Genomic DNA, 57,671 nt, shown 5'->3' with positions numbered 1-57,671 from the left:
ATGATCCAGGAGTTTTTCAAGCTAGCCTATGTAGGCGTGGCTATTTTTATTGGTTTGCTCTGGTGGGCCCATCCTTGGCTTTACCGTGCAGGATCCGCCATACACTGGTAGCATGATCCCAGGTTAAGACTAGGGCCAGAGTCGTGAAATCTGTTAGTAAAATAAATTTTAATCAAGAAGTTATTCAATCCCATTTGCCAGTTGTCGTCAGTTTTTGGGCTCCTTGGTGTGGGCTGTGTCGGTTAATTGAACCTATCCTCCAGCAAATCCAGGCCAATGGAACGATTCCCCTGAAAGTTGTGCGGATTAATGCGGATGAGAATTTTCACCTAGCCCGTCAATATCGCCTCCAAAGTCTGCCCACCTTACTCCTGTTTGAAGGGGGGGAACTTCGAGAGCGGTTTGATCCCCAGTCTGTTAAGGGGGATCTGCGGGCTGCTGTTCAACAACTGGTTGAGTCTCTGAGTCGTCAACCTTGTCTCCAGAAAGACTAGCTAATCTGGCCAATGGTTCAGGGGATGACTTAAATCAGTTCCAAAACTATCGAAAAACCAAATTTTCCAGGGGTTTTAGTGATCGAGAGCGGCTCCTTCAGTCATAGCCTTTGAATGAAAATGTGACCAAGTTGTGGGCCAGGGCACTCCCCCCACCTCCAGGCCAGCTTGCTTTGTGGTGGCCTGAAAGATTAAGGTGTCTCGGTCATACAGCCGGAGGATTAAAAACCCTTGTAGGGTATCCCAGCAGGCCGGGATCATTCCTTGCGCCGTTGGGACTAAAATCTTGGCGGGGGGATGAGGGCAATGGGCAGTAATTTCGGCTCGATAGGTTTTGCTGATCCCAGTCATTGACCAGGACCCCCACGGTGTAACCTCCCAAGCCAGTTGAGCTTCCGTCCAAGGGGCAAACTCATAAAACTGGTTTTGAAAATGAATCCCAATCAGTCCAGCCGGTTCTTCCCAGGCCAAGATTTGCCGGACTCCTCCTGCCGCTGTTAGGGATAAATCAGGATGGTTCCCAAAGGCATTGGCCTGGATCCAAAACCACTGGGTTGGAAAACTCTGCCCCCAATTTTTTTCTGCATAGGCCGGGGCCTGGTCAAATTCGTAGGTTTTTCCCTGCCATTGAATCCAGCCAGAAGCCAGCCCGTGAGCTAGAAGCACCTGCCATCCGGGATCATAAAGAGGTAAGTAGGATAACCAGCCGGCCGTAGCTTGCTGATGCCCCCAAGTTTGAATCGGCTTAATTTCATAGTGCCAGCGGGCTATAACTTCACCATTGGGGTGTTTGAGTTGTCCTTGGTTAAGCCTGTCTGTGGCCTGGTAACCTTGGTTAACCTGTCGAAAAAACTGGCTGGGATTAAGCAATGTTCGGAAGTTAACTGTATCAGTATGCCCCAGGCCCCAAGCGTCAGACCAGGCCCAAAAAGTAGTGACATGCGGAAAAGAGCGACAAAAGTAGGACTCCCCTGGCCCATAGACCTGAGTAGCCCCACCCCCCGGCTGTTGAATGGAGTACATAAAGGCAAAACTGGCCGGGTCAGGTAAGGTAATTCGATAGTACCAACCTTCAAAAAATGGCTGATGAAAACCATCCCAGTGATAGCCCCCGTGGGGAATAGAGTTCATGATCTCGGTAGGGTAAAAATTACAGAAGCCTTATTCGGCGAGCTTAATATTGCCAAGCCCAAAATGCTTAAACACTGACTCTGGAGTTACTGTTGTCCATCAGACAATCCTTGAATATGTCTCGGATATGGCTCAATCTGGGACTGTAAGGTTACGCTGGCGGTTCTGAACCATTAAGCCTTAGGCATTATTCCAGCAAGATGGCCTTAAAACTGGCCCTAAGTCAATTGAAATTCGGGAAGAATACCGGGTCTCTCTGGGCAGCAAATTCGTGTTAGCAAGGTTAGTAGGCATTTTGACGGGCAAAGACGGCAGCAACAGTTTTAATAATAATCTTGATATCGAGCCAGAGAGACCAGTTATCCAGGTATTCTAGATCATAGTCAATGCGCTTTTGCATTTTATCGAGGGTATCTGTTTCACCACGGGAGCCATTGACTTGGGCCCAGCCCGTAATCCCAGGTTTAATCTTATGGCGCAACATATAACCTTGGATTTTCTTCCGGTATAGTTCGTTATGGGCAACGGCATGGGGACGCGGGCCAACCACACTCATATCTCCCCGCAAGACATTGATAAATTGGGGTAGCTCATCTAGGGACGTTTTTCTCAAGAATTTGCCAATGGATGTGACACGGGGATCATTCCGCTTGGCCTGGATCACCACTTGATCATTTTCCATCACCCTCATAGTCCGAAATTTTAAGACTTTAATCTTCCTTCCATTCAGTCCATAACGATCCTGTTGAAAAAATACGGGGCCTGGGGATGTCAACTTAATTGCCAAAATAATAATCGCAAAAATGGGTAAACAGAACAACAGAGCGATTGAGGAAAACCCAATATCAAAAAGGCGTTTCAATGCATATTGAACTTGGGTAAATGGGACTTCCCAGAGTGCAATTAGAGGCATTCCATTTAACTCATACAAGCGCGAGTTAAGGAGGTTAAGAATTAAGGAATTAGGAATACAGTAAACGCAAGCAGTTGTATCCTGTAACTGCTCAATTAAGTTAGCAATTGTTTCCGAATCTTCAAGAGGATGAGTGATATAGACAATATCAGGGAATTTAGTCTTGACGTAATCTCTGACATCGCTAAAATCACCAAGCACACTGGGGTGATCACTTAACTCTGGAAAGCGAGAATGGACAAAGAAGCCTTTGACATTAATCCCAATATGGGGGGTTTGACCTAAGCGATCGACTAACTCCGCACTGGCTGAATTCATCCCAATCACAATTGCGGTGCGCCGATTAAAGCCCATGGCCCGCACACGACTGAGAAATAAGCCTACCAAGATGTGTAACCCAGAAATTACAAATGGCGTTAAAACAGCCCAAATAATGATAACCGTTCGGGAAAATAGGTCTGAGGACTTCGTAATAAAGCCAATGAATGAGAGTATCGTAAGTACCAAAAACCAAGAAAAGAATATCTTAATAATTCGATTAAAAATCGGAGTTGTCCGATAGCGATAGTAAACTCCACCAAAGTCAAAAGCAACAATAATAAGCAAAAAGCTAATAATCATTAAGAACCAATCATGTAGAGCAATAGACTTCGGCTCATCCACTAAAAAGTCAATGAATTTAATGAGCAGAATAGCGATAAATGGGTCTAGGACTTGCTGAAGAAGGCTAATCAGCGAAGCATTGTTCTGTAAAAAACCATGACGGTTATAAATCATAATATCCTCCTATAGCTTCATCCATGTAGGATTGAGCAGGCACCAGTTGGGAAATAGTTTATAGATTAATACCTCTAAAATTTTTACTGATTGACATCACCCTGTTTCACACAAGGTCTATGATTTGATGGAGGGCTTGGTGGGGCAGAGACCAATTCAGTACTATTTCCAAGATTATGATTCGGTAATGAAAACTTAATTAATTTAGTTTCTAAGTCTTTAAGAACCGTTTGTTGATGCCAGGCCTGGAGGGCAAATTGACGGGCTTTTTGACCCAGTTCTTGACAATATTCAGGATGATGAAATAGCTGCTCGAGGGTCTGGGCTAACAGGGTTGGATTTTCCGGTGCAATCACTAGTCCTCCATTGCTGACATAGGTTTCTAACTGAGTTCCCGGATGAGCAGTGGCAATGACGGGCCGCCCTGAGGCAAACATTCCTTTCAGTTTAGAGGGTAAGACGGTATCTGCCACATCGGCCCGCTGGGGGAGCAAATGAACATTAGCAATATTCAGCAGGTCATTCAGTGCTTCCAGGGGTTGTAGATCTTGGAATAAAATATTGTCTAAGCCCTCTTCCCCCGCTAGCTGCATCAGCCGTTGCTTTGGAAAGCCTTCACCACAGATGATAAATTGAATTTTTGATTGCTCAATTAGAAGTTTAGCTGCTTCTAAGATGATTTCCAGGCCTTGCTTTTCTCCAAGACTCCCCGAATAAAGAGCTACAAAAGTATCTTCAGGAATCCCCCAGGCCTGGCGGAGTGGACTTGGAGCATCTAAAGGATAAATCAGAGTGGTATCGACCCAATTTGGAAAAATCCAGGTGTTGGGGCCAGCTACTTTTTTATGGACTAGGCGTTGATACATTTGTCCAGAAATAGTAGTGATTAAATCGGCTCCTTGCAAGAGCTTCCGTTCCATCCAGGCCGTGAGTTTTGTCAAGACTCCCCCCGATGCCAACAATCCCAACCCTTGAGCCGCGTCTAGTTCAAAATCTTGAATATGAAGCCAGAGCTTACCACGCGTCAAACGAGTCGCGACCCAGGCCCCAGGTAAACAAAAAATAGTCGGTGCCAGCAAGCAAACAATATGGGGGCGAAACCTAAATGCCTGCCAGGCCATGAGCGGAAAACTACTCACGGCAAAAGACATCAGGTGGATTAAGCGTTTCAGGGCTGATGGTTGGGCCGGAACCCAGAGCGGACTTCGGTAAATACGGATACCAGCAATAATTTCTTGAGTCCAACGATTTTTATAAGGGGGAAAGATGCGCCATTTTGGGTAGTAGGGGGGAGCCGTAACGACCTTTACGTGATGGCCGGCCTGGGCAAACCACTCTGCCATTTCACTGGTATATTTCCCAACACCGGTGATTTCAGGCGCGTAATTCAGCCCATAGATCAGGATTTTCACGTCTACTCCTCAGTTAAGATGGAATTCCGTTAAGTGTACTTTGTCTTAACGTTGCTATCCTAGCTGGGAAATGCTCTCTACCGTAAATGATTTCTGGAGGGCCTGCAATATTTCTAGGTATTAGTGAGAACGGGGCATGATCTCATCCGATCCGGGTACAGCCGCGATCTCAGGTTTTGACTGGCCAAGCCCGTGCAAAATTACATAGAAGCAGGGAATGATAAACAGGGTTAATAGCGTTGCTACAGCCAGACCCGCAAAAACCACAATCCCCAACGGCTGCAAAAATTCTGACCCTTCTCCCATCCCCAAAGCCAAGGGAAACATCCCAATCACCGTAGTTATGGTGGTCATTAAAATTGGGCGTAGCCGTTCTGGGGCAGCTTTGAGGATGGCCAAACGGCGCGAGCAGTTTTCCTCAGCATAAATTTGATTGGCGCGCTCCACGAGAATAATCGCGTTGTTAACGACAATCCCCACCAATAGCACCCCACCAACAATGACCGTGGCCCCAATCGCTGTCCCCGTGATCGCCAGGCCCCAGATGCTCCCAGATAGGGCTAAGGGAATGGTGAGCATAATTACAAGCGGATCCAGCAGAGAGTTATACTGCACCGCCATGACCACGAAAACGAGAAAGGCAGCCAAGCTCCCTAAGATCACCAATGCCGATTGAAGTTGTTGATTGGTCTGGTCTGCTGCACTGGGGAGAACACTGACTCCGGTAGGGAGCTCTAGTCCTTGAATAATTTCCCGCACCTCCTGAATGGCTGCACTCAAACTCGCCTTTTCTGCCAAGGTACCAGCAATCATGAAAACCTGCTGTTGATTGATGCGGCGAATTTCGGCCGGGGCTAGACCAGTTTTGATTTCGGCAATGTCTCCAAGGCGAATCGGGCGATTATTGGGGACAAAGAGGGGAATTTGGGCCAACTGATCCGGTTGATTTATGTCATCTTGATCCAATTGCACCCGAATATCCACGAGGCGATCTCCCCGCTGCATTTCTGTTGGCACAAAGCCTTCCACCGCAGTTTGAATCGTGGCCCCAATGGCCTGGGCCGATAAACCCAGTTCTGTGGCCCGTTGCCAGTCGGGGAGGATTTGTACTTCGGGTTGACGGGGGTCGCCATCGGGACGAAATTGGGCCAGCTTGGCGTTCTCATCTAGGGCTGTTAAAACCTGCCGACCGGCCTGGGCTAAGGCTTTTTCGTTATTACTGCGTAAGACCACATCCAAATCGGAACGCAAGGGCGAATTGGTTAAGATAATCCCCCGCACTTGACCTGGGCTAAGGCGAACCCGGACTCCGGCTAAGTTGAGTTGGGCAATTGCCGCATTGGCCTGGGTAATGTAAGCAGGAAGATTAACACCGGGTTGCAGCACAATCGTGGCGGAACTGCGTTGGGAATTGGCGGTGGTATTACTGGCAAATAGGGACCCGCCGGATGTGGTAAAAACGGCTTGAGTTCCCGGTTGGGCCAACAGGACCCGATCTACCTCTGCCATGACTCGCCGATTAAAGGTCACGGGCGTTCCTGGAGGAAAGATAGCAATTAAGTTGACTTGTCCGGTACTAATCCGGGGTAAAAGTTCTTGGGGAATTTGCCCCGCCAAGACCCAACTGCTCCCCCCGAGTACCACTACAGCGACCACAACCACAACAAATCGCCAGGCCAGGACAAACTGCAAAAGCCGTTGATATTGCTGAGTGACACCTAAGAATTTCTGGTTAAAAGTCCGAAACAGCCAAGTTTGCCCCAGGCCACTGCGGTACGGAATTGCTAATAGGCGGGAGGCCAAAGCGGGAACTACGGTCAGAGCAATGATCAGGGAGGCCCCAACCGCAAAGGTAATCGTTAAAATCAACTCGTTAAACAGTAGGGCAATCAGGCCTCCCAACAATAAAAAGGGGAGGATCGCGACTAAATTCGTCAAGGTGGAGGCCACGAGGGCTGATTCAATGTCTTGGCTGCGGCGTTTGGCTTCTTCAATAAACTGCTCTTGGCTGAGGTTTTGACTGGCTGGGGTATGGGAGAGAGTTTCTAGCATGACGATGGCATTATCCACCACAATCCCCACCCCAAGGGCTAGGCCTCCCAAGCTAAAGACGTTCAGGGAAAAGTTAAACACCCCCATCAACAACATCGCCACTAGGGTCGAGAGGGGAATTGCCAGGACAATAATTAGGGTTTCCCGAATTGAGCCGAGAAAAAGTAAGACGGCAAAGGCGGCCAAAGCTGTTCCGGTTATCCCAGCGGTGATCACATTATTTAAGGAATTGCGAATAAAAATAGACTCATCCAGGACGGGGACAATCGTAATATCCGCCGAAATTAAGCCATTGGCCTGGAGTTCGGCAAACCGTTTTTTGACCCCTTCCACGACAGAAATCGTATTGGCTTCCGGTTGCTTGAGGACACTAAGCTTAACGGCGGGCTGCCCATTCAAACTGACAAAGACTCGCTGCTCAGCACTGCCATCAATGACGGTGGCCACATCATGGAGATAGACTTGGCGATTGTTGGTCAGGGAGAGGGGAAAATCTTCAACGGCTGTAGCACTCGTAAATTTTCCAACAGTGCGGGTCAAGGCTTCCGCTTGCGGGCCCCGAATTCGTCCCCCCGCGACATCTTGATTGCGTGAGGATAAATCTGCCAACAGTTGATTCAAGCCCAGGCCCACCGCTTGTAATCGATCCAAATCCACCAAGACGCGAACTTCTTCCGTCGCCCCACCCGCAACATCAACCCCGGCCACCCCTGGGACAATACTCAATTCCCGGTTCAAATCTTCATCGGCAAAAACCCGCAACTCTCGGCCCGATAGACTATCTGAGGTTAAAGCGACTTCATAAACAGGTAACTGGGAGGGATCAAACTTAAAAATCCGGGGTTCTTCAATACTATCCGGCAACTGATTGCGAGACCGATTGAAGGTGGCAGTGGCATCATTTAGGGCCTGGTCAATGCTCCCCCCCGGTTGGAAAAATAAATCTACACTGACTTGTCCTTCCCGAGTTTGGGAGTAAATTTGGACGATGCCATCGGTGCGGGCTAAGGCTTCCTCTAAGGGTTTGGTAATTTCTTCCACAGCCACGTTTGGGGTAATTCCAGGGGCATCCAACCGTAAGCCAATTCGGGGATAGGTAATGGAGGGTAACAGATCAACTTGAAGGCGCAAGAGAAAGAACACCCCCAAAACAATCACGGTTAAGGTCAGCATCAATGTGCCAATATGGCGGCGGATGGCCAGGCCACTGAAACTAAACCGAGGCGGTAGGGGCGGGAGTTGACTCATAAAATGTCCTAGACCGAGGAACAAGGGGACGATAGAGCTAAAGCAAGGCCTGACTGATTAAATCTTAAGTTGCATGGGCAAAAATGCCAGGCCTGGGGACTATCCCAATGACAGCGGCCACGGGTCTAGTGATGAAACTCAAGGGTGAAGATGCCTGAGTGAATTTCATACTTGAAAGCAGTAAAGATCACAACCGGCCTATTCCTTAGACTCGCCAATACTCTTTAGGGTTTAGAAATTGAGATGTTTATCAACAGCAAATTTGTTTGGCCTGAGCCGCACAATAACGTAGCTGGCTAATATCCTATTCTCCGCCCCCACACAAGAAAGAAAGGAAGTCTCTTCGGGCTGCTTTTTTTATTGGCCTTGGGGAGCTAACCAGTCCACCAGATTCCTAACATAGGCATAAATATCGGCTAGGGCATCAGGGTTAATAATCATCCCATTTCCAGGCAGTTCCGCCACAAAACTTGGACAGCCGTAATGAGGATCCCAGTTGTAATCGACAAAATGGTGAAAGGTAGATTGAGCCACTACCCGGCCATGATGTGCAGTCCCTTCAACGGCTACGACTAAATTAAAGGGGCGACCTGTAACTAAGCTGACTCCTGTGGCAATCACTTGGGCGTGAGATGTTTCGGAGGGGCAGCCAACAGCGCCTTCATGGGGATGGGCCGGAAAATAACGGATGATCCCGGTTTCTGAGTCTGGGTTTTTGAGTAATGGGTGGATCGGCAGGGTGGGGGTAATGTCTTGGTAGTCCCCATTGGCTCCTGAGTGGTAGTTGGGCCAGGCAATGGTCGGGGTGTGGCAGTCATCATTACAACAGCGTTCAGGGTCGGGGTCGGGTTGGGTGGTGTGGAAGTAGTGAAAGGGGGCGATATAGTCCAGGCCAGTTAACGACTTCCCCATGTCCTGATGGTCGCGCGTGGCCATGATTCCCCCCCCTTGTTGATGGAACCGATTGATTCCGGCGGCATCGGCAGGACTCAGACCATCCCCCACATCCAAGGCAAATAACCACAACTGATCAAAATCTTGCCGATCAAGCTGGCTCAAGACCGGATCATTCCCTTGTGCATCGGGTTGGCGGTCGCGAGCAGTCACAAGAGCGGGTTCCCTTAGGCCAGTACGGAGAAAATCTTGCAGCAAGGAAAAGGTCTCGATAGTCCAGTCATCGGCCGCGCCAGCTAAAAGAGTTGTTTGAAGGAGAATGCGTTGGGGGTGGCTCATGGTAAATCACTTTGGGTAGGATAATTAAAACGTTACTCCGCTGCTTCCTCAACAGCGAGGGCCTCCTTCAATAAGGGATATAGGCATTGCTGTCGCCATTGGGTATCTCGCTCCCGGAGGCAAGGAACCTCAAGCAGATGAATTCCAGTTTGGGGTAAAGGATTTAAGTGGGAGGCTAATTCTGACCAGGCCCCGATTAAGTGATGCTTAACAGCGTAGGCTTGGGCTAACCTTTGAAAATTAACCTGTTGGGGCGTGGCAAAGTAGGCATCAAAAACGTGCTCGGCCTGGCGGATGGGTAGATGACCAAAAATTCCCCCGCCATGATTGTTAATTAAGAGAATGGTGAGACTACCTTGAAACCACCGATTCTGCAACAAGCCATTAGTGTCGTGGAGCAGAGCTAGATCACCCGTAATTAGAACTGTGGGTTGATTGTTCCAGGCCACTCCCAACGCGGTTGATAAGGTGCCATCAATACCATTCACGCCCCGATTAAAAAAGAACTGAAATTTTTTGATATTGGTTGGAAAGACACTCTCCACATCGCGCACGGGCATACTACTGGCGACAAAAATCGGTGTTTCTGCCGGCAATGTTTGGGACAAGAACCAGGCCAGTTTTGGTTCACATAGCCAATCCACAGCCGCAAAAGTTTCTAATAGTTTCTCCTGTCCCCTAGTTTCTGCTTTGATCCAGGCCTGGTGATAGGCATAACTGACTTGGGGAGATTCAGACTGAGGAATCAAACTAACGAGGGTTTCTAGGGAACAGCGCAGAGTTTGACAAGCCCCGTGGAGGGGATCAAAATTATCGGGCTGGGGGCTAATAATCCAACGGGCAGGATTTGTCTTCCCTAGCCAGGTTCTGAGGGGTTTGCTAGTGGGCAGTTCGCCAAGTTGAATCACGTGATCTGGTCTCAGGGCCTGGGCTGTGGCTTGATCCCGTAACAGCAAATCATAGAGACTAATCACTCCAGCAGACTCTTTGGCAAAATGGCGCACAGGCGAAAGAGCATCCGCTAAGATCGGCCAACCTAAGCATTGACTCAAAGAAAACACGGCCTGGGCATAGGCGTTAGGAACAGCAGGTTGACAAGGCCCGGCAATAATCACCCCCCGTTCGGTTTGGCTCCAGGTTGGCCAGGGAATAGCTTGGGGGATGAGATAACTGAATTGGGGTGGCTGGAGGGCCTGGAAAAAACTTGACCAATCCACCGTCTCAGAAAATACTGCTGTCTCAGAGTCAGGAATTGGGGCTAACGGCTCTCGTAAGGGAATATTGATGTGAACTGGCCCAGGGGTTGGCATCAGGGCCATTGACCAGGCCTGGTTGATTGTTTGTCGTAAATAAGTCAACTGATCAATGTCTAAACTGGGTAAGCCTAATTCCGTTTGCCAGCGCGGAAAATGCCCATAGAGTTTAGTTTGATCCATGGCCTGGCCGGCATGACAATCGCGCAATTCGGGCGGACGGTCAGCGGTGAACACTAGCAAAGGCACATGGCTAAGACTGGCTTCAATAATGGCCGGATAAAAATTTGCCGCCGCAGTCCCAGAGGTGCAAACAACCAGCACAGGTTGATGGGATTGACGCGCTACCCCCAAGGCAAAAAAGCTGGCCGAGCGTTCATCAAGGATCGGAATTGCGGCAATTTTTGGATGTTCTGCCAACGCCACCGTTAACGGGCCAGATCGAGATCCAGGGGCAATCACCGCCGTTTTCAAGCCCAAGCGCACCAAGGTTTCTGTCAACACCCAGGCCCAGAGGCTATTGATATTAGAAGCGCGTGATTGCAAGCCAGCTTGACCTATGCTTTCGGAGGTTGCGAGGAACCCGGCCAACGCTTCTTAACCTGTCCTAAGATGCCGCTGAGAATTGCACCGCCCATGAACAGGCCCAGAGCAGGAGTGAAAAATGGCTCCCATAGCCTCAGCCACAGGTCAAACCCCAAGGGAATATCCAGACTGCGACCAAGGAGTCCCACCACAAACCAAGCAAAGCCGAAAAAGATCAGAAAACTGTTGGCAACCAAGACCCAGTTCACCCAGCGACCAATAACTTCTAGCATCGGATAACTCTATGGCTCCAATTAACCGACAATCCAGGCCTGGACTCTTAACAAAGCTTCCCAATCTGGTTTTCGGGTCAATCCCTCTTGAATGTTGTCAGTCACTTCTTGGCGCAGTTCAGGCACCACCATAATAATGTGCTGGATCAGTTCAATATGGTCACGAACTCCTTTTTGCCCCTTCTCCAGCATGGCTAAAACCAAGTTAATCCGGGCCTGGGGATCTTGGGGATTGAGTTTCACCGCTTTTTGGGCAGCTTTATAGGCAGATTGGGTCTTACCAACCAGAAGATATAACCAGGCCAAGCAAGTCCAGGCCGGCGCGCTTTTCGGAGCTTTTTGGCAAATAGTTTCAAAGGTGGGAATCAACTCCGCCGCATCCGCCCCCGCTTTATATTGGGCAATTCCCGCATCGAAAATTTCTTCCACCGTTGCCGTAGATGCTGTCACAGCCTTAACCCCTATCGATCTGAGAACTTATAGCGTTGGAATTGAATAACTCAAATTTCGGTACAACCATTTTGTAGTTTAACTTACCATTGGAATCATCACTTCAGACATCCCCAGTCCAGCTTGCTAACCTAAAATCAGGCCCGTTGCTATTGCCCCCAGCGGATATTCATTTTCGACAATTCCAGGCCAGCTTTACCATGACCTCCCTGATCACCCCGCCGATCATCTACTTGGAAATCTATTATCCTGATGGTCGTAAATTTCTGACAACCTTGGATAATGCCCAGGCCCAAGAAGCTCAACGACAAGCAGAAGCGGCCCAACAGCAAGCCGAAAGACTTGCCGCCCAACTGAGTGCCCTAGGTATTGAACCAATTTTAGAGTGAAGCATTTATGTCAGAGTTCCAAATCCAGGCCCCCTTTCAACCCACTGGCGATCAACCCCAGGCGATTGCTCAATTGGTTCAAAGTATCCAGGCCGGGCATCGCTTTCAAACTCTCTTAGGCGCGACTGGAACCGGAAAAACCTTTACCATTGCCCAAACCATTGCCCAAGTCGGCCGCCCTACCCTCGTCCTAGCCCATAACAAAACCCTGGCCGCGCAACTGTGTAATGAACTGCGGGAATTTTTTCCAGAGAATGCGGTGGAGTATTTTATCTCCTATTACGATTATTACCAACCGGAAGCCTATATTCCAGTCACAGATACCTACATCGAAAAAAGTGCCTCAATCAACGAAGAAATTGATATGTTGCGTCACAGTGCGACCCGATCCTTATTTGAACGGCGAGATGTGATTGTGGTGGCTTCGATTAGTTGCATCTATGGCTTAGGCATGCCGGCAGAATACTTAAAGGCTTCAATTCCCTTGCGTGTGGGCGAAGAAGTGGATCAACGAAAATTATTGCGAGATTTAACCAATATTCAATACAGCCGCAATGATGTAGATTTAGGCCGGGGTCGGTTTCGAGTCAAAGGGGATGTTTTAGAAATTGGCCCAGCCTATGAGGATCGCCTAATTCGAGTGGAGTTCTTTGGAGATGAAGTGGAAGCGATTCGCTATATAGATCCGATTACGGGCGCAACGATTCAAAGTTTACAAGGGTTAAATATCTACCCCGCCCGTCACTTTGTCACCCCCGCCGAACGACTGGCCCAGGCCTGTGAAGAGATTGCCGCTGAACTCAAGGAACAAGTCCTCAAGCTAGAGTCGGAAGGGAAACTCTTAGAAGCCCAACGGATTGATCAACGCACCCGCTATGACTTAGAAATGCTCCAAGAAGTGGGCTATTGCAACGGGGTAGAAAACTATTCCCGTCATTTAGCTGGTCGCCAAGCCGGAGACCCCCCGGAATGTTTAATTGATTATTTTCCCAATGATTGGCTGCTCGTGATTGATGAATCCCATGTCACCGTGCCGCAAATTCGGGGGATGTATAACGGTGACCAGGCCCGGAAAAAAGTTCTCATTGATCATGGATTTCGCTTGCCCAGTGCGGCGGATAATCGTCCCCTGAAAGCCCCAGAATTTTGGGATAAGGTGCAGCAATGTATTTTTGTTTCCGCCACCCCTGGAGATTGGGAAATTGAAGTTTCTGGGGAACAGGTTGTCGAGCAAATCATTCGGCCAACAGGTGTAATTGACCCGGAAATTTTTGTCCGGCCAACGACAGGACAGATTGATGATCTGATGGCCGAGGTGCAGCAACGGATTCAACTCAAGGAACGAGTTTTGATTACCACGTTGACTAAGCGCATGGCGGAGGATTTATCGGAATATTTTCAAGACCGCCATGTTCGAGTTCGCTATTTACATTCCGAAATTAATGCCATTGAACGGATTGAAATTCTTGATGATTTGCGTAAAGGTACCTTTGATGTCTTGATTGGCGTAAACCTGCTGCGGGAGGGGTTAGATTTACCGGAAGTGTCCCTCGTGGCAATTTTAGATGCTGATAAAGAAGGGTTTTTGCGGGCCGCACGCTCCTTAATTCAAACCATTGGCCGGGCCGCCCGTCATATTCGGGGACAAGCCATTTTGTATGCTGACCGAATTACTGACAGTATGGAAAAAGCCATCACTGAAACCAATCGCCGCCGCCAAATTCAACAGGCCCATAATGAAACATATGGCATTATTCCCCAACCGATTGTCAAAAAATCTAGTAATGCAATTTTGGCCTTTTTAGATGTGTCTCGCCGCCTCAATGCCCAAGAATTAGAAACGGCTGTTTTGCAGGTTGATGATTTATCCTTGGATCAAGTTCCAGAGTTAATTCAACAACTAGAGAGCCAAATGAAAGATGCAGCCAAAAAGTTAGAATTCGAGGCAGCAGCCAAATTCCGGGATCAAATTCAACAGCTACGGGATAAGCTTCTGGGGCACTAAATGAATCAACCGCTTGCACTGGAATAGCTTGGCTCAATTCAAATCTGATTCATAAACTTCTTGTTAATCTTGCTAAGGTGAGTCCGCTAATTTTCACTACTCCTGCCCGCAACCCAACTATAGCATTACTCATTTAGGGATCTTATTGGGACAGGTCAAGAAATGCTCTATGGGCAGTCCTGTTAAGATTTTTACTCTTTCAAAACAGTCTGCGTAACGCTATAGATGAGAAATACGATAGAGTTCCATGCCAATATAATCTCATCTTGCAATTAGGAAATTCCTAAAGTCCCCTCAGAAATCAATGTTGTTGATAGATAATCGGCCGCAGTTTCCACTAGGGTCATGGTACGCGCATAGGGCATTCGAGTTGGGCCTAAGACCCCAATCGTTCCCATCGGGCAATTACCCCGCCGATAGACACTGGAGACCAAAGCACAGGATTGCAAGGGGAGAAGAGGATGTTCGGTTCCAATGGTGACACGGACACGCGTTGCTAGGGGGCCAAACCGCTGGCCTGGGTTTATGTCGGTGTGCTCTTCATCCCAGGCCCCGATGAGTGACCAGAGTTGTTCGGTTTCAGCTTCTAATAATTGCAATAATAATTGCACCTGTTCTCGTTGGGAAAATTCCGGTTGTTGAATCACTTCTGCCAGGCCTGTGACAATAAACGTACCTGACTTCCGCAGTCGGCTTTGGGGGATCAGGCTTGTGAGTAATTGTTGGACTTCTTGGGCAATGGATTGAAACTCAGCATCCAGCTTTTGCCAATCTAAGACTGAGAGTTGGGCGAGGGTTTTGCCTTGGAGATGATGATTTAGGAAGTTCGTTAAAACCTGTAACACCTGTTCATTGGTTTCAGTGCTCTGGCCTGGGGGAAGTTGCAAAACCACTGACTGGGTTTCATAACTATCTAAAATGACAATGACCATCACCTGATCAGGGGCAATCGCTACCAACTTGACCACATGAATCGTATTTCCGAGGGTTGGCGGCATGGTAATTAAGGTGACACAGCCACTCAAGGTTGAAAGTAATTGGGCCGCACTGCGTAAAATTGCCTCCAGGCCGGGCTTTTCCCATTGGTCTGGCTTCTCAGGGTCTAAACGTTGAGCTAATAGTTTTTCAACCCGGCGGGCAAAATCTGGGATCGGTGAAATTAACTGATCCACATAAATCCGATAACCAAAATCAGAAGGAACTCGCCCCGCTGAAGTATGGGGTTGATAAAGTAATCCAGACTTTTCCAAAACCCCCATGATATTGCGAATTGTTGCTGAACTCACCTGCAGATTATATTCATCAACTAAAACCTTAGAACCTACGGGTTCGGCTGTGGCAATGTAGTGGTTAATAGTGGCGGAGAGAACCTGCTGTTGACGTTGACTCAGTTCGAGGGGCATAGGTAAATTCACAACGAGATGGCTAAAAATAAATTCAAATAAATTTTAGAGAATGTCTCTGGGCGATGGATACCAACCTCAGGGACTGAATTCCGACCAACCAGGAGAGAGTTATAGCGATAGTTTAAGAGAGTTTAAGGATTTTTGCTGAACGATAGCAGACCGGGCTTAATAATGGGGCCAGGTTGGCTGAATTTCATCAACATAGGCATCAATCCCACCCGTAATATTTTTGACGTGGGAATAGCCCTGCTGTTTCAACCAGTGACAAAACTGGGCCGAGCGGATTCCATGGTGGCACAATGCCCAAGTTTCTTTAGCTGGATCAAGAATTTCGGAAATTTGGGTCTGCCACTGCTCAAATTGGCTGAGGGGTAAATTGATAAAGCCGGGAATAGCGACAATCTCCAGTTCCGCGGGTTCCCGCACATCCACCAATTGCACCACTGGATTACCACTGGCAAGTTGCTGCTCTAAATCTTGAACTGTCACGGCTTCTAAACCTCTGCCATAGACCATCTTGATTAACCATTGTCAGAGTTGACTTTATTATGGGCAGGAATCAGGGGCAATTATTATCATTGAGGCAAATAATAATTTTCAGGATTTTCCCTCTAGCTCAGGGGGTTAACTTTTCTAGGGCATAGGCGTGCCAAAGATCTGCATAGGGAATATTTTGAGATGACCAAGGTTTATGATGTCCACCACTCCAATGCAAAATCCCAATTTCTGAGCGGGGTTTCCGTAAGGCCCAACTAATCCAGCGATAATTACCAAACCCACAGCAATTCCATTTCCGATCGAGGTGAATATAGTCTTTGAACATCAGGTTCAGCAGGGTTTCATCATTGAGTTGGAACAGCCGATAATTGTGCTGGGCTTCCCATGCCAAATAACGGTAGAGTTGTTGATAGTTTTGATCTCCCCAAAAGCTTAAATCTATAAATAAAACTCCGGCATTAAAGGTTTGCTTAAATTTCCGCAGTTCTGAGATCGCCACCCAAGGCCGGGAAAAATGAAAAATGGCCGGAAATAAATTGGGAGCCGCCGCAAAATAATACTCAGCAGTAAACGAAATCGAATCAAACAAGACCGCAATATCTTGGAGAACGATCAAATCCGTATCGAGAAAAATCACCTTGCCCAGATCGGGGAAAATATCCTTCAGAAATAGTCGGGAATAGAGCAGGAAGATGGCGTTCTCACTCTTGCGGGATTTGGGTTGATATTTGCGTTGAACATAGTCTTGAATGATTTGGTTGGGGTGATACTCACGGACACGGAACTGAAACGGTGGGTGGGGGAAATAGGCGTTAATTTCAGATTCAAAGAATTTGGACTCACTGGGTGGCGTAATAATGTGGAGAAATAGGCGACTGGGTGAGGCTGTATTTTGCAGAATTGAATTAATCGCTGTGACTAAGCCAAACAAGTAGCCTTTATCTAGGGCAAAAATCAGATGAATGGGCATAAGGAAGTCGCAACACTCCAGAAATGAACTTGGCTTGAGCAGACGGAGAGTGAGAGGAACAGCTTATGGCTCCAAGCCTTGAGTTGGCCCAAATTAGGCATTGAGTTTTTTCTGTAGCAATTGGTTCGTGAGTTTGGGATCGGCCCGCCCACCAGTTTTTTTCATCATCTGTCCGACAAAAAAGCCCTGGAGTTTCGTTTTTCCGGCTCGATATTGGGCCAGTTCTTCGGGGTGAGCGGCGAGGACTTGATCAATCAGTTTTTCCAGTTCCCCCGTATCGGACATCTGCACCAGCCCTTTTTTCTCCACCAAGGCCTGGGGAGAGCCACCGTTCACAAGTAATTCTGGGAGAATATCTTTGGCAATTTTGCTACTGATCGTCCCGTTTTCAATCAAGCCAATCAATTCAGCCAGGCCAGCCGGGGTTAAGGGAATATCCACTAAGGTGCGTTTTTCGGTTTTGATGTAGGCGGTAATATCCCCCATGATCCAATTGGCGGCTTGCTTGGGGTTAGCTCCGGCGGCAACCACAGCTTCAAAATATTCGGCGGTGGTGCGCTCATCAGTTAAAACCCGGGTGTCATAGGCCGACAGTCCCAATTCGGATTCGTAACGATGCCGTTTTTGGGCCGGGAGTTCGGGGAGTTCGGCTAACCAGGCCTGGCGTTGAGACTGACTGACTTCAATTGGGCCTAAATCTGGCTCCGGGAAATAACGATAATCACTGGAGCCTTCCTTCACCCGCATGGTAAAGGTTTGTTGGCTGGCTTCGTCCCAGAGGCGGGTCTCTTGAATCAGTTTTTCCCCATCTCGCAGGGCCTGGACTTGGCGGGCAATTTCAAAGTCAATCGCTTTTTGGATCGCACTAAAGGAGTTCATGTTTTTAATCTCAACCTTGGTGCCAAATTTTTCTGTTCCCACCGGCCGGACGGAAATGTTCACATCACAGCGGAGGGAGCCTTCCTGCATATTCCCGTCACAGACCCCCAAATAGCGTAAAATTCGCCGCAGTTCTTGGGCATATTCCGCCGCCTCTTGGCCGGAGCGTAAATCCGGTTCTGAGACAATTTCCGCTAAGGGTACGCCGGCCCGATTGAAATCTACTAAGGAATAGCTCGATCCGGAGAGGCGATCACTGCCGGCATGGACTAACTTTCCAGCATCTTCTTCCATGTGCAGCCGCGTAATCCCAATCCGCTTGCGAATCGGCTGTTCCTGTTCGTCTAACAATTCAATTTCTAACCAGCCATGCTCGGCAATCGGCAAGTCATATTGGGAGATTTGGTAGTTTTTCGGCAAGTCAGGATAAAAATACTGTTTCCGGTCAAACTTACTGTAGGGGGCAATCTGACAATTGAGGGCCAACCCCGCTTTAACCGCATATTCCAAAACTTTCTGATTCAGAACGGGGAGAGTTCCGGGCAATCCTAAGCAAATTGGATCCACATTGGTATTGGGGGGCTGGCCGAATTGGGTGGAACTGTTGGAAAAAATTTTGGTATTCGTACTTAGTTGACAATGAACCTCCAGGCCAATAACGGCTTCATACTCAGTGGCAATGGTGGTGTTCGTCAAAGTAGCAGTCATATCGGTTAAACTCAGCCGCAGTCAAGGATTGGGAGTTAGTTGAGGGTTAGTATCGCTACCTTAACATAATGCTGGGGGCCGGGTGGATTAAGTTTTTGGCGCAATTTTATCCGTGATCAAGCCTCATCTGGCTTCGGAAATGGCTGGCCATACTTGACAGAAGCTTCTAGGCAAAGGGTCTGAACTAATTTTAATTCCTCTAAGGTTTCTCCTTGGGCTAAACATCCGCTCACGGCCGGGACTTCAGCTATAAATCCTCATTCTAGGAAGGGATAAATGACAATTGAGTAATGGTTTATCTTCTTCAATTAACTGGATAACTCGCTTGATGTAGGGTCATTTAACTCGCTGATTGTGAACAGGGATCACTAGGATAATTTCACTCTTCTTAGAACTATGATGACTACCGAAAATTCTCGCTAAAATAAAGCCTGCTAATTCCAAACGTTGACGAACCTCTTCAGCCTTGACTTAAGCTTAAATGTCACCTTCAACAAGGGCCTGGTATTCGGCGGCACTCATAGCATCGGCAATATCATCATCATCGTTAATTCGCACCTTCATGAGCCAGCCTTCACCGTAGGGGTCTGTCGCAATATCTTCGGGGGATTCTACAATGGCCTGGTTTGTTTCAATCACCGTACCGGAAACCGGAGCATAAAGTTCTTCCACGGCTTTCACGGATTCAATCGTGCCGAGTCGCTCTCCTTGCTCAATGCTATCTCCTTCTTGGGGGAGTTCAACAAAGACAATATCCCCTAATTGATCCACAGCAAAGGCACTGATTCCAATGGTGGCAATTTCCCCTTCAAGACGAACATATTCATGACTATCGAGGTACTTCAGATCTTCGGGATATTCCAAGCTCATAGGAGGCTCACAGCATTTAATTAATGGACTGGATAAATGGATGCCTTGGTTAGCTTACCTAATTTTTTCAGGCTTTTGGGCGGCGATAGAAGGGACGGGGGACAATTTTGGCTCCATGAACTTTGCCGCGGATTTCAATCCCAATTTCTTGCCCGACATTGGCCAGGCCAGCGGGGACATAGCCCAGGCCCAAGGGTTGAGCAATAGTTGGCGGTAAACTCCCACTGGTGACGCTGCCCACGGTTTGACCATCAACAACAATCAAATAATGGGGCCGCGGAATTTGTCGCTCCTCCATGAGAAAACCGACTAATTTCCGCGAGACTCCAGTTTCTTTTTGTTGTTCTAGGGCTGAGCGACCAATAAAATCCCCTTTTTCCCAATTAATCAACCAGCCCAGGCCCGCTTCTAAGGGGGTTGTCGTTTGGTCAATATCCTGTCCGTACAGGGCCATAGCGGCCTCCAAACGTAATGTATCCCTCGCTCCCAGGCCACAGGGGGTAACTCCAGACTTTGCGAAAGCTTGCCAGAGGTCTTGGCCAACATTCCTTGGCACCATGATCTCAAACCCATCTTCGCCCGTATAACCCGTGCGCGCAATCCAACCGGGAACTTGGGGAAAGGGGGAATCTGGGGGTAAATGGATCGTCGCGGGCTGGTGGTGATAGTTTTTCAAATTGTCTAGGGGAATATCAACAAGGGGTTGTAAGGCTTGGGCTGCTTTTGGGCCTTGGAGGGCAATGAGGACGAGGGTGTCCGTCTGATTTTCCAATGCCAGTTCCCTTGTATTTAATTGTGCTTGGAGCCAGGCCCAGTCTTTAGCGGTTGTGGCGGCATTGACAATTAAGGAAACTAAATAGCGACTGTGACAATAGACAATTAAATCATCAACAATTCCCCCCTGATGGTTCAAGAACACAGTGTATTTGGCCTGGCCAGGTCGCAGTTGGCTTAGATCAGTGGGGACAAGGGGTTGGAGGGCTGTTAGCGGATTTTCCCCTTTGAGATCAAATTTACCCATGTGGGAAATATCAAACATCCCCACCGCCTGACGCACGGCCTGGTGTTCGGCCACAATTCCTTGATACTGCACGGGCATTTCCCAGCCTGAAAATTCCACAATCCGGGCCTGGGACTGTTTGTGGAGGTCAAATAAGGGGGTGCGTAACAAGGCTGGGGAGGTTGAGTAGGTCATGGATTGACAAATACCGCCTAACTTTACAGATATTGTCTAACAAAGAAATAAGAGACTGGTTAGATTCAATACTTTGAAAGATAAATAGCTCTTACCATTATAAAAACACTTTCGATAAATCTTAATGTTTTTACATTAGTGTTTCGGGAATCAAATATTGTTATGTGTCTTCATTATTGCCATGATTATATGTAAAATTTTATTTCGTAATTTGACAGCCCTAAGTTAGTTATCTTAACTTATTCTTCAATATCAACTTTCTTGATCAGTGATTAATCCCGAATTTATTTTTAGATGATTTTTTATTTGATTTTTAATAAAATAGGTAATTATGAAAAGCAGTAGAGACTCAAAGGTTAATACATTTTTAAGTGTCTTTTCCGTAGCTGGATGTGTTGCTTCGGTTATGACTAATCAAATCATTTACTTAGCAGCACCATTAACATTAACACTTTCCTATGGGCTATTCCATCAAAGGCGACTAACGGCAAACTCAAGAGAGGATCAGGATAACTTACAAGTCTTAATTAGTGAATTTAGAGATTTTCAAAGACAAGAAACTCAAAGAGAAGTTGAACTAAAAGAACTAATAAATACTGAAATTCAAATCTCAAGCCAGCCTTTACCGGAATTTGAGAGACTTTACCAACAACTCAATAATCGCAATACGCAGCTTCTAAAACTTGTAGTTCATAATTTAAAAGAGGATTATAAGCATAAACTCTCTGAAACAGAAAATAAATTATCAAGAAACTCGGAAAGTATTTCAAAATCTCTAAAAGCAGAACTAGAAATCTTAAAATCTCAAATTAATAACTTTAGCTATGAATTAAATTTAAATCTTGAATTGTCTCGAAAGATATTAGAATTAGAAAATCACCATAACCTGAAATTAATTAGTGTAGAAGAAGAGCTAAATGGAAACTCAGGATATATTTTGCAATTATTGATAGATAATTTAGACAATCTTGAATCACAGTTTAACAACTTGAAAAATTTCAATACAGATTCTGAAGTGATTCTAAATTCTATAAAGAGCCAGATTGATTCTATTCATAGGCGTTTAGACAATTTAAATAGAAAAATCAATCAAAAAGCAAGCGATATTAAAGCATTAATTTGTACAGAATTTAGAAATGTTGATTTTGTTGGAAGATATAAAATAATCAAAGATAGAAATGAGAGTCGTCAAGCATTTTTACAAGCCCTTGATAAAACCCAAAAGCATTTAAGGATTGTTTGTCCTTGGCTCAAAAAGTCCGCAATTGAAGGAGAGGTTTTTGATAAAATGAAAGTTCTTTTAGATAGAGGTGTAAAGATCGAACTTTGCTGGGGCAACTTGGGGGATGCAAGAAACAGTATTGATAATCTTAACTTAGCTACTTTCTTGAAACGCCGCAATGCATGGAAATATGACGGTTTGCCATTATTAGATGAGTTACAAAAAGCATATCCAGAAAAATTTGTTTCAAAAATGATCGGAACCCATGAAAAGTACTGGATCAGTGATGAATGTTATTGTTGTATCGGCAGTCATAACTTTCTCTCGTCCGGTGTAACCAGTCCAGAATTAGAAATTGGCATTAAAACAAGTAATCCTAGAATTATTACAAGCCTATTTGAGCGATTTCATAAGTATCAAGGAAAAATATACGAGCCTAATCATGCATTAGAACTTAAGGATTTCATCCAACTGAGTTTTGAGTTTGTAGAACAAGTTAAGCAAGATATTGATAACCGTGACAAAGAACTGATTTCTGATGAAGATATGATAAAAATCATGGAATCTCAAATGCAAGAAGATTGATCTCTACAATAACTCTGCCTTTGAAAGAATCTGTTTTAACTTCGGCAGCATTCCAGCTAAGGCTACCCCCCGATGACTAATTTGGCGTTTTGTTTCGGCACTCATTTCGGCAAAGGTTTGGGCCTGGCTGGGAACATAAAAAATTGGGTCATAGCCAAAGCCGTTTTCACCTCTGGGGGCTGACAAAATTTCTCCTGCACAGCGGCCAATTTCGGTTAAGGCAATCTGTCCATCCGGTCGGGCGAGGGCTAAGGCACAAGTAAACCAGGCCTGGCGATTTAACTCTTCTCCTAGTTCGTCTAGCAACCGCTGAATCCGTTCTGGATCTGTTTGGCCATAGCGGGCTGAGTAAATTCCGGGCGCACCAGCCAAAGCCACCACCTCCAGGCCAGAATCATCTGCAATGGCCCAATCTCCCGTGGCCTGGGCAACCACAGTGGCTTTCAAACAGGCATTTCCTAAAAAGGTCGGTTCAGTTTCAGGAATATCTAAGTCCGCAGGCATCAAGCAAATATCCCAGGCCAAGTCTGCTAAGTAGGTCTGAAATTCTCGCAGTTTCCCTGGGTTTTGACTGGCAATAACCAAACGGGGCTGTGTGGGAGGGGAGCTAGGGATGGACAATGGATCAGGCTCTTGATGGATCACAATACAAAGCCTAAAAGATTGTTCGCCCAGCGTCAAAAAAATTAAGATCAACCCCTGTCCGTCATTTCTGGAACCTGACTTTACCTATGCCGACTTCGCCCCTGGTTTTAGTAACTGGCCCTGCTAGTTCCGGCAAAAGTGAATGGGCCGAATCCCTGGCGGATCAAAGTCGCCGCCGCGTCATTTATATTGCCACCGCCCAACGCATCACCACCGACCCGGAATGGGAAGCCAAAATTCAGGCCCATCAACAACGCCGTCCCCCCAATTGGCAACTGTGGGAAATTCCTCAGGATCTTGCCCCAGGCCTGGCTGATGCTCCGGCAGATAGTTGTGTCCTGATTGATTCTCTGGGAACTTGGGTTGCCAATCATTTAACAATCTCCGACCCGGCCTGGGAGAAATTGGTTCAAGAGTTACTGGCCACCTTAAAAGAGTTGCCCGCGATTAAAATCTTGGTGGCGGAAGAAACAGGTTGGGGGGTGATTCCGGCCTATCCCCTAGGCCGCTTATTTCGCCAACGCCTGGGTACATTGACGCGCCACATTGGGATTATTGCCGATGAGGTTTACCTCGTAACCGGTGGCTATGTTCTCCCTCTCCACCATTTGGGAATGCCCCTCGACTCGACCCAACTGTTGATCTAAGGGAATCGAACCCAGGGAATTTTAGTCTGATTCCGGCCCGGCCTGGCGTTTAATGAACCGACAAATCCCGCGTTGGGATTGGGCAATAAACTCAGCTAATTCTTGGACTAGGGGGTCGGCAAACTTGGCCTGGAGGACTGTCAGGGCCTGGGTAATATTTAGCTTTGGGTTGTAAAGCGCCTGGAGGGCTTCTTTGAGGATTTGCCGTTCGGCCAGGGTAAAGCCCGCCCGCTTGAGACCAACGGTATTCAGACCCATGACAGTATTCGTGCTGAGGCTGCGGGTCATACAGAAGGGGGGGACATCTTTTTGGGTGGCCGTTCCCCCGGAGAGCATCGCTAAACGGCCAATGCGGGTAAATTGATGGACTAAGCAGTTCCCACTGATGAAAGCCCGATCCCCTACCTGGACATAGCCCGCTAAGAGGGCATTATTGGCGAGGGTGACTTGATTGCCGATACAGACATTGTGGGCTAGGTGACTGTTGGCCATCAGTAAGCAATGATTTCCCACTAAGGTTTGGCTGTCTGCCCCTGTGCCCCGATGGATAGTCACCCCTTCCCGAATCTGACACTGATCGCCAATCTGGACGTAGCTGCGGGCCCCTTGGTAGGCAAAATCTTGAGGCAAATCACCAATCACGGCCCCACTGTGGATTTGACAGTTTTGGCCAATGGTTGTATGTCCCAGGAGCGTGACATGGGGGCCCAGTACGGTTCCAGGCCCAATTTCAACGGTGGCGGCAACGTAGCAGAAGGGACCAATTTCTACCCCAGGCCCGAGTTTTGCCCCCGATTCGATGATGGCGGTTGGATGAATACCCACAAGTGGCAGGATGACCGATTGCTTTGTGACTGTAAGGCCCTGGGAATACGGCCGTCAATAGAGCATCTCTGGGGTAGGGGTGGGCCTGGCTGAAAATACTCAGTCAACTGGAACTTAGGGCTTCGGTTTAGCCCGTTTAACATCCAGCGCAAACGTCTGCCCCAGGCCCTGGAGAATCCCCCGCCCAATTAGCCCAATCCCCCGCCCAATCACTTGGGTCAAGACATAGACAACTCCCTGACCAATGAAGGCAATGGCTGCGCGCAACGGGGGAGACACGGCATCGCGGGCTTCTAAGGCCAGGGTAACGCCATAGCGCAAGCCCTCTAATTGCTCAAGTTCAGGCGTGCGGGGCAGATAGAGGGAGGTTTTATGGATACCTGTGGCGGAAAGGACTAGCAAACTGACTCGGCTTTCAAAAATCTCTTGGGGTTCAATCACGAGGGTCTGCCAGCGATATTTCCAGGAGAGGGCATTGCGGAACCGTTCCATATCGCGGAAGGACAGGACGCGCCGATCATAAAAAAGCCCCTTGATGGCATCCTCATGGGCAAAGGCATTGAGAAGGGGGTGGATCACCGCATTGGCCATTTGCAGAATTAGATTATCTAAGATTTGACTCAGGTGTGTGAGGGCGGCGGGTGTTCCCCAGGCCTGGAGATTGTTATCAATCATCAAGGGTTGCTGCCACAGTAAATGGGCCATCAATTGATCCACTAGGGGAATTTTCTGGAGAAATTCAACTTCGATGCTGGCCTGGGCCTGGAGCAGGGTTGCCGTAATCTCCTGTTGGCTAGGCAAGGTGGCATAGGGGCCAAAAAACTGCCGGATACTTTGCTGCCAAAGGTCTAACAAAATTTGGGGGCGTTTGTCCTGGAGTTGGGCCATTGTTAGACCAGAGGCTTGCAACGCCGTGAGGATGTCTTCCCATTGCTTCAGGATCACCAGGAGTAATTCCAATCTTTTTTCGGTTTTGAGGATATCTAACTCCAACGGTTCCCCCGTTTGATTGACCAGGCCGGCTTGGCAGCGGGAGACAAATTGATCCAGAAGTTGGGCGGGTAAGGGTGGCGGGGGCGGCGGTGGGGCGGGGGGCGGCGGGATGGGGATGACTCGGCGGGGTTTGGGTAACCAGTTGGCCACAAGGGCCCGCGCGACACGCATTTCCCGCTGGCGACCCTGACAGACCAAACGTTCCAGGCCAGACAGTTGCGGTTGTCCCAGGTGGGTTTGGAGCATAGCCAGCAGAGTATCCATTTCCGTTAACCCCGATTGAATCAGGTGGTACTGCCAACGGGTCAGGAGATTGGGATATTGGGAGCTTAAGCTGGGTTGTGGGGCCTGGAGGGTATAGATTTTTTCACCCAAACGCAACGTATTCACCGCGGCGACAATTTCACTGATGTCACTGCCTTTGGCAATAAAGCCTTCAACTCCCATGGTCTGGGCTGTATCCACAAGACTGACGGCGGCCGGCCCCCCCAGCACGAGGAGAGCAAGTTGGGGATATTGCTGTTTCAATCGTTGCCAGAGCCAAGGAGTAGCCGGATCGTTGAGGGTGAGTTGAGCCTCAAGGATGACTAACTTGACATGACTCCTGACCCCGACTGGGTTTTCTTGCTGCGGTAAAAGTCCCGCCAGTTGGGCCAGGGCCAGTTGGCTATCCCCTGCTTCTGCGACAATCTCCAGGCCGGGAGTCTGGGTTAACCCTGCCCGTAACCCCAAGCGAAAAATTGGATCCGGATCCACCAAAACAATTGGGTAAGCCGAATCGCCTGGAGAAGCCACAGTAGGAGCAACAGAGATCAAAAACTAAACACCTCACCAGGCCCACAGTTGAAAATACAGGCCGCCCATTGGAGATTATGCTATAGCACAGGACACCGGATTAAAGCCAAAACCTCTGAAAAGTGGCTAATTCCCCTTGGCCAATGTGGAGAGGGTGCGGATTAGCTGAGTCTGGTTTTCCTGATCAACAACTTGCTTGGATGTGACTCATTTCTGTTGATCATTTGCTTTTTTCCTGGGGGTTCCAAATTCTTCAATCAGTTCCCTAGCCTTAGTTAATGTTTTGTAATTTTTAGCGCAGCCAGGGAGGATTCTGCCAAAATTTCCTAAGATGGGCCTGGGGAAGCAAGACTCAAGTTGATTCAATCTTCTCTGGCTGCGGGGGACGTACCTTGACCGCCATAGCATGACACTCACTGACCTAATTGGATCAGCACCTAAGCAATAATTGCCGAGCTATTCCCCCTTGATTGACTCCTGTCCAGCCCCAAATGGGTAACACAATATGACCAGCCCATTATCGCCGCCCCTTGCATCTTACTCAAGTCTTCTCCAGGTGGTGAAAACGGCTGTTCAAACGATCACCCCTCAAGCCACCATGCATCAGGCCTTGCAACACATTCAGCGTGACCAAGGCAACTGCTTACCCGTAATTGACCCCATGAATGGGATGTATCGGGGCCTGGTGACCGAGCGGGAACTGGTCAAAGCGATTGCTCACCCCCTACCCTTGGCAGAATTAACCGTAGCTGATGTCATGCGGGATGCCCAGACCCACCTCGACTTGGCAACCCTTGATCAGCCGATGCAGGTCTTGCACGCTTTTCGTCAGTTTCGGTGCAATGCTCTCCCCGTTGTCGATCGTCAAGGACGGTTGCAGGGCATTCTCAATCGTCAAGACTTTCGGAATACCTTAGAACCCACAGATCTCCTGAAGTTGAAGCGGGCTGAGGAAGTGATGGTGTCGGATGTGCGGGTGATTAGCCCAACCCAATCTTTAGCAGAGGCGGCGGCCATCTTGGGAGCTGAAGAGATTAGCTGCTTGGTGGTGGTCAGGGAAGCAGAACCAGATTATCCCCTGGGTATCCTCACGGATCAAGATATTCTTAACCACTATCAACAAACCCCCAACTCTGCGACTCTCCCGATCCAGGCCTGTATGAATGCGCCAGTGATTACCGCCCAAACTCAGGACTCCATTTGGCAGATTCATACTCTCATGGCTCAGCATCAAGTCCGGCGGATTGTGATTGTCAATAAACAGGGAAAGCTGGCCGGCCTGGTCACCCAAAGTAGTATTCTCTGGGCCATTGATAGCCAAGAAGCGGGCTGGATCATTGACTTGCTCCAAATCGAACTCCAGCAGGCCACCAGCGAACTGCGCGCTTCCCTCAGCCAACACCAGGCCTTAACCGCCGCCATTGTCCAACGGGAACTCCAATACAACAAGCTCCTGGGCCAACTGCCTGCAGTCATTTATCAACGCAGTTTGGAGCCGGACTGGAGGTTGATCTATACCAGTGGCTATTGGGAAACTCTCAGCGGTTATCGGCCAGGCATGATTGGAGAAATGGCCTCCCTGATTCTGCCAGAGGACTATGAACGGGCCAAACTCCAAATTCAAAGCGCAATCCTCCAAAAGCAACCCTATGTCGTTGAATATCGCTGCCGCCATCGCAATGGAACCCTAATTTGGATTCAAGACCGGGGCCAGCGGGAACCCGATCAACAAATCCTCAGTGGGATTCTCTTGGATGTCACCGCCCAACGCCGCCAAGAAGAATTACTCCAACGCTATTTGCAACGGGAGTTACTCATCAGCACCATCAGTCAAAATATTCGCCGCTCTCTGGATTTAACCCAGGTGATGCAAAGTGCAGCCGATGATGTCCGCCAAATTCTCCAAACCGACCGGGTATTAGTTTTTCGTCTCTTGCCCAATGGCCTGGGAGTTGTCGAAGTTGAATCCCTGGCCCATACTGAACAATCAATTCTCGGCCGGTTTATTCAGGATCCCTGCTTTTTAGACAACCTCAGTCGCAAACTTACATCGGGCTATACCGCCACCATCAGTGATAGCCACCAGGCCAAGCTGCATCCCTGCCATCGGGAACTTTTACTAAACCTAAATGTCCGGGCGAATTTAGTCGTCTCCATTCACCAAAATGAACGAATTTGGGGGTTACTCATTGCCCATCAATGTCACAGTCCCCGGCTTTGGCTCACAGATGAGATTCTGTTATTACAACGGATTGGTGAAGCCTTAGCCATTGCGGTCAATCAGGCCGAGCTTTATCAACAACTGGCCCAAGCCAATCAAGAACTCCAGCAACTCGTCTATGTGGATGGCTTAACCCAAATTGGGAACCGGCGACAGTTTACGGATCTTTCCTTAGCAGAATGGCGGCGGGCGGCCCGAGAGCAAACCCCCATCAGCCTAGTTTTGGTGGATATTGATTACTTCAAGCTTTACAACGATCACTACGGCCACCAACAGGGAGATGCCATCCTCTATCGGATTGCCCAACAATTGGCGGCGGGGTTACAACGGCCGGGAGACTTGGCCACGCGTTATGGCGGCGAGGAATTTGCCCTGATCTTGCCAGATACTCCAGAGGCCGGGGCGATCCAAGTGGTTGAACAAATCCAAGAAGCAATTGTAACCCTAGCCATTCCCCACGCCGCTAGTCCAATTACCCCCCATCTCACCCTCAGTTTTGGCATCGCAACCCTGATTCCCCAACCCACCCAGGCCCTCGACCTCTTACTGACGGCGGCGGATCAGGCCCTCTATCAAGCTAAGGCCCAAGGACGTAACACCTATCGTATCCACAGCCCGACTACAGTGGATATCCAAGGCCAGCCAGCCCCCCATCCAGCCCAAAAACTGGAATAGTCTGCCCCAGTCTTGTCTGAAAAACCATGCTACGTTCTAACCACATAACTTTCTAAGTGTAATGGTGTGAGCGGGACAAGGGACGGGCAATGACGATCGTGACTGACTCTATCGGGATCAATAATCCCCAAGAATTAGCCCAAGTCTTGAGCCAAATCTTTGCCCCCCAAGCAATAACCGCTCGCATTGCTTATCAACCCCATCGGTGGCGAATTTTATTAGAAGCACCGGAGCCTCCGGATCGCCGCCAATCCTTGCAGACGTTACAAACGTTTTTTCAAAAGGTTGCCCTCCCACCAGGCCTGGAAGTATATGGACGAGAAATGGGAGAAAAAGCACCGGCCTGGGGGGTTCGTATTCAGCCAAAATTAGCCGCCCCCAATGTCTTAAGTCCAGTTAAAAACCCAGGCAGTCCAGAAGGAATACCCGCAGAGTCAGCCAACCCGACAGATTTTGACCATCCCCTCACCACAACTACCCGAAAGTTTGAGCACTATTCTGGGGTTGGGCCATTTGTTTCCAGCTTAGGTCTCTTATTTGCCCTTGCCACTGGTTTGTGGTGGTTATCCCCGATAACCTGGATTCAGCGGGCACCTACGGCAAGTTCGACTCAAATTCGTGATCTAATCACTGCCATTGCATCTGATGTTAATCGCCGTTATCCACTCCCATCCTCTCAGGTTGATCTAGTCCCGCCGCCCCTATTTCGGGGGAAAATGATCAATCAAGTTAGCTTACCACCGGAGTATAAAGTTGTTGCGCTCACCTTTGACGATGGCCCAGATCGCCGCCAAACCCTACAAGTCCTAAGCATCCTCAAGGCACACAAGGCTAAGGCCACATTTTTTGTGATTGGCCGCAGCGTTCAGAAGTACCCCAACATTGCCGCCAAAATTGTTGAGGAGGGGCATATCATTGCTAACCACAGTTGGTCTCATCGGTATCAGCAATTTTCACCCCAAGAGGCCGCTAGAGAATTTCAACGGACTGATCAAATCATCCATGAAGTGACAGGAGTTAAGAATTACTGGTTTCGCCCGCCAGGGGGCCGCCTCAACAATGGCCTGGTGGAATATGCCAAAACCCAGAAACTACCCATCATCATGTGGTCAGTGGATCCGCGGGATTGGCAACCGGGGCGTTCTGCTACTCAAATTAAAGCGTCTGTCCTCCAGCAAACCCGGCCTGGCAGCATTGTTCTCCTCCACGATGGTGGTGGCCCCAGACAAGGGATGATTCAAGTCCTACCAGGGGTGCTAACGGCCCTGAAAAAACAAGGCTATCAATTTGTGACGGTTCCCCAACTGCTGCGCTTAAAACAGGAGAGTCTCCACCCTACTCCCCCACCCCAGGCCTGGCTTGGTTTAGGCTCTATAGCCCAATTAACCGCTGCCCAGGCCCAACTCAGTCAAAAACAGGCCACCTTGCCTCAAGCCCTTGTGAATGCCTCTCCACTGGCCATTAATGAACGGGAGCAGTTAGCCGCCCAGTACCAAATTATCCAAGGGGCCACAAGCTGGGTTAGCCAACGCCTGAGTCTGGAACAACAAGCCAAAGGGGGCTGGAATCAAGCTCTCAAGTTTGGGCAGCAGGCTGTGGTGGCTGGACAAGCTGGGCAATTTGACCAGGCCCATGAGCACTGGCAGCAAGCAATCAGCACTCTGCAAGCCATTCCCCGTCAATCCTTTCTGTTCCCCGAGACCCAAGCTAAAACCCAAGACTATCAACGTCGGTTACAAGGTATTCAGCACCAACGGGAACAGCAGCAATCCCAGTTTTGAAGTTCCCTCGCCAAGCGGGCTAGTCTGAGCGACAATGCCGCCGTCAGTTTATGCCGTCCCGATAGGCAATGCTACACACTCCGGGGTGATGTTGTGCCAGATAGTGCCGCCAGTCTGATTAAACTTCCCTTAGCAGTTGTTGCTTTACATTGGGTCCTAGAATAATACCGAAGATGCCTCGATCATCCGGGTTGGGCAAAGTTATCCCCTCAAAACCGTGATTGGTGAAATGATTAGCCGCAGTAGTAATTGCCCCCAATCCACTCATGGATACCTTAGGCTGGGATTATATCAACCGAGTCATGCAGGGGTATGGATTCAAGACCATTAAAATTTATTCAAAATTGGTTGGACAAAGTCGGCAGCCTGCGAACCTAGGGCGACAATCCAACGGTAGCAGTATGCGGGAACTAAGCCAGTTGATGGGCAAAATCTACCAAAATCAACTATCCCAGGCCCCGTTCCTCCAGACAGTCCTGGCCCAACAAACTGACCGAGATATTAGCTTTAAGGCGTTAGAAAAGACCCAGTCCCAGTGGCTCGGGGAAAAAACAGGACAAAATTCCTTGGTCTTGGGGACGGTCTTGGCCTTCAAAGTTAAGGGGCAAATTTATACCCTAGCCATTATGGATCGCAATCAAGTAGGCCTATCCGCGCTACAAAATGCGATTCGCAACATCGTCAGCTATGCCACGACCCACAATCTCCTTTCCCAGAACAGCTAATTCTTGTGGTAACTGTCAAGGGGCAGATTTGCAACAATCCCTTATAATCATCATGATACGAGGTGACTTAGGAGTATCTGCGGGAGAAAAACATGGATGAACTCAGGGCAGCCCTCGAGTTAGCCACGGAGCAGGAACTCCAAGAGTTGACTGAAATTCTATTCCAACGCAAACTAAATCCCTGGGATTACTTTCATACCCCCGACCCGATTACCGTCCAAGCCCAAGATCGCCAGGCCTGGTTAGATACGATTGAACAACGATTCCGCTTTCTCGCCGCCGATGGCATGACGGTTCTCAAAGGCCAAAGCCAAACGATCAGTTATCGGCAAACCTTAATGCGCGTCTGTCGGTATCTCAAGATTCCCTTTCGCCCCAGTTGGACAACCCCAGAATTGGAATCAGAAATTTTTCTTGCCCTCTTGCAGCGGATGTGGGCCAAACTCCCAGACCAAGACCGTCAAGTGATGAGTAGGGAAGTCCAAAAGTCCTTGCCCCAACTGGCCCAGCACCCAGACTTTACTCTCCAGAATATTCGCCTGTTACTGGAAGGCAGTGCAGCCATTGCCATGAGTTCGCTGATGCGGCGGTTAATTGTCCAACAGGTCACACGCCAATTTGCCCTCCAACTCACCGGCCAGCAATTTGCCCGGGGACTCTTTTCTGCCCAGGGGGCCGCTTTAGGGATAACTCGCTTTGCCGTTGCCCGCAGTGCCCTGGTTTGCTTTAGTACCGCCCTTTGGATTTGGTTCATTGCGGATCTCGGATGGCGGGCCATTGCAACCAATTATGGGCGGATTATTCCGACAATTTTTACCATTGCCCAAATTCGCTTGACCCGTGGGGAAGAGTGGCTACCGGCCTATTAGGGAACTTTTACCCAGGTTTTTAAGTTCTCGTGACTCGATCCAGTCTGCGTCCTGTCAGCCCCAATGAGTGACCCTTGATGGCAGATTTACCCTCCCTCTTCCAGGCCATTGATCGGGCAGTTGATACTAGTAGCTCTCGTTACGGACGACTCTTAAACTGGCAAAACTTTGCAGATCCCGTTTGGCATTATGGCATTGGCTTATCCGATGAATACATTTTCGATACGGGTTTAGGAATTTGTGTCTTTAGCCGACGCGATGCCAGGCCCGTGCTGGGGATTGAGGAGATTGCCTTTCCTGCCGACATCACCATTGCCCGCCTCAAACAGGCCTTAATTGTGTTTCAGGATTGGCGATATAACCTCTTGGCCTGGAATTGCGAACATTTAGCCCGCTTAATTGCCACCAATCAACCCCGCTGTTATCAAAGTCAACCTCTCTGGTGGCTCTCCGGTCTCACTCCAGCGGGGGATCATCCTAATGCCCAGCAACTTTTAACAGAGCATCTTAATCGAGTTGGACAATCACAATTAACCCGACCATAACCTTAAGCAAACCGATCCCGAATTAAAGAAGAGTGGAAAAGATAGCCAGTTGCTGCCAAATCTAGGGTCGTAGAGCTTGGCTCGTTCGTAGAAATGCTGTGGATTTTCTGTTTTACTCCTCTTTTGTCAAAAAGCCTAAAGTTCATGCTCTGATGGCGGTTCTGGTTCTTGGAGATGTCTATGGAAGAGGAAGAATCCTTATCTATAAATTAAGGCCAAAAACTTTGACTGATAGCGTTACGCAGACTGTTCTGAGAGAGTAGAAATCTTAAAAAGACTGCCCGTAAAGCATTTTCTGACTTGTCCCAATAGGAGGACTAAATGAGTAGTGCTATATAGTAAACAGTAATTATTTATGAGAACGTACTATACATACTTAGATGAGAAGAATGGAGAACAAAATGACTTAAAAACAGTTCAAACGGCCATTTTATAATTTTAAATATCTTCAATAAGTGACACACTTTCCTTAAGAAGTTTTTAACTTGCAGCCACACTGCTTCAATCGGATTTTGTTCCGGTGCGTATGGAGCTAATTTGATGCAGTAAATCAGCCATTCTTGTTCTGGCTTATCTCCATTGACTTGATGTAAATTTTTACGAGAATCATCCCTGTTATGATATGATTCACCATCCCAAATCACCATAATTTTCTGATTGGGATTAATCGCCTTTATTGCTTTGATAAATTGAATGGTATTCTGACTATTTCCACTCGAATAAGGCTTCACAATTAGGCGACCTGTGACATAGTTAATTGCACCATAATAGGTTTGCCTGTCCTTTATATTCTTGATGGGAACCTTTATTATTTCGTTCGTTTTACCCCAAGCGTATCCACAAATATCCCCTGAAACAAGATGACACTGATCCACGCAGTAGACAACGGTTTTTCCTGGTTCAATTGAAACTCGATTAGCTTCTAAATACTGACAAATCTCTTTTTTTAAGGCGACTTTCTCTGGGTCTTTCAAGGGATGAGTGACCTGGGCTTTTTGCCAAGATAGACCCGCTTCATGTAATAAATTATAATAGCTAGACTTTGCAGAGTAGACAATGTTAAATGTATCTAAAATATACGCTTCTAACTCTTCAAGATTCCAATAATTCTGTTGTTTTAGCCACTGAATGACCTGTTGTTTTTCTAAATCCGATAAATATAAAGTCTTGCCTTTATAGCCCAGTTTTAATGCATTAACACCTGATAATAAAAAAGCTTGCTTCCATTTCGTATAGACTGAAAGTTGTGCGTAGCAAAATCCTGATGAAACTTGAAGAATATTCATAATCTGCTGATGCGTAAATCCCTCTAGCGTCATCTTTACTGCTAGAGCATGCTTAGTCTCTCTTGAATCTAGGCAAGTATCAATAAATTGGTTGAGTTCATCAATAAGACCATCCAAATCATACTCTAATTATCTCATGTCTAAAAACGGATTGCTATAACCAAGTTGCATCCCTCGTCAAGCAGATTATTGCTCAGGTAAAAGTGTCCGGAGCCCAATGATAGAACCAAGTTATTCCCAAAATATTAAAACTCCACTGTCCTTACCTCAATAGGGCTTTTGCAAATGGCTGAGTTCTAACTTCTGACTAACAGAGATGCACCCTTGAACGGCAACGGGTTGAAGTCCCCTCGCAAGAGTGCAAGACTCGCCATTTTTTAGAATGGAAAGCAATTCTTCGGATAGGAAGCCTCACTGCCTTCGGCAGGGTAGCTCACTATGGCAGAACCCATATCCCCTATTGATCATAGATTCTTGGAGATATCTATTAGTAACCATAAACAGAAGCATGATTTTGGGTTGCGTATCAGTAATTATTTGTGCTCCGGTTCGTAGATGCTCGCTACCACGCCTGAGCTAAACGTCTGCGATTTGAGAAGCACTAGACGTAAAGTAGCTCCCTCTTTAAACAGACGTTTGCCTGCGCCCACAACCACCGGATAGATTAGTAGCCGATAGTAGTCAACTAGATCATACTGCATGAGCGTGTTTACCAACATAGCACTGCCATAGACCAGAATGTCCCGACCTTCTTGGTGCTTGAGTTTGATGATTTCCTCCACAATATTTTCTTTGATTAGCGTTGAGTTATTCCATTCCAAGCGATCCAAAGTTTTTGAAATGACGTATTTTGCGACATTGTTCATGTAGTCTGCCCCTTCATCTTTGCTATTAGGCCAGGCCGCTGCGAATCCTTGATAAGTCACACGTCCCATTAGCAAAACGTCACTGGTATCTTGCTCATCGCCTTTAAAATTTGCAATCTCATCATTCCAATACGGAGCAGACCAAACAGGGTCTTCTACAACACCATCGAGTGATAGGAATTCAGTAACAATAATTTTTCGCATAATATTATCCTTCTACTGCTTACTGTGTATAGAAAAACCATAGGTGCAGCAAAAGGACAATGTCTTGGAAAAAAACGCAAGCTATTCAGCCAGGATTTGTTTGAGCAACTTGAGCCGGTGTTTTACCAACGAAGCGCTTCAGCGAATGGTTCAGATGTGCTTGGTCAAAATAACCTAGCTTAAAGACCACGTCAACAATGGGTGTACCTTGCTCAAGCAGTGAGACAGCACTATGGGCACGTTCAATCTGTTGAATCGTCTTACGAGATAAACCGGTTGCCTGCAAGAAGCGGTACTGTAAAGAGCGGATCGACAGGTCAGGGATTTGGCCCTGAATGACTGTCTCAATTACTGGATCACGGACAAGTATGCCTTGATGGATAAGCCTGTTCATAAATACGTCGGCGTTGTCAAACGTTGGGATTTCCCATGCAGATCCATGCAGCCAGAATGAACCACTTGATGATTCAGGAAAGATCACATCTTGTCTATCCAGAAGAGTTTTTACTGGGAGATGGGGCATGAACGTGCCAAGCTTAAAGGTGATGCCAAAAAACTCAGTGTCGGCCGGAAAATCAGCTTCTGAGGCTTTGGTTTCTGGCCCCCGCGCAATAATCCTAGTCTTGCTATCGATGGTTGTTATCACCATTTCCCAGTTGCTAGCTGCAACCGATATAAAAGTACCAGTACTATTGGTGTGGGTCTGCCAAAACATTTCGACAAAAGGCGAGTTTGTTGACCTTGTGTTAAAAGCAAATTTCATCTAACCATTTTCGATAGCATCACTCTCATGTTCTAAGATTACCGATAAACCCAGGCCCCGCTAGAACCACCCCAGCAACTGTTCTACCCTTGAGCCGATATGATCAGGGTAGAGGAATCAGGGAGCATGGGTCTAACGATGTCGCAACTGTCCAGGGACTTTCAAGATCACTTTGATGTCGTTATTGTTGGGGCGGGTCATGCCGGCTGTGAGGCGGCTCTGGCTTCGGCGCGCTTAGGCTGTAAAACCCTGTTATTAACCCTCAACCTGGATAAAATTGCTTGGCAACCCTGCAATCCGGCGGTGGGCGGGCCGGCTAAATCTCAACTCGTCCATGAAGCGGATGCCTTGGGCGGTGAAATTGGGCGGATGACGGATCGCACCTATCTGCAAAAGCGTTTACTGAATAATTCTCGCGGGCCAGCGGTCTGGGCCTTAAGGGCACAAACTGATAAACGGGAATATGCCGCCTTGATGAAGCAGATTGTCGAAAACCAACCTAACCTCTTAGTCCGCGAGGGGATGGTGACGGATCTAGTCCTTGGCCCCAATGATGAAATTCAGGGCGTTCAAACCTATTTTGGGGTTGCCTTTAGTTGCCAGGCCCTAGTCTTGACAACCGGCACCTTTCTCGGCGGGCGGATTTGGGTTGGGAATAAATCTATGGCCGCAGGCCGGGCCGGGGAATTTGCCGCTGAAGGACTGACGGAAACCCTAAAAAATTTGGGCTTTGAAGTGGGGCGATTAAAAACGGGAACGCCAGCCCGAGTGGATAAACGCTCAGTCAACTATGACTTCATGGAACCCCAACCCCCGGATGAGGATCTACGCTGGTTTAGTTTTGATCCCCAGGCCTGGACAGAGCGGGAACAACTCAATTGCTATCTCACCCACACCACCGAAAAAACCCATCAACTCATCCGGGACAATCTGCACTTAACGCCGGTCTATGGGGGGTGGGTTGAGGCCAAAGGGCCCCGCTACTGTCCGAGTATTGAAGACAAAATTGTTCGCTTTGCCGACAAGACCAGCCATCAAATTTTCATTGAACCAGAAGGGCGAGATACCCCCGAGCTTTATATTCAAGGCTTTTCCACCGGACTACCCGAAAATTTGCAACTAGAGCTTTTGCGGACATTACCTGGCCTGGAACACTGCATCATGCTACGGCCGGCCTATGCGGTGGAATATGACTATTTGCCTGCAACCCAGTGCTACCCAACCTTGATGACGAAAAAAATTAATGGCCTGTTTTGTGCCGGACAAATTAATGGGACAACGGGCTATGAGGAAGCAGCGGCCCAGGGATTAGTGGCTGGGATCAATGCGGCCCGCCTCGTCCAAGGTCAAGACCCGGTGATTTTGCCACGGGAGCAGAGCTACATTGGGACTTTAATTGATGATCTGTGTACGAAAGACTTGCGGGAACCCTACCGGATGTTAACCAGCCGCTCGGAATATCGGTTAATTTTGCGCTCAGATAATGCCGATCAACGCTTAACTCCCCTCGGTAGAGAGATTGGTTTAATTGATGATCGCCGCTGGGGCATTTATCAAACCAAACAAGCCCAAATGGAGGCCGAAACCCAACGCCTCGAACAAACCCGGATCAAAGCCCAAAGCCCTGAGGGACAAGCGATTACCCAGGCCACCGGATCAGCCATTAAAGGTTCGATGACCTTAGCGGAACTTTTGCGGCGTTCTGGATTTCACTATCAAGATTTAGAACAGTATGGCCTGGGAGAGCCAAGCTTAGATGTGGCAGTGAAAGAAGGGGTAGAAATTGCAATTAAATATGCCGGATACATTGAACGCCAACAACGGCAAATTGATCATGTGGCCCGGCAAGCCAACCGGAAGCTGCCCCCAGATTTGGACTATAACCAGATTGCCACCCTAGCTAAAGAGTCACGAGAAAAATTAATGCAGGTGCGGCCCCTGACCATTGGCCAGGCCAGTCGGATTGGTGGTGTTAACCCAGCGGATATTAATGCTCTCTTGTTGTACTTAGAACTGAGGGTCGCTCGCAAAGAACTGGTTTTGTCATGAGAGTCTCTAGGGTTAGCCTTCCAGGAGCAAACTTGTTACCCTAAAGGCCTCAACTGAGCCGCAAAGCTAAGGAGCCGCAGCGTTCTAACTGTGATTGTGAATTTTTCCACTCATCGGTAAATCTTATGGCATCCCCCTCCAAACAAGAACATTCTCCAGCCTCCCAGGCCTGGGACTTGGGCCGCTTTACCCAAACCTTAGCTTTTTTTGAAACCCTCCCCTTTATTGGCAATCTCAGTCAGTGGCAGGCCTGGTTGGCTCCCTTTTTACCCCCAGAACTACAGCCCATATCGAATAAGCCCCAATCCACCGTCTTAGTCCTTGGCGCAACGGGCAATCTTGGGCGGCGGGTCGTGAAATTATTACTAGAGCAGCAGTATCACGTCAAAGCCTTTGTCCGCAACCCAGCCCGAGCCAGGGATATTTTGGCCATTTCAACTCTACCCCCAGGCCAAAAAGATCGCTTAACCCTAGTGGTGGGAGATGTGACCCAGGCCGAGAGTTTACCTACTGATTTATTGACCGGTGTGGATGCCGTCATTTCCTGCTTAGGGGCAATTGTTCGTCCGGTCAGTCCTGAAAACCGGGAAGCCAATTACGCCGAAGGCACAACCTATTATGAGCCAGCCGTTATTGAAGCCACCCCCGAACAAGTGGAATACCAAGGCATTCAAAATCTCCTTAAGTTAGCCCAGCCACATTTTCAGGCCAATTCTGGGCAACGGATTATTTTTGATTTTTGTCCGCCCAATCAAGCCACTGCCCAACTCTGGGGAGCCTTAGATGATGTGGTTATGGGCGGTGTGAGTCAAAGTGGCTTACGGATATTAACCACCTCGGCGCTATTTACGGGTGTGGTTTCCACTGCCAATTCTGGCGGGTTTGCTTCCATCAGAACGAAGAACATCCAACCTCCCTTCGATTTAAGTTGCTTTCAGGGCATCCAGTTACGGGTCAAGGGAGATGGGCAACGCTATAAATTTTTGCTCAGGAGTTCCCCGGCCTGGGATGGAGTCGGTTACGCCTTTTCCTTTGATACAGTGGCCGATCAGTGGCAAACGATTCAAATTCCTTTTCAGCAATTAACTCCAGTTTTGCGGGCTAAACGCAACCCCACTGCACCTGCCTTTGACCCCAAAACGGTTTATTCCCTCCAACTCATGCTCAGTAAATTTGAATATGATGGCGCGCTCAATCCTCACTTTCAGCCCGGCCCCTTTGCCCTTGAACTTGAAACCATCAGCGCTTATCTGGATCATCACCCTCTCCCCCGCTGGATTATGGTTAGTTCGGCTGGAGCCACCCGGCCGGGAACCCCTGAAGCAGCCACCGATCCCCGCCCGATTGTGCGCCTAAGTGATCAACTGGGTGGGATTTTGACCTGGAAATTCCGGGGTGAAGAATTGATTCGCCAGAGTGGAATTCCCTATACCATTATTCGCCCCACGGCCCTGACTGAATCTAGCGGACAAGAACCCCTGATCATGGCCCAAGGGGATACCCTAGCGGGAAAAGTCAGTCGTGAGGATGTGGCTCAACTCTGTGTCCAGGCCTTGCAATGGCCAAGTGCGACCCAAAAAACCTTAGAAATTGCCGCCGGAGATGGTGGGATTGTGCCTCAGGACTGGGGGCGGGGCCTGGAGTTACTCAAAGCCGATTAGTCAGTTGTGCAACTGGCCCCCTGTTGGCGGGGATGAACCGCAATTTCCCAACCAGCAGCGGCTAAACAGTCCTGAACCGAGGTTGTTTCAATGCCCAGGCCCAGAGTTCTAACCGCAGCAATTGCCCCTTCTCCCCAGAGTGTAGCCCCCAACAGGCGCTGATTGGCGTTCACGACAATTTGTCCATAACCCAATCCAAAATGTTCTGCCTGAACCGGATAGGCATAAATCCCCTGTGAAAATGCTCTTTGCGCCTTTTGGAAATGCCAACCAATCCGAGCAATAGGGACTGGGGAGGCCAACCACCAAGGCAGAGTTTTGTAGTTGAGGGGCTGTTGCTGGGGCCGTGCGATCAACCCTTGGATTAAATACTTGACTTCTGCCACCGTGATCATCGGGAGGTCATAGCCCCCTAACCAAGACCCACAGGCATAGATTTGCGGCTCTGCGGTTTGGAGATGGGAATTCACGTTAATTGCACCGGCCACCGTTGTCAGCCCTGAGAGATGGAGATTAGCTAGGCCTTGAGGTACACCTTCTAGAGTCGTAGTCAGATTCAGGCAGGGGCCAGCAGGGGGTGAACAGTTGCGATCTTCCAAGTCGGCCCCTAACCAATCAAGCACCAGGGGATCCTCATCGGGCAAAAGCTGCTCTAAGTCTCCTCCCCAGGCCAAGGGAATATCCAACTGCCGACAAAGCTTGAGTAAAACTAAATCTGCCAGCTGCGTCCCAGGGACATCCACCCATAGGGGAGGGGAATCCGCCAGAGTTTTGAGGATTGTCCCAGGGGTTCGGTCGGGTTGATTACCGGGGGAGGCAAGCGGGCGATCAACCAAAATAAAGGCAGGGGCCTGGAGATGATCCCCACCAACCACAAACTCCACCTGCTGGGTGCGCGGAATTTTTTGGAAATACCCTGGGCTAGGAATCACATCCACCCCGGCCTGGGCCAATGCCCCGAGGGAATAGCGATCCTGACAGCGACTTAAATAGCCCTGAATCCAGAGGTGTTTTTGGCTTGGGGCCAGGAATGTGGGCAACTTGGTGAGGGCAAGGTTTAAGTAATCAAACTCCAACTGCCCCCTAGACTCAATCACTAAGCCAACCCGGCAGACCGTGGCAGCCCAAATTGCCCCCTGGACGGCCGCCAAAGAGTCACCAATAATCACTAAATCGTAGCTCCAGCACACAGGCCCCATCCTTCCATCCGTCAAAAATTAAAGACAAAGCAATCCAGCTTAACTCACACAGAGGAGCTAAGTTCACCTAGACGGGGGAAGACCCTCATCGCTGTAATGGGGCAAAGTATAGACAGTGGTAAGCTAAAGACCGCTTCACCATTGACTCCCTAAGTGCTTTGAGAAAATAGATTTTATGTTAGCGAGCCTTATGCCCCGAATTCAACCTAGCTTTGCAGTCGGTGAAACCCTGTATTTTCGCTCGGAACCCTTTGTAATTGCGGCCCTACGCCAAGAGGTTGTTCTCGTTAAGTCGCTGCAACGGCAAGAATTATGCTGGGTTGTGCCGCAGCAGGATTTACTCAAATACTTTCGTCGTGCCGTTAGTCAGTAATCTTGCTCAACACCCATATCCCAACTTCCTTTTTCAGGCTTTACGGTTGTTGATCAGCTGACCAGGCCTTGGAGAATCTTCCCCACCTGGTTAAGCCAAATTAATAATTCCTGTTCACTTAATTTTTCGGGAACCGGGCCAAGCACCAATAACACCTTCCCTGGATCCTCTCCAGTGTGCAAACTCCAGGCCTGGGCTAATTCCTGATCAGTAACAATCTGTTGATGTCCTGACCAGGCCCCCCGTAAGCCTAATTTCTCGGCTAGTTCTTGTCGGCAGCGTTGACTCAGTTGGGCCTGGACAAAATCATGATGCTGGGCTTGGTGGAGGACTCCCGAAAGGGCTTGAATATATTGCTCACTATTGGCCTGGGTCGGTTCATGGGCTTGAATTAAGGGCCCGAGGCGATGATTTTTACCCCAGAGCAGGATCAATCCGAGCACTATGGCCTGGATCAGCACTAGCAGCCAAGGAGTCCGGCGTAAATAGTCCCAGATACTGCCATAGCTATTCTGAGATGAATCTTCACTGTCTTTAATCCGATACCCATGTAACCATTCATCAAACCAAATTTTCTCACCCTTGGCCTGGGCCAGTGCGGCAAAATAAGCAAAGTTCGCCGAATTTAAACCACTGTAGGCATTAGCCACTAACCACGGATAGACTCCAAAAATTTTTCCCCCGGCCTTTGTTTTGACCGACCAGGCCACCGCTCCAGCATCATCTCCTAAAACTGTTATGGCAGGGCCGAGATCAACGTTTTCTGACTCATCAGCCACATTCATCCGCCGCCTTGTATCCACTGCCACAGGCCCTTGGGGAGTGCTCAAGCGGGTTTGGGAAGTTGGACTTCTAACTGTTCCTCCCCAGGTAAAGCGAATTAGCGTATTCCCTTGAGCCAGCCATTTTTCAATATCCGGATCTAAACTCCAGGGGTCTTGCCAGCGCTGTTGATCGGTAATTTGGAAGAGAACTTGATTGCGACCAGAGAGGTTTTTGTAAGCCCGTTGCCAGCGTTGGACTGAGCTAGTTTGCGTTCCCTGCTCCTGGAGATACTGAAAAAATTCACGACTGCCCCAGGGGGAGCGATCCAAACTTGAGCCTGCTTTTCCTGATGGAGCCAGGGCCATAATCATCAGGGCGACTACTAACAAAACCCCCAGGCCAAACAACCAGACAAAAATCTGGCGAGAGGCGTTTTTAGGGCGGGGTAGATTAGCAGCTTGGCTCATTGGCAAGTGAAAGTTAAGGCTGAGTTTAGAACACCCTCAGGACTGGCCTGGAAACGAGAGGCAATTCACCCCCCCAAAAACTCCCAGGCCCCGCACTCTCAACCTTAGCTCACCAGGCCATCGCCTTTGGTCAAAAATTCCTTCAGAAACCAACGATGTTTTTGGTGGACTTGGACAAGGCGAGTATAAAGATCCGCTGTGCCAATATCACCGGCCGCGGTGGCAACTTCAGCATCTACGTGCATTTCCCCAATGATCAATTCATGGGTGGCAATGGCCTCACTGAGCATCGCTTTCGGGTTCAACTCCCCTTGGGACGGGCTGACGGTGGCGGCGGGAATATAGTCGGCCGGATCCGCAATGGGTTGACCATCCAACATCAAACTGCGCTCAGCCAATTCATCCAAGCTGGCAAAGACTTCACCCCCCTGTTCTTCAAATAACAAATGTAAATCCCGAAAGAGGGGGCCAAAGGTGAGCCAATGATATTTTTTGTAGTTGAGGTAAGCAACCAAAGCATTGGCCTGTTGACGATTGAGGGTGGCAACCACAGCGTTGTCAGGTTTAGTCAGGGTAGCGACCATAGCAGTTCTCCTTAAAGTTCAAATCTTCAGTAACAATGCCCGTTAAATCTGTCCTCACCTAATTCTATGGGAGTAGCGCAATAGTTCATGGGGGCCTGGGGCAAAGGACACAACCTGAGGACAAGACTCCATGACGCACTTCTTAATCATAGTCGTTATGACTTTATATAGCAAGATTAACAAAGAGCAAACCCAGGCACTCCAATAATCTTCTAGGCCAGGCCTTGGGACATCCGCCGTTCTAAATAGCGTGCCAATAAGGACAGAGGATAGCAGAGGCTGAGGTAGAACAAGGCTCCTAAGACATAGACAAACAGCTTTGTATCTCCATTGGTAATAGGGTTAGCAAAGGAATTGGTCATGTTTTGCAACTCTGGCACACCGATGACTGAAAGTAAGGCGCAATCTTGGATCAGGGTAATAAAATTATTCGTAAAGGGAGGAATGATGAGGGCTAAACCTTGAGGAATAATAATTCTGCCCATGGTTTGGCGGCCGGTCATCCCTAAACTTAAGCCAGCTTCTGTTTGTCCTTTATCAATGGTGGTAATCCCAGAGCGGAACACTTCTGTCAGATAAGCTCCATAGTTAAACCCCAGGCCAATGATCCCGTAAAAAATAAAGTTAAACAGGGGCGAGACCAGGCTATTGCTCTGTAACAGGGTCATGACATTAAAGGCAATTTGCCGCGGATCAAAGCCCAACTGGGAGAGTAGGCCACCAACACCAAACCCCCAAATCAACATCTGGACGAGAGTGGGTGTGCCGCGAATAAATTCCACATAGACCGTGGCGATGGCTTGGGGGATGTTTCGGCCTGATAGCTTACCCCAGGCCCCGAGCGCGCCCAAAAGTACCGCCAAAATCATGCTGCAAATTGAAATGAGAATTGTGGTGATTGTCGCTCGGAGGAGAAATGGGCCATAGAGGGCAATGGTTTGTCGAAATCTAAATAAATAGGTGGCAAAGGCAATGACCCCCAGGCCAATCACAAGAAAAAAAATCCAGTTGGCAATCCTGACCCAGGCCGGAGTAGTAGGGCTATAAGGGTTTGGGAAAGAGGCAGGGGCTTGTACCGTCATAGGCGCACCGGACAGCAGAGGGAAAAATTTTCTCGACTCTAGCATAATCTGACTGCCTGACCAAGAATTACGCGAGCAGAGACTCCAGGCCTAATCTGACTCCTGTAGAATCGTGATCATTATGCTGCGATTTGTTAAGCATTTGCCGCTCAAGCCAGTCCCCCAAACCGTTTCTTGGTGAGATTCTCTATGGCCCCCTTGTTCCGAAATCGCTTCTGTCGTTGGCTTTGTTTTCTCCTCCTGGGGATGAGCTTGACCCTACTACCCAGTTGCTTCGGGCCACCGCCGACCACCGGGCCACAGATTGAATTTTGGACGATGCAACTGAAGCCCAAGTTTACGGACTACTTCAATCAACTCATTGCTACCTTTGAACAAGATCATCCGGGGGTGAAGGTGCGCTGGGTAGATGTACCTTGGACGGCAATGCAAAGCAAAATTCTCACGGCGGTTTCTGCCCGAACGGCCCCGGATGTGGTGAATCTCAATCCAGATTTTGCTTCCCAATTGGCCGCCCGCAAGGCCTGGTTAGACCTGAATGGCCGGGTGACGGCGGCCCAGCAAGCAGAATATCTGCCCAAGATTTGGGATGCATTAACCCTGAATGGGCAAAGTTTTGGGCTGCCCTGGTACTTAACCTCTCGGATTACGATTTCTAACCAAGAACTGTTGACCCAGGCCGGGATTAGCCAACCGCCCCAAACCTTTGCGGAATTAGCCCAGGCCGCCCGTCAAATCAAAGCCAAAACGGGGAAATATGCCTTCTTTATTACCGTTGTTCCTGAAGATTCGGCTGAATTGATGGAGTCTTTAGTGCAGATGGGCGTGGAGTTGGTGGATAGTCAGGGCAAAGCTGCGTTTAATAGTCCGGCCGGTCAAGCCGCAGTCCAGTTTTGGGTGGATCTCTATCAGCAGGATCTATTGCCACCCCAGATTCTCACGGAAGGCCATCGCCAGGGTATTGAACTATACCAGGCCGGGCAAACGGCGATCCTCCTCTCTAGTCCTGAATTCTTGAATACGGTCGAAATTAACGCCCCCAGCATTGCCAAAGTCTCGGTCAGCAGTCCCCAAATTACGGGTGAGACGGGCAAAAAAAATGTCGCCGCCATGAATCTGGTCATCCCCAAAGACACAAAAGAGCCGGAATTAGCCGTCAAGTTTGCCCTCTTTGTGACCAATAATCAAAATCAACTGGACTTTGCCAAAGCGGCCAATGTTTTACCCTCTACAGTGGCGGCCCTAGAGGATCCCTATTTCACCAATTTGCCGGCCGCTGCCACTCCAATTCAAATAGCCAGGGCCGTCAGCGCTAAACAGATGAACCAAGCCGCGATCTTAATTCCGGCCGTTAAGGATGTGAAGCAACTGCAAAAAGCTCTTTACGAAAATATCCAAGCTGCGATGCTCAAGCAAAAAACGGTCGAGCAAGCCCTAGCCGATGCAGCCCAGGCCTGGGACAGTCGCGTTAGTGCCTCTTGAATCTTGAAGACCTAAGGGCTTTTGGGCGGTGGTGATGGTTTGATCAGATCTGGCTCCACCTGAAAATAAGCCTCTCGGCATTGGGCCATGGTTTCTGGGGAAATATCTTGACCACCATAATAAAGCCGGGAATGGGTTTGAAAAAGTTGTTGGATCGGTTGCCGTAAGCGGGGGGGATGTTGCCCTAAGGCCCAAGCTACCTCGAGATCCCGCCAATATTCACCATTTGTGAAAAATTCACCCCGATTCAACCAATTCCCGGCCCGCAAGCGCAAAATTAAGGCCATGTAATAGGCTCGACAAGCAGTACCATAGTCCTCTTGGGCTTGGGACGCCTGGGCCTGGCGTAACCACGCTTGAACCGATTGGGAACTCATCACAGAAAGCAAATCTCCGGTGGGGGAGGTAGCCTGCTGCTTTGGCCATTTTCGCCACAACCACTGCCCTAGACGAACAAGAACGACTCCCAACACTAGCCCCACTAACAACACCGCCAGCAATTTGGCCAAGGGTTCAAGCCAGTTGAGGTCAGTTTGAAAGTCGGATTGGGGCGCACTCAGAAATTGCTCCCACCAATAGGCTAAGGTTTCTGTGGTTTGTCGCCATTGTTGATCCAGTTCCCAGCGGGCCTGATCAGGGAGGTTAAGAGCCAAATTTGTCACCTTCTCAGCAGCTTAGTTTTAGATACCCCCACCAGGCCTGGGACTGTAATTCTTAGGCTTCCCCTGAGTTACCCTTGTTGAGGGCTTCTTGGAGCTTAGCTTCATCTTCTTTAGACAGAGATGTCCGCAGAACTTTACCACCATAGCCACTAATCTCTTCTAAAACCTTATCAGGGGTGGCCTGGCGCACCAAGGTAAAAATGGCGGAGTGGCCCGGAGTCAGGGTTTCCCCCAGTTCTTTGATAAAGTTGTCATCAATACCAATATCCGTAAATTTGCCAGAAATCGCCCCAGCCACCAGGCCAGCCGCCCAGCCCAAGAGGGGGTTAAAGAAAATCAAGCCGAGTAAGAGTCCCCAAAAGCCACCGCTTAAGGCCCCGGTCAAGGTCAAATCCTGGGTTTGGTTAATCTTAATTTTCCCCTCTTGGGTGCGCACAACCACCGCTGCGTCTTCTAGGTCTAGGAGGTGTTCCCGTTGGAGTTTTAGAAGCTCCAGCAAGACTTCATTGGCTTTGTATTGGTTATCAAAGTCCACCACAATCAGGGTACTCATACCAGGCTCCTTTAGTTCAGGTTTGTCCCTACGGTATAACGGTAGCATTATTTTTCAATGGATTTTGTGACGGTATGGGAGGACGCGAGGGAGGTTGTCAGGTTAAGCTCAAACTAAAGTGTTAAGGATTGCAAAGACTATGGGGCCAGTGTTGGTCACCTCTGATCTGCAAGATGTTGATCATAAAACAGCCATTGCCCTAGGAAACTTTGATGGGTTACATCTGGGGCATCAAGCGGTGATTGGGGCATTGGCCCAGGCCCCGTCTCATCTCCAGCGGGCCCTCGTCACCTTCACCCCCCATCCCCAGGCCTTTTTTCAGGGAATCACCCGCCCCCTACTCACCCCCTTAGCCGAAAAAGTGCCCATCTTAGCGGGCCTTGGCATTGAACAACTGATTCGGATTCCCTTTACCCATGCCCTAGCTCAACTCAGTCCCGAAGCCTTTGTCCAGAGTATTTTGGTTAATCAACTCCAAACAGAATTTATTGCGGTGGGGTTTAACTTTGGCTTTGGGGCCAAACGGGCCGGGACAGCGGCAGACCTGCAAAACCTGGCCTGGGAGTTTGGGATTCCGGTGGTGATTGTTGAACCCCAACGCTTTGGCCCGGATCGGATTAGTAGTTCGGCAATTCGCCAGGCCTTGGGGGAGGGGCATATTTCCCTGGCCCAAAAACTCCTGGGGCGGCCCTATCGTCTGCAAGGGACTGTGATCCAGGGGCAGCAATTGGGACGGTCATTAGGATTTCCCACCGCCAACTTAGCCCTAGAGCCAGAAAAATTCTTGCCCCGCCAAGGGGTTTATGTGGTGACTGTCCAGGGAGATGGTTGGGAGCAGCCTTGGCCGGGGGTCTTAAATCTGGGCAATCGCCCCACAGTGTCTGGAGAACATCTGACGGCGGAAGTGCATCTTTTGGATTGGGCGGGAGACTTATATGGCCAGGTTTTACGGACTGACTGCTATCATTTCCTCCGTCCTGAATTAAAATTTGCCTCCCTAACAGAGTTACGCCAACAAATCAGCCAAGATTGCCACCAGGCCCGGCATTGGTTAGAGACAAATCTGACCCCGACCAAACAGACTGTTTAACTACAGACCGTTTAACTCACCTCCTCATAATTCCCCCTAGCCCCAGCCATGATTAGCAATCGCCAGACTGTCCGCTATGCAACGCTTCTGCTTCTGTTCCTGACCTTTTTCTTCTTTTGGGGAGGCCCGACTTTGACCCTTGCTGCCAGTCCTAAACACTATCAAGATCTTACCTTTCCGCCCCTGCCTGAAATTACCCTCCCCAAGTATGAACGTTACCAACTGGCCAATGGCTTAACGGTATATTTATTGCCAGATCATGATTGGCCGATTGTGCGCGGCACTGCCCTAATCCGAGTTGGCAGTCGTTGGGAACCGGCGGATCAAGCTGGCCTGGCGGATTTGACCGGGGACTTAATTCGCAACGGGGGCACTCGTAACCATCCCATTGAAGAACTGGATACGCTCTTAGCGGATCGGGCTGCCACCATTGAAACGGGGTTTGGGGTCACGGCCGGACAGGTTAGCTTTACGGCCTTGCGCGAGCATACCCCTGATGTTTTCACTTGGTTCTCAGAAATACTCCAGGCCCCAGCCTTTGACCTAGAACAGATTGCCGTGGCCAAACAACGCCGCCGGGGACAAATTGCACGCCGTAATGATCAGCCAGAATCCATTGCCGGTCGTGAGTTTTATCGGTTGATTTATGGCCCCGACAGCCCCTATAGCCGCCGCCCGGAATATGCCACCCTTGAGCGCATTGATCGCCAGGCCCTCGTTGAGTTTGCCCAGACCTATATCCAGCCGAGTCAGATGATTTTGGGAATTGTCGGCGACTTTGACCCCCCCGCCATGCGCGACCTCATTCAAGCCCAGTTTGGCCCATGGCAACCCACTCCCCCGGCCCTGCCGCCCATTCCCACCATTGACCAGCAGCCACCCATAGGGACATTCTTCATCAATCAACCCCAACTGAGCCAAAGCTATATTTACACCGGCCACCTAGGGGATACACTCCGAGATCCCGATGTGTTTGCCCTCTATGTCATGAACGGGGTTTTGAATGGGTTTGGCGGGCGGCTATTTAATCGAATTCGCTCCCAACAGGGCCTGGCTTACTCAGTCTATGCGGCCTGGAACCCTGAATATGACTATCCTGGGGTCTTTTTTGGGATGGGGCAAACTAAAACAGCCGCAACCTTAGCCTTCTTCAATGCCCTCCAACAGGAATTCCGCCGCCTGCAAACCGAACCCATCCAAGCGAACGAATTAGCCTATGCCCAGGATGCGATTTTGAACTCCTTTATCTTCAACTTTCGCAGTCCCGCCCAAACCCTCTATCGGCTGATGCGTTATGACTATTTTGGCTATGACAGTGACTATATTTTTCAATATCAACAGGGGGTAAAAGCGACGACAATTACCGATGTTCAACGGGTGGCCCAGGCCCATCTCCAGCCAGAGCAGTTAACGACATTGATTGTGGGCAACCAAACCGCCCTCGCCCTAGAACTGGCCCAATTTCCCCAGCCAATTCAAGAGATTGAGATTACGATCCCCAACCTTAACTAGGGAACAAGTCGCTCCAGCCATATAACGGAATCGGTAGCTACTGCGGAAATCTGTGATACATTGTTATTGATAATTATTGTCATCTTTAATTCACAAAAAAGTATGAAAACAAAAATCTGGGTTGCAGTTGGTGTATCACTCTTGACTAGTTCTAGCATCAGTCAAAGTGCCATGGCAGCTGTCCCTGAAGCTGCTTCCAAGACAGTCACACCTACTCTTTTAACCAGTTCAGGGGTCAGTAGCTGGATAGCCCAAGGTGGAGAAGGGGGTGAAGGTGCAGCTCCAGCCTTTCAAAATAAACTTACTGGGACGGCACTTCTCAATGCCCTACGTCAGGGGGGGTATATCATCTTTTTTCGTCATGGACAAACTGAGATTGACTATGCTGACCAGATCACGGCCAAAATGGGATACTGCAACACGCAGCGGATGCTTAGTGAGGTAGGTTGGCAACAAGCACGGACTATCGGCAAGGCTTTTCAGTCCCTAAAAATTCCTGTGGGCCAAGTCTATTCCAGTGAATATTGCCGGGCCTGGCAAACGGCGGATCTGGCATTTGGGACGTATCAGAAGCGGCCTGGCTTAAATTTTGCCCCTGCAGAAGAGTATACGGAAGCTCAAATCCAAGAAATGCGGCGGGGAATTATGCCTTTGCTCACGGCTGTACCACCTGCGAAAACCAACACCATTATTGTTGGCCATGATGATGTATTTGATGCGGCAACGGGAATTTATCCAGAACCCCAGGGAGCTGCTTACATCCTGAAACCCAGTGGTAATGGCAGCTTTGAAATTTTAGCTAGAGTTCTGCCCGATGAGTGGGCTAAACTGGGGCAATAAATATCCCTAGTTAGCAGACCCTACACAGCAACGATCAATAAGTCCCAGACACCTCCAATCAGGAATCAAAACCCCTAGGAGTTAGGTTTGGGGCTTTATTCATCTATTCATCACTCTCAGATCGCCCTGCCTTGACCGCCGCGATAAAAGTTCCCAGGCCGAGCGGGATACTTAAACTCAAAATGATCAGCGTGGGGATAAACCCTAATTGCGCCTCTCCTGAACTCAGTTCAAAAATACAGCCCGTCACCGCAATAAACGCCACACAGGCCACGCCGAGATAGAGATAACTTTTGGGATTGACCACAGTCATTTACCTTGGTTAATACGTTTTTTCTCAATGGCGATGATTGCTCAAGAACCCGAATCATGTCACCACTCACAAGCCCTGATCATGCCCTAGGCTTGCCAATCCAAATGCTGTGTCTATCATAGGCTATAGCGTTACGCCGGTCGTTCTGACTCATCAAAATCTCAAACATTCGGGCAGCAAAACCCTTTCTAATCTCTGCCTAGCCCATCCTGAATCGGGAAAGAGAAGCCCACCCAGAACCCAAGTTTGAACATCCTCACTAATCTGGAACGTCTATACTCAAAGCCAATCAAGCCCCTAAGACTGTTCAATGGGCTAATGATTTGAGAGACCGATGAATCGCCGCACTGATAAAAATGAACATTTGCATACAGACAATACTCGGGCCAGAGGGCAAATTGAAGGCAGCAGAAACTAACATCCCCATCACGGCACTACTGGCCCCCAAAAGAGCCGCAAGAACCACATAGGTACTAAACTTTTGACTAAGCAACCGGGCAGCACAGGCCGGGATGACAATAAAGGCACTAATGAGCAACACCCCCACGGCCCGAATTGAAACCGCCACCACCAAGGCCAAAAGGACAATAAAGAAGTTACGTTGCCAATAGACATTAATACCCTGGGCCTGGGCTAAGGGTTCATGGAGAGTAATCAATAATTGAGTCCGCACCGTTAAGGCAATAAAAACCACGCAAAGGATGAGTAAAATGCCGCTAGTCGCTAACTCAATGTTCCGCACCGCCAAAATGTCGCCAAATAACAAATTATTCAGCCCGCCCCGATAGGTTCCCATGAAACTCAGGAGAATAATAGCTGCTGATAAGGAGGATGAATAAATAATATTCAGCAGAGCATCGGAGCTTAACTGGGTTTTCTCTAACAGGTAAGTCACTCCAAGGGCAAAAAATACTGCAAAGGGTAATAGCATCAGGGTGGGGTTAATCCCTAAAAATAAGCCGAGGCTAATTCCCAACAGGGCTGAATGTCCGAGAGCATCACTAAAAAATGACAATTGGCGCAGAATTGTAAAACTCCCCAAAATCCCCCCCATCAGGCCGGTTAAAATCCCGCTCAGCACGGCCCGTTGCATAAAGGGGAGTTGAAACAGATCAATAATCCGGGTTAACTCAGCACTGAGAGACATAAATAACCAAACAGGTGATGGTGGACATTGGCCCAAACCTAGTGGGTATGACGATATTGAACAAACTCTGTCCCATAGGCGAGGGCAAGGGTTTCTGGGGCTAGGGCCACATCCGGCGTTCCCTGACAGAGTAAGCGGCGATTTAAGCATAGGACTTGATCACAGTGGCGGCGCACCATATCCAGATCATGGGAAATTTGCAGGATCGCCCAATCTTCTTCTCGTTTGAGTTGATAGAGGAGGTCGTAAAAATCTGCTTCGCCCCGCACATCCAGGCCGGCTGGAGCTTCATCCAAAATCAGTAACCGCCGCGGAAATACCAAACAATAGGCCAACAAGACCCGCTTGATCTCCCCACCGGATAAATGCCCAATGGACTGGTGATAGAGATGACTGGCATTGACACGGGCCAAGGCCTGGTGAACCGCCCGCCGCCGTTGGGGCAATTTTAACCAGGGAATTTCCCACTCCCTCCCCCCCCAACCCAGGCCAACCAATTCCCCAACCGTTACGGGAATCCGCCGATCCACTAAAAAGTTTTGGGGCAGATAGGCAATGTGCTGACGACAACCCATAGGCAACCAACCCGTAGTACTCAGGGGTGTTCCCAAGACTTGGACTTGTCCAGACTGATGGGGCAGAATCCCTAAGATGGCCTGGACGAGAGTACTTTTACCGGCTCCATTGGGCCCGACAATTGCCGTATCTGTCCCCGCACAAATCTTAAATGAGACGTTTTCAACCACGGTGTTTTGACCGCGGACAACGGTTAAGCCTTCAACAGCAAGCACAGATTCGACCAAGCCTAACTCCTAAAATCCAACCTTGACCATCTGGGACTGCCTAACCTGAGCTGGAAGAATCGCCAGATGGCCCGGCAGCCAATGGATCTGCTGGGATTTGACTTTGCCCCCAAACGCGATGGTTAAGTTCTGGGCATTTTTACGCATCGTATTCAAATAATAACTAGGTTCTACCGCTGTTTCTGGGCCGGTTTCCATGGGATCAAATATGCTGATTTGAACATTTAAGTCCTGAGCGAGGGCCGCAAAGGTATTTTCATTGGCCTGGGGTTCAGTCAAAATAGCCCGCAGGTTTGCCCCATCAACAGCTTTAGTAATCCGACTAACATCGGCCGGAGAGGGATTATCTTCGGGAATATCTACTAGATAGGTCGCCTTGAGGTTATAACTTTGGGCAAAATAGGGGGCAACATCATGGAAAACAACAAAGGTTTTACCCTGAAAGGGTTGCAGTAGGGTGGTAATTTCCCGATCAAGGCTTTGTAACTGAGTAATAAAGGCAGCAGCGTTAGCTTGATAGATTACTTCTCCCCCTGGATCCGCAGCAATTAAACCATTGCGAATATTTTCCACCTGGACAATGGCACGCTTTAGGTCCAGCCAAATGTGGGGATTAAACTCGCCATGATGATGTCCCTCAGCAGATTTGGTTGTGCCAGCTTCACTGTCATGGTGGTCATGATCATGATCGTGATTATCGGCCTCACCACTGATGGATGCACTGGTAATCGTCTTAACCCCTTGGCTCGTATCAATCACCTTCAGGTTCGGATTTTCTGCATTGGCGATGATGTTGTCTAAAAAGCTTTCCATCTCCAGGCCATTTTTGACTAAGACATTGGCCTGGGTTAAGCGTTGGACATCCTCTGGACGGGCCTGGTAATCATGAGGGCCAACATTGGTCGGTAATAGTTGAATCACTTCAGCCCGGTCTCCAGCCACAGCCTTTGTAAACTGGGTCATAGGCAAGAAGGTCGTAATCACCTTCATCTTGGGTTCTGCCGGGGCATTGGCTGTGGGCGGTTCTCCCTGACAACCCGCAATTACGGCCATCATGCCCAGGAGAGGGGCTAGTTTGGACAATTGCTGACTGGGGTGAGGCTGGCTCGACAAAGACTTAATCATTATCTTTTCTACCAAAGACTAGAGGATTCAGGGTTCAGACATCCACCAGTATTACATAAGTAATGATATTTTTGACAGGAGAGGATGAAAACTTATCGCAGGAGTTCCAATTTACTCGCGACCGAGTGAGTGGGCCAGTGACATTGAATTAAGCCATTGACTCTGGATCTTGAGTCCGTCTTTTGCGACTTCTCCCTGGCCCTAGATCAGGTGTCTGGGCATATTTCTCATTGACATAATTCTGGAGCCACTGAGGAGAAACCTGGACAGCGCGAGCGATCCCAGCCAAAGAAATATTCTCTAAGAGTAGGCGATCAATCAGTTCCCGCGTTGCTAAGTCAATCACTTTTTTAGTGGGTCGCTCCACAAATTGCCGGCCACAATCTTGACACTTGAACCGTTGCTTACCGTTATGGATATGGCCATTTTTAACAGTTTGGGATGTTGTACAAATCGGACAGGCAGGCATAGGCAACACGTTGTGAGATCATCTATGTTTTTATCATTACATTACTCCTCTGTCATTACCTTAAGACAGCTAACAACACAAATTCACGACCTTGAAGACTCCCAAAAATCTCAGGGATAATCAGCTTTAAAACTTGGGACGGTCAATACTGTTCATCAGCTGTCGTCCAGGCCAATATCAGCATCGCTGCCTTTATAGCCATTTCTGCCAAAACTGAGGCATTCAACAGTACTACTTGTATGGGTTTCAAGTCTTTTTGTGTTTCACTCCTAAGCAAAATGACTATTCCTCGGAGTTCAGGACTAAGGGACTACTCTGAAACCGGAAGCAGTCCGTGAGTATCACGAATAAAGTCCTGCTCGACCTTGCCTAATTGTGAGAACCACATAGGTTAGGTATCATCCTATGGAAAATGCTGATCTCCCCACAGCTCCTTGACATCCCTCCCTCTTGCCTCAAAAAGTCCCAAATTGGCCTAGGCAAATGGACAATCTTTGGATAGGATGATAACGTTCGTATTTCCGGCCGAGTTACCGTAGATTAGTCAATTAAGCTTTTATTCGTAGGCTTTGCCGGTAGAAGTATTTGAAAAGCATAGGTTTGATAGGAGGTTGTAATGTTCGGTTTTGGGCGAAAGCTAAAGCGGTGGGTGGCACTATTTATTGCTGGAGTCAGCTTAACGGGGCTAGTTGCTGCCTGTGGCCCGAGTGATTCTCCCCAAGGAGGCGGAACAGCCACTGAAGCGAAACCCGATGCTGAAATTACCCTAGTTTCGTTCGCGGTGACCAAAGCTGCCCACGATGCAATCATTCCCCTGTTCAAAGAGAAATGGCAGAAAGAACATAATCAAAACGTGATCTTCAAGCAGAGCTATGGCGGTTCTGGCAGTCAGACTCGAGCCGTGATTGACGGTTTAGAAGCCGACGTGGTGCATCTAGCCCTGGCAACCGATGTGGATAAAATTGCCGAAGCGGGTTTAACCAGTCCTGAATGGGCCACAAAAGCCCCGAATAATGGCATTGTCTCGAAATCTGTAGCAGCAATTATCACCCGTAATGGCAACCCCAAAGGCATTAAAACCTGGGCAGATTTGACTAAACCGGGAAATACCTTTATTACCGCTAACCCAAAAACATCCGGTGGGGCGCGTTGGAATTTCCTGGCTCTTTGGGGCGCAAAAACTCAGACGGGGGGTACACCTGAACAGGCGAAGGAATTTGTGGCGGCTGCCTATAAAAATGTTCCTGTTCTGGCTAAGGATGCACGCGAATCTACAGATGTTTTTGCCAAGCAGGGTCAGGGAGATGCCCTCCTGAACTATGAAAACGAGGTCATCTTAGCGAATTTAAATAATGAAAACCTGACCTATATCATTCCTGATGTCAATATCTCAATTGATAATCCGGTCGCGGTGGTTGACAAAAATGTTGAGAAACATGGAACACAGGCAGTGGCCAAGGCGTTTGTGGAATTTCTCTACACACCAGAGGCCCAGAAAGAATTTGCTAAAGTTGGGTTTCGTTCCGTTGATTCAGGCGTTGAGAAGGAATTCGCCAGCCAGTTTCCGACCATCAAAACTCTATTTACCGTGCAAGATTTAGGCGGTTGGTCAAAAGTTAACCAAGAATTCTTTGCGGATGGAGCGATTTTTGATCAAATTTACACTAAGTAGAAATTAGATTCTGAGGGGAGTAGATGGGCGACCTGGAATTTTACTAAATTCATCTCGTCTGCTCCTGAGATTGTTCGATTCATTCCCCCACTAGCTCTCAACTAACTCAGGCTTATGACAACCACTACGACTCCCATTCCACCGACACAACCGCTCCCCGGTAGTCGAGCAAAATCTCAAAACTGGCTTTCTAAGCTCTGGCATTTGCATTGGACTTGGCGAGTCACTTGGGGCTATCTCGCGGTAATGCTCCTGATCCCGACCGTTTTGATGCTCTTGAAAGCAATTCAGGAAGGGCCAGGCAAGTTTTGGGAAGTGGCGACCAGTCCAATTGCGCTTTCAACCTACGATGTCACCTTTGTCACGGCTTTTATTGCAGCGGTGATCAATGGCCTGTTTGGAACACTCATTGCTTGGGTTTTGATTCGGTATACATTTCCAGGTAAGCGATTTTTGGAAGGGGTGATTGACTTGCCCTTTGCCTTGCCCACTGCGGTTGCGGGTTTAACCTTGGCAACAGTCTATAGCAACAATGGCTGGATTGGGTCAATGTTTGCCCCCTTTGGAATTCAGATTTCCTTTACCCGCTTGGGGGTGGGGATCGCGATGGTATTTATTTCCTTACCCTTTGTCGTCCGCACCGTGCAGCCTGTTTTAGGAGAAATCGAAAAGGAATTAGAGGAGGCAGCTTGGTGTTTAGGGGCAAGTCAGTGGCAGACCTTTTGGCGAGTTTTACTACCTCCGATTTTACCAGCAATTTTAACGGGGATTGCCCTAGGTTTTTCGCGGGCCGTGGGGGAATATGGCTCAACGGTGATTATTTCCTCCAACATTCCCTTTAAGGATCTGATTGCGCCAGTTTTGGTCTTTCAAAATCTAGAAGCCTATGACTATACGGGGGCAACGATTATTGGCACCGTCATGTTGCTATTGTCCTTACTTTTATTGTTTGTGATTAACTTTATCCAGGCCTGGGGGCAACGCTATGTCATCAAATAAGCCGGTTAGTTCACCCAACTCCCAACGCAAATCCTGGGTGCCGATTGTCTTAATTCTGATTGCCGTGGGCTATGTAGCTTTAGTCCTATTGATTCCAGCGGCTAATGTTTTTTACCAGGCCTTTAGCAAAGGCTTTGGCCCTTTTGTGGACACATTGAAGCTCCATGATTTCCAAGTGGCCGTTGGCCTCACAATCAGCCTGGCTTTAATTGCCGTGCCCGTGAATACGTTTTTTGGCCTCTGTGCAGCTTGGGCCTTAGCTCGGAAACGCTTTCCCGGCCGGACACTCATCCTTAGTATTATTGATCTTCCCTTTTCAATCTCCCCAGTTGTTGCGGGGTTAATGATTGTGTTGGTTTATGGTCGGGTCGGGTGGCTCGGTCCCTGGTTACTGGATCACAACATCCAAGTGGTGTTTGCCTTTCCGGGCATGGTCTTAGCCACAATCTTCGTTAGCCTGCCATTCGTGGCCCGAG

General features: G+C 48.7%; 52 protein-coding genes and 1 pseudogene (2 of these 53 cut by a window edge). 21 read left to right on the top strand and 32 right to left on the bottom strand.

Translation table 11 applies throughout. The annotated features are described in order from the left end of the window. Positions 1-111: the final stretch of an NnrU family protein gene (locus RIF25_RS03525; RefSeq protein ID WP_407682320.1), read on the top strand. Its footprint begins 567 nt before the window's first position; only the last 111 of its 678 coding nucleotides appear in the window; its start codon lies off the left edge, out of view; the stop codon is at positions 109-111. A 32-nt stretch (positions 112-143) separates the two neighbouring features. Next, entirely contained in the window at positions 144-494 is a 351-nt protein-coding gene (locus tag RIF25_RS03520; RefSeq protein ID WP_322877175.1) for a thioredoxin family protein, read from the top strand. 75 nt (positions 495-569) lie between these two features. Here RIF25_RS03520 and RIF25_RS03515 read toward each other — a convergent pair whose 3' ends face one another. From RIF25_RS03515 to RIF25_RS03480, 8 genes are all read right to left on the bottom strand, one after another. Further along, positions 570-1,625 carry a tocopherol cyclase family protein gene (locus RIF25_RS03515; RefSeq protein ID WP_322877174.1) on the bottom strand — a complete coding sequence of 352 codons (1,056 nt, stop codon included), beginning with the start codon at positions 1,623-1,625 and terminating at the stop codon, positions 570-572. Between the two features lie 283 nt (positions 1,626-1,908). Further along, the gene (locus RIF25_RS03510) at positions 1,909-3,315 is read right to left on the bottom strand and encodes an undecaprenyl-phosphate glucose phosphotransferase (RefSeq protein WP_322877173.1); all 1,407 of its coding nucleotides are present in this window, start codon (positions 3,313-3,315) and stop codon (positions 1,909-1,911) included. An 83-nt stretch (positions 3,316-3,398) separates the two neighbouring features. Then, complete coding sequence (locus tag RIF25_RS03505) at positions 3,399-4,727, bottom strand: WcaI family glycosyltransferase (protein ID WP_322877172.1); 1,329 nt, start codon at positions 4,725-4,727, stop codon at positions 3,399-3,401. 120 nt (positions 4,728-4,847) lie between these two features. Next, positions 4,848-8,027, bottom strand: a complete 3,180-nt coding sequence (locus RIF25_RS03500; protein WP_322877171.1) for an efflux RND transporter permease subunit — start codon at positions 8,025-8,027, stop codon at positions 4,848-4,850. A 357-nt stretch (positions 8,028-8,384) separates the two neighbouring features. Continuing rightward, entirely contained in the window at positions 8,385-9,260 is an 876-nt protein-coding gene (locus RIF25_RS03495; RefSeq protein ID WP_322877170.1) for a hypothetical protein, read from the bottom strand. 32 nt (positions 9,261-9,292) lie between these two features. Next, positions 9,293-11,059, bottom strand: a complete 1,767-nt coding sequence (gene menD, locus RIF25_RS03490; RefSeq protein ID WP_322877169.1) for a 2-succinyl-5-enolpyruvyl-6-hydroxy-3-cyclohexene-1-carboxylic-acid synthase — start codon at positions 11,057-11,059, stop codon at positions 9,293-9,295. An 11-nt stretch (positions 11,060-11,070) separates the two neighbouring features. Continuing rightward, on the bottom strand, positions 11,071-11,331 hold the full coding sequence (locus RIF25_RS03485) for a hypothetical protein (protein WP_322877168.1): 261 nt from the start codon (positions 11,329-11,331) through the stop codon (positions 11,071-11,073). 21 nt (positions 11,332-11,352) lie between these two features. Continuing rightward, positions 11,353-11,781: a tetratricopeptide repeat protein gene (locus RIF25_RS03480; RefSeq protein ID WP_015125960.1), complete on the bottom strand. Its 429-nt coding sequence runs from the start codon at positions 11,779-11,781 to the stop codon at positions 11,353-11,355. Positions 11,782-11,933: 152 nt separating this feature from the next. Between RIF25_RS03480 and RIF25_RS03475 the strand changes: the two genes are divergently transcribed. Together RIF25_RS03475 and uvrB are read left to right on the top strand one after the other, a co-directional pair. Then, positions 11,934-12,170, top strand: coding sequence for a hypothetical protein (locus tag RIF25_RS03475; protein ID WP_322877167.1), 237 nt, complete (start codon positions 11,934-11,936; stop codon positions 12,168-12,170). Between the two features lie 7 nt (positions 12,171-12,177). After that, positions 12,178-14,175 (top strand): excinuclease ABC subunit UvrB, encoded by a 1,998-nt coding sequence (gene uvrB / locus RIF25_RS03470; RefSeq protein ID WP_322877166.1) that lies wholly within the window; start codon positions 12,178-12,180, stop codon positions 14,173-14,175. A 272-nt stretch (positions 14,176-14,447) separates the two neighbouring features. Here the strand turns inward: uvrB and hrcA are convergent, their stop codons facing one another. The 7 genes from hrcA to gcvT all read right to left on the bottom strand — a co-directional run bounded on the left by hrcA (position 14,448) and on the right by gcvT (position 20,701). Then, positions 14,448-15,578 carry a heat-inducible transcriptional repressor HrcA gene (gene hrcA / locus RIF25_RS03465; protein WP_322877165.1) on the bottom strand — a complete coding sequence of 377 codons (1,131 nt, stop codon included), beginning with the start codon at positions 15,576-15,578 and terminating at the stop codon, positions 14,448-14,450. 168 nt (positions 15,579-15,746) lie between these two features. Beyond that, on the bottom strand, positions 15,747-16,097 hold the full coding sequence (locus tag RIF25_RS03460) for a rhodanese-like domain-containing protein (RefSeq protein ID WP_322877164.1): 351 nt from the start codon (positions 16,095-16,097) through the stop codon (positions 15,747-15,749). A gap of 100 nt (positions 16,098-16,197) precedes the next feature. After that, positions 16,198-17,049, bottom strand: coding sequence for a glycosyltransferase family 8 protein (locus tag RIF25_RS03455; RefSeq protein WP_322877163.1), 852 nt, complete (start codon positions 17,047-17,049; stop codon positions 16,198-16,200). A gap of 93 nt (positions 17,050-17,142) precedes the next feature. Continuing rightward, positions 17,143-18,636, bottom strand: coding sequence for an Asp-tRNA(Asn)/Glu-tRNA(Gln) amidotransferase subunit GatB (gene gatB, locus RIF25_RS03450; protein ID WP_322877162.1), 1,494 nt, complete (start codon positions 18,634-18,636; stop codon positions 17,143-17,145). A 116-nt stretch (positions 18,637-18,752) separates the two neighbouring features. Then, on the bottom strand, positions 18,753-18,887 hold the full coding sequence (locus tag RIF25_RS17105) for a type II toxin-antitoxin system HicB family antitoxin (RefSeq protein ID WP_407682319.1): 135 nt from the start codon (positions 18,885-18,887) through the stop codon (positions 18,753-18,755). A gap of 226 nt (positions 18,888-19,113) precedes the next feature. After that, a complete protein-coding gene (gene gcvH / locus RIF25_RS03445; protein WP_322877161.1) occupies positions 19,114-19,506 on the bottom strand; it encodes a glycine cleavage system protein GcvH in 393 nt (130 codons plus the stop codon). Between the two features lie 67 nt (positions 19,507-19,573). Next, on the bottom strand, positions 19,574-20,701 hold the full coding sequence (gcvT, locus tag RIF25_RS03440) for a glycine cleavage system aminomethyltransferase GcvT (RefSeq protein ID WP_322877160.1): 1,128 nt from the start codon (positions 20,699-20,701) through the stop codon (positions 19,574-19,576). Positions 20,702-21,107: 406 nt separating this feature from the next. On the opposite strand from gcvT, the gene RIF25_RS03435 reads away from it, so the two are divergent. Continuing rightward, positions 21,108-22,508, top strand: a complete 1,401-nt coding sequence (locus tag RIF25_RS03435) for a phospholipase D-like domain-containing protein (protein ID WP_322877159.1) — start codon at positions 21,108-21,110, stop codon at positions 22,506-22,508. 3 nt (positions 22,509-22,511) lie between these two features. Here RIF25_RS03435 and rdgB read toward each other — a convergent pair whose 3' ends face one another. Further along, on the bottom strand, positions 22,512-23,153 hold the full coding sequence (gene rdgB, locus RIF25_RS03430) for an RdgB/HAM1 family non-canonical purine NTP pyrophosphatase (protein ID WP_322877158.1): 642 nt from the start codon (positions 23,151-23,153) through the stop codon (positions 22,512-22,514). Between the two features lie 86 nt (positions 23,154-23,239). Between rdgB and cobU the strand changes: the two genes are divergently transcribed. After that, a complete protein-coding gene (cobU, locus tag RIF25_RS03425; RefSeq protein ID WP_322877157.1) occupies positions 23,240-23,800 on the top strand; it encodes a bifunctional adenosylcobinamide kinase/adenosylcobinamide-phosphate guanylyltransferase in 561 nt (186 codons plus the stop codon). A 21-nt stretch (positions 23,801-23,821) separates the two neighbouring features. On the opposite strand, the gene lpxA is transcribed toward cobU, so the two are convergent. Then, positions 23,822-24,625: an acyl-ACP--UDP-N-acetylglucosamine O-acyltransferase gene (gene lpxA, locus RIF25_RS03420; RefSeq protein WP_322877156.1), complete on the bottom strand. Its 804-nt coding sequence runs from the start codon at positions 24,623-24,625 to the stop codon at positions 23,822-23,824. Between the two features lie 114 nt (positions 24,626-24,739). Further along, positions 24,740-26,434, bottom strand: coding sequence for a DUF3685 domain-containing protein (locus RIF25_RS03415; protein ID WP_322877155.1), 1,695 nt, complete (start codon positions 26,432-26,434; stop codon positions 24,740-24,742). Between the two features lie 484 nt (positions 26,435-26,918). Here RIF25_RS03415 and RIF25_RS03410 point away from each other — a divergent pair, with 484 nt between their 5' ends. From RIF25_RS03410 to RIF25_RS03390, 5 genes are all read left to right on the top strand, one after another. Beyond that, the gene (locus RIF25_RS03410) at positions 26,919-29,309 is read left to right on the top strand and encodes a diguanylate cyclase domain-containing protein (RefSeq protein WP_322877154.1); all 2,391 of its coding nucleotides are present in this window, start codon (positions 26,919-26,921) and stop codon (positions 29,307-29,309) included. An 89-nt stretch (positions 29,310-29,398) separates the two neighbouring features. Continuing rightward, positions 29,399-31,090, top strand: coding sequence for a polysaccharide deacetylase family protein (locus RIF25_RS03405; RefSeq protein WP_322877153.1), 1,692 nt, complete (start codon positions 29,399-29,401; stop codon positions 31,088-31,090). Positions 31,091-31,338: 248 nt separating this feature from the next. Beyond that, entirely contained in the window at positions 31,339-31,815 is a 477-nt protein-coding gene (locus tag RIF25_RS03400; RefSeq protein ID WP_322877375.1) for a serine hydrolase, read from the top strand. A gap of 92 nt (positions 31,816-31,907) precedes the next feature. Then, complete coding sequence (locus RIF25_RS03395; protein ID WP_322877152.1) at positions 31,908-32,684, top strand: YaaW family protein; 777 nt, start codon at positions 31,908-31,910, stop codon at positions 32,682-32,684. 77 nt (positions 32,685-32,761) lie between these two features. Continuing rightward, positions 32,762-33,229 (top strand): hypothetical protein, encoded by a 468-nt coding sequence (locus tag RIF25_RS03390; protein WP_322877151.1) that lies wholly within the window; start codon positions 32,762-32,764, stop codon positions 33,227-33,229. A 353-nt stretch (positions 33,230-33,582) separates the two neighbouring features. On the opposite strand, the gene RIF25_RS03385 is transcribed toward RIF25_RS03390, so the two are convergent. From RIF25_RS03385 to RIF25_RS03375, 3 genes are all read right to left on the bottom strand, one after another. Next, positions 33,583-34,620: an IS630 family transposase gene (locus RIF25_RS03385; RefSeq protein WP_407682318.1), complete on the bottom strand. Its 1,038-nt coding sequence runs from the start codon at positions 34,618-34,620 to the stop codon at positions 33,583-33,585. 428 nt (positions 34,621-35,048) lie between these two features. Beyond that, positions 35,049-35,585 carry a dihydrofolate reductase family protein gene (locus RIF25_RS03380; protein ID WP_322877149.1) on the bottom strand — a complete coding sequence of 179 codons (537 nt, stop codon included), beginning with the start codon at positions 35,583-35,585 and terminating at the stop codon, positions 35,049-35,051. A gap of 85 nt (positions 35,586-35,670) precedes the next feature. Further along, positions 35,671-36,348: a helix-turn-helix domain-containing protein gene (locus RIF25_RS03375; RefSeq protein WP_322877148.1), complete on the bottom strand. Its 678-nt coding sequence runs from the start codon at positions 36,346-36,348 to the stop codon at positions 35,671-35,673. A gap of 138 nt (positions 36,349-36,486) precedes the next feature. On the opposite strand from RIF25_RS03375, the gene mnmG reads away from it, so the two are divergent. Both mnmG and RIF25_RS03365 read left to right on the top strand, forming a co-directional pair. Continuing rightward, on the top strand, positions 36,487-38,397 hold the full coding sequence (gene mnmG, locus RIF25_RS03370; RefSeq protein WP_322877147.1) for a tRNA uridine-5-carboxymethylaminomethyl(34) synthesis enzyme MnmG: 1,911 nt from the start codon (positions 36,487-36,489) through the stop codon (positions 38,395-38,397). 125 nt (positions 38,398-38,522) lie between these two features. Further along, positions 38,523-40,058: a CIA30 family protein gene (locus RIF25_RS03365; RefSeq protein WP_322877146.1), complete on the top strand. Its 1,536-nt coding sequence runs from the start codon at positions 38,523-38,525 to the stop codon at positions 40,056-40,058. Here the strand turns inward: RIF25_RS03365 and RIF25_RS03360 are convergent. Then, complete coding sequence (locus RIF25_RS03360; protein WP_322877145.1) at positions 40,055-41,257, bottom strand: hypothetical protein; 1,203 nt, start codon at positions 41,255-41,257, stop codon at positions 40,055-40,057. The two genes, RIF25_RS03365 and RIF25_RS03360, sit on opposite strands and share 4 nt — an antisense overlap. Before the next feature lie 190 nt (positions 41,258-41,447). Between RIF25_RS03360 and RIF25_RS03355 the strand changes: the two genes are divergently transcribed. Further along, positions 41,448-41,630, top strand: coding sequence for a hypothetical protein (locus RIF25_RS03355; protein WP_322877144.1), 183 nt, complete (start codon positions 41,448-41,450; stop codon positions 41,628-41,630). A gap of 53 nt (positions 41,631-41,683) precedes the next feature. On the opposite strand, the gene RIF25_RS03350 is transcribed toward RIF25_RS03355, so the two are convergent. The 3 genes from RIF25_RS03350 to RIF25_RS03340 all read right to left on the bottom strand — a co-directional run bounded on the left by RIF25_RS03350 (position 41,684) and on the right by RIF25_RS03340 (position 44,528). Continuing rightward, positions 41,684-42,862 (bottom strand): DUF4350 domain-containing protein, encoded by a 1,179-nt coding sequence (locus RIF25_RS03350; protein ID WP_322877143.1) that lies wholly within the window; start codon positions 42,860-42,862, stop codon positions 41,684-41,686. 104 nt (positions 42,863-42,966) lie between these two features. After that, positions 42,967-43,446 (bottom strand): Dps family protein, encoded by a 480-nt coding sequence (locus tag RIF25_RS03345; protein ID WP_322877142.1) that lies wholly within the window; start codon positions 43,444-43,446, stop codon positions 42,967-42,969. A gap of 212 nt (positions 43,447-43,658) precedes the next feature. Next, entirely contained in the window at positions 43,659-44,528 is an 870-nt protein-coding gene (locus RIF25_RS03340) for an amino acid ABC transporter permease (RefSeq protein WP_322877141.1), read from the bottom strand. A 189-nt stretch (positions 44,529-44,717) separates the two neighbouring features. On the opposite strand from RIF25_RS03340, the gene RIF25_RS03335 reads away from it, so the two are divergent. Next, the gene (locus RIF25_RS03335; RefSeq protein WP_322877140.1) at positions 44,718-46,010 is read left to right on the top strand and encodes an ABC transporter substrate-binding protein; all 1,293 of its coding nucleotides are present in this window, start codon (positions 44,718-44,720) and stop codon (positions 46,008-46,010) included. 11 nt (positions 46,011-46,021) lie between these two features. On the opposite strand, the gene RIF25_RS03330 is transcribed toward RIF25_RS03335, so the two are convergent. Further along, the gene (locus RIF25_RS03330) at positions 46,022-46,663 is read right to left on the bottom strand and encodes a DUF4129 domain-containing protein (protein ID WP_322877139.1); all 642 of its coding nucleotides are present in this window, start codon (positions 46,661-46,663) and stop codon (positions 46,022-46,024) included. 61 nt (positions 46,664-46,724) lie between these two features. After that, complete coding sequence (locus tag RIF25_RS03325; RefSeq protein WP_322877138.1) at positions 46,725-47,225, bottom strand: DUF1269 domain-containing protein; 501 nt, start codon at positions 47,223-47,225, stop codon at positions 46,725-46,727. Positions 47,226-47,364: 139 nt separating this feature from the next. Between RIF25_RS03325 and RIF25_RS03320 the strand changes: the two genes are divergently transcribed. From RIF25_RS03320 to RIF25_RS03310, 3 genes are all read left to right on the top strand, one after another. Then, positions 47,365-48,315 carry a bifunctional riboflavin kinase/FAD synthetase gene (locus RIF25_RS03320; RefSeq protein ID WP_322877137.1) on the top strand — a complete coding sequence of 317 codons (951 nt, stop codon included), beginning with the start codon at positions 47,365-47,367 and terminating at the stop codon, positions 48,313-48,315. Positions 48,316-48,363: 48 nt separating this feature from the next. After that, complete coding sequence (locus RIF25_RS03315) at positions 48,364-49,827, top strand: M16 family metallopeptidase (protein ID WP_322877136.1); 1,464 nt, start codon at positions 48,364-48,366, stop codon at positions 49,825-49,827. 171 nt (positions 49,828-49,998) lie between these two features. Then, positions 49,999-50,667, top strand: a complete 669-nt coding sequence (locus RIF25_RS03310; protein ID WP_322877135.1) for a histidine phosphatase family protein — start codon at positions 49,999-50,001, stop codon at positions 50,665-50,667. A gap of 103 nt (positions 50,668-50,770) precedes the next feature. Here RIF25_RS03310 and RIF25_RS03305 read toward each other — a convergent pair whose 3' ends face one another. The 5 genes and pseudogenes from RIF25_RS03305 to RIF25_RS03285 form a co-directional block, all read right to left on the bottom strand. After that, positions 50,771-50,980, bottom strand: a complete 210-nt coding sequence (locus tag RIF25_RS03305; protein ID WP_407682307.1) for a hypothetical protein — start codon at positions 50,978-50,980, stop codon at positions 50,771-50,773. Between the two features lie 307 nt (positions 50,981-51,287). Further along, on the bottom strand, positions 51,288-52,127 hold the full coding sequence (locus RIF25_RS03300; RefSeq protein WP_322877133.1) for a metal ABC transporter permease: 840 nt from the start codon (positions 52,125-52,127) through the stop codon (positions 51,288-51,290). Between the two features lie 38 nt (positions 52,128-52,165). Beyond that, positions 52,166-52,930 (bottom strand): metal ABC transporter ATP-binding protein, encoded by a 765-nt coding sequence (locus RIF25_RS03295; protein ID WP_407682306.1) that lies wholly within the window; start codon positions 52,928-52,930, stop codon positions 52,166-52,168. Positions 52,931-52,939: 9 nt separating this feature from the next. Beyond that, entirely contained in the window at positions 52,940-54,055 is a 1,116-nt protein-coding gene (locus RIF25_RS03290; RefSeq protein ID WP_322877131.1) for a metal ABC transporter solute-binding protein, Zn/Mn family, read from the bottom strand. Positions 54,056-54,236: 181 nt separating this feature from the next. Continuing rightward, positions 54,237-54,524 (bottom strand): annotated as a pseudogene (locus RIF25_RS03285) (IS1/IS1595 family N-terminal zinc-binding domain-containing protein); the annotation flags it as partial. Between the two features lie 616 nt (positions 54,525-55,140). Here RIF25_RS03285 and RIF25_RS03280 point away from each other — a divergent pair. From RIF25_RS03280 to cysW, 3 genes are all read left to right on the top strand, one after another. Next, the gene (locus tag RIF25_RS03280) at positions 55,141-56,196 is read left to right on the top strand and encodes a sulfate ABC transporter substrate-binding protein (protein ID WP_322877130.1); all 1,056 of its coding nucleotides are present in this window, start codon (positions 55,141-55,143) and stop codon (positions 56,194-56,196) included. A gap of 114 nt (positions 56,197-56,310) precedes the next feature. Next, positions 56,311-57,195, top strand: coding sequence for a sulfate ABC transporter permease subunit CysT (gene cysT, locus RIF25_RS03275; RefSeq protein ID WP_322877129.1), 885 nt, complete (start codon positions 56,311-56,313; stop codon positions 57,193-57,195). After that, positions 57,182-57,671: the 5' portion of a sulfate ABC transporter permease subunit CysW gene (gene cysW / locus RIF25_RS03270; protein WP_322877128.1), read on the top strand. It continues 359 nt past the right edge of the window; the window shows 490 of its 849 coding nt (coding positions 1-490); the start codon lies at positions 57,182-57,184; its stop codon lies off the right edge, out of view. Before cysT ends, cysW begins: the two co-directional genes overlap by 14 nt.

Origin of the sequence: Pseudocalidococcus azoricus BACA0444 (assembly GCF_031729055.1) — a bacterium.
Taxonomy (GTDB): Bacteria; Cyanobacteriota; Cyanobacteriia; order Thermosynechococcales; family Thermosynechococcaceae; genus Pseudocalidococcus; species Pseudocalidococcus azoricus.
Note: the sequence above shows the minus strand (reverse complement) of the source record. Positions and strands in the feature narration are given on the sequence as shown.

Excerpts from the sequence above, each read along its gene's own strand:
- RIF25_RS03435 (WP_322877159.1), top strand. The coding sequence starts at position 21,108 with ATGACTAATCAAATCATTTACTTAGCAGCACCATTAACATTAACACTT.
- RIF25_RS03335 (WP_322877140.1), top strand. The coding sequence starts at position 44,718 with ATGGCCCCCTTGTTCCGAAATCGCTTCTGTCGTTGGCTTTGTTTTCTC.
- cysT (WP_322877129.1), top strand. The coding sequence starts at position 56,311 with ATGACAACCACTACGACTCCCATTCCACCGACACAACCGCTCCCCGGT.
- RIF25_RS03320 (WP_322877137.1), top strand. The coding sequence starts at position 47,365 with ATGGGGCCAGTGTTGGTCACCTCTGATCTGCAAGATGTTGATCATAAA.
- gatB (WP_322877162.1), bottom strand. The coding sequence starts at position 18,636 with ATGACTGCTACTTTGACGAACACCACCATTGCCACTGAGTATGAAGCC.
- RIF25_RS03485 (WP_322877168.1), bottom strand. The coding sequence starts at position 11,331 with ATGCTAGAAGTTATTGGTCGCTGGGTGAACTGGGTCTTGGTTGCCAAC.
- RIF25_RS03300 (WP_322877133.1), bottom strand. The coding sequence starts at position 52,127 with ATGTCTCTCAGTGCTGAGTTAACCCGGATTATTGATCTGTTTCAACTC.
- mnmG (WP_322877147.1), top strand. The coding sequence starts at position 36,487 with ATGTCGCAACTGTCCAGGGACTTTCAAGATCACTTTGATGTCGTTATT.
- RIF25_RS03360 (WP_322877145.1), bottom strand. The coding sequence starts at position 41,257 with ATGGGGCCTGTGTGCTGGAGCTACGATTTAGTGATTATTGGTGACTCT.
- RIF25_RS03395 (WP_322877152.1), top strand. The coding sequence starts at position 31,908 with ATGGATGAACTCAGGGCAGCCCTCGAGTTAGCCACGGAGCAGGAACTC.
- RIF25_RS03340 (WP_322877141.1), bottom strand. The coding sequence starts at position 44,528 with ATGACGGTACAAGCCCCTGCCTCTTTCCCAAACCCTTATAGCCCTACT.
- hrcA (WP_322877165.1), bottom strand. The coding sequence starts at position 15,578 with ATGCCCCTCGAACTGAGTCAACGTCAACAGCAGGTTCTCTCCGCCACT.
- RIF25_RS03495 (WP_322877170.1), bottom strand. The coding sequence starts at position 9,260 with ATGAGCCACCCCCAACGCATTCTCCTTCAAACAACTCTTTTAGCTGGC.
- RIF25_RS03510 (WP_322877173.1), bottom strand. The coding sequence starts at position 3,315 with ATGATTTATAACCGTCATGGTTTTTTACAGAACAATGCTTCGCTGATT.
- RIF25_RS03405 (WP_322877153.1), top strand. The coding sequence starts at position 29,399 with ATGACGATCGTGACTGACTCTATCGGGATCAATAATCCCCAAGAATTA.
- RIF25_RS03410 (WP_322877154.1), top strand. The coding sequence starts at position 26,919 with ATGACCAGCCCATTATCGCCGCCCCTTGCATCTTACTCAAGTCTTCTC.
- RIF25_RS03290 (WP_322877131.1), bottom strand. The coding sequence starts at position 54,055 with ATGATTAAGTCTTTGTCGAGCCAGCCTCACCCCAGTCAGCAATTGTCC.
- RIF25_RS03280 (WP_322877130.1), top strand. The coding sequence starts at position 55,141 with ATGTTCGGTTTTGGGCGAAAGCTAAAGCGGTGGGTGGCACTATTTATT.
- RIF25_RS03375 (WP_322877148.1), bottom strand. The coding sequence starts at position 36,348 with ATGAAATTTGCTTTTAACACAAGGTCAACAAACTCGCCTTTTGTCGAA.
- RIF25_RS03365 (WP_322877146.1), top strand. The coding sequence starts at position 38,523 with ATGGCATCCCCCTCCAAACAAGAACATTCTCCAGCCTCCCAGGCCTGG.
- cobU (WP_322877157.1), top strand. The coding sequence starts at position 23,240 with ATGCCGACTTCGCCCCTGGTTTTAGTAACTGGCCCTGCTAGTTCCGGC.
- uvrB (WP_322877166.1), top strand. The coding sequence starts at position 12,178 with ATGTCAGAGTTCCAAATCCAGGCCCCCTTTCAACCCACTGGCGATCAA.
- RIF25_RS03455 (WP_322877163.1), bottom strand. The coding sequence starts at position 17,049 with ATGCCCATTCATCTGATTTTTGCCCTAGATAAAGGCTACTTGTTTGGC.
- RIF25_RS03460 (WP_322877164.1), bottom strand. The coding sequence starts at position 16,097 with ATGGTCTATGGCAGAGGTTTAGAAGCCGTGACAGTTCAAGATTTAGAG.
- RIF25_RS03390 (WP_322877151.1), top strand. The coding sequence starts at position 32,762 with ATGGCAGATTTACCCTCCCTCTTCCAGGCCATTGATCGGGCAGTTGAT.
- RIF25_RS03305 (WP_407682307.1), bottom strand. The coding sequence starts at position 50,980 with ATGACTGTGGTCAATCCCAAAAGTTATCTCTATCTCGGCGTGGCCTGT.
- RIF25_RS03310 (WP_322877135.1), top strand. The coding sequence starts at position 49,999 with ATGGCAGCTGTCCCTGAAGCTGCTTCCAAGACAGTCACACCTACTCTT.
- RIF25_RS03515 (WP_322877174.1), bottom strand. The coding sequence starts at position 1,625 with ATGAACTCTATTCCCCACGGGGGCTATCACTGGGATGGTTTTCATCAG.
- RIF25_RS03380 (WP_322877149.1), bottom strand. The coding sequence starts at position 35,585 with ATGCGAAAAATTATTGTTACTGAATTCCTATCACTCGATGGTGTTGTA.
- RIF25_RS03345 (WP_322877142.1), bottom strand. The coding sequence starts at position 43,446 with ATGGTCGCTACCCTGACTAAACCTGACAACGCTGTGGTTGCCACCCTC.
- RIF25_RS03350 (WP_322877143.1), bottom strand. The coding sequence starts at position 42,862 with ATGAGCCAAGCTGCTAATCTACCCCGCCCTAAAAACGCCTCTCGCCAG.
- RIF25_RS03500 (WP_322877171.1), bottom strand. The coding sequence starts at position 8,027 with ATGAGTCAACTCCCGCCCCTACCGCCTCGGTTTAGTTTCAGTGGCCTG.
- RIF25_RS03315 (WP_322877136.1), top strand. The coding sequence starts at position 48,364 with ATGATTAGCAATCGCCAGACTGTCCGCTATGCAACGCTTCTGCTTCTG.
- RIF25_RS03355 (WP_322877144.1), top strand. The coding sequence starts at position 41,448 with ATGCCCCGAATTCAACCTAGCTTTGCAGTCGGTGAAACCCTGTATTTT.
- gcvT (WP_322877160.1), bottom strand. The coding sequence starts at position 20,701 with ATGACCTACTCAACCTCCCCAGCCTTGTTACGCACCCCCTTATTTGAC.
- gcvH (WP_322877161.1), bottom strand. The coding sequence starts at position 19,506 with ATGAGCTTGGAATATCCCGAAGATCTGAAGTACCTCGATAGTCATGAA.
- RIF25_RS03325 (WP_322877138.1), bottom strand. The coding sequence starts at position 47,225 with ATGAGTACCCTGATTGTGGTGGACTTTGATAACCAATACAAAGCCAAT.